General features: G+C 41.9%; 44 protein-coding genes and 1 tRNA gene (1 of these 45 running past the window's edge). 21 read left to right on the top strand and 24 right to left on the bottom strand.

The window, feature by feature from the left end; translation table 11 throughout:
* The 6 genes from ABKW31_RS05420 to rimK form a co-directional block, all read right to left on the bottom strand.
* Window positions 1–1902 carry the 5' portion of an ATP-binding protein gene (locus ABKW31_RS05420; RefSeq protein ID WP_348615253.1) on the bottom strand. The gene continues 90 nt to the left of window position 1, outside the view, so the window shows 1902 of its 1992 coding nt (coding positions 1–1902); the start codon lies at window positions 1900–1902; the stop codon falls past the left edge of the window.
* A 157-nt stretch (window positions 1903–2059) separates the two neighbouring features.
* The gene (greA, locus tag ABKW31_RS05415) at window positions 2060–2536 is read right to left on the bottom strand and encodes a transcription elongation factor GreA (protein ID WP_348615252.1); all 477 of its coding nucleotides are present in this window, start codon (window positions 2534–2536) and stop codon (window positions 2060–2062) included.
* Window positions 2537–2647: 111 nt separating this feature from the next.
* Entirely contained in the window at window positions 2648–5866 is a 3219-nt protein-coding gene (gene carB / locus ABKW31_RS05410) for a carbamoyl-phosphate synthase large subunit (RefSeq protein WP_348615250.1), read from the bottom strand.
* 62 nt (window positions 5867–5928) lie between these two features.
* Window positions 5929–7074 (bottom strand): glutamine-hydrolyzing carbamoyl-phosphate synthase small subunit, encoded by a 1146-nt coding sequence (carA, locus tag ABKW31_RS05405; protein WP_348615249.1) that lies wholly within the window; start codon window positions 7072–7074, stop codon window positions 5929–5931.
* A gap of 352 nt (window positions 7075–7426) precedes the next feature.
* Window positions 7427–8236, bottom strand: a complete 810-nt coding sequence (dapB, locus tag ABKW31_RS05400) for a 4-hydroxy-tetrahydrodipicolinate reductase (RefSeq protein WP_348615248.1) — start codon at window positions 8234–8236, stop codon at window positions 7427–7429.
* A gap of 278 nt (window positions 8237–8514) precedes the next feature.
* The gene (gene rimK / locus ABKW31_RS05395) at window positions 8515–9420 is read right to left on the bottom strand and encodes a 30S ribosomal protein S6--L-glutamate ligase (protein WP_348615247.1); all 906 of its coding nucleotides are present in this window, start codon (window positions 9418–9420) and stop codon (window positions 8515–8517) included.
* Window positions 9421–9766: 346 nt separating this feature from the next.
* Between rimK and ABKW31_RS05390 the strand changes: the two genes are divergently transcribed.
* From ABKW31_RS05390 to ABKW31_RS05370, 5 genes are all read left to right on the top strand, one after another.
* On the top strand, window positions 9767–10321 hold the full coding sequence (locus ABKW31_RS05390) for a PH domain-containing protein (protein WP_348615246.1): 555 nt from the start codon (window positions 9767–9769) through the stop codon (window positions 10319–10321).
* Entirely contained in the window at window positions 10314–11885 is a 1572-nt protein-coding gene (locus tag ABKW31_RS05385) for a PH domain-containing protein (RefSeq protein ID WP_348615245.1), read from the top strand. The genes ABKW31_RS05390 and ABKW31_RS05385 overlap by 8 nt, the downstream gene beginning before the upstream one ends.
* A 100-nt stretch (window positions 11886–11985) precedes the next feature.
* Window positions 11986–13677 (top strand): alkaline phosphatase D family protein, encoded by a 1692-nt coding sequence (locus ABKW31_RS05380; protein WP_348615244.1) that lies wholly within the window; start codon window positions 11986–11988, stop codon window positions 13675–13677.
* 79 nt (window positions 13678–13756) lie between these two features.
* Window positions 13757–14401 (top strand): thiopurine S-methyltransferase, encoded by a 645-nt coding sequence (tmpT, locus tag ABKW31_RS05375; RefSeq protein ID WP_348615243.1) that lies wholly within the window; start codon window positions 13757–13759, stop codon window positions 14399–14401.
* An 82-nt stretch (window positions 14402–14483) separates the two neighbouring features.
* Complete coding sequence (locus ABKW31_RS05370; RefSeq protein ID WP_348615242.1) at window positions 14484–14834, top strand: PDZ domain-containing protein; 351 nt, start codon at window positions 14484–14486, stop codon at window positions 14832–14834.
* Between the two features lie 80 nt (window positions 14835–14914).
* Here the strand turns inward: ABKW31_RS05370 and ABKW31_RS05365 are convergent, their stop codons facing one another.
* Complete coding sequence (locus tag ABKW31_RS05365; protein ID WP_348615241.1) at window positions 14915–17236, bottom strand: TonB-dependent receptor; 2322 nt, start codon at window positions 17234–17236, stop codon at window positions 14915–14917.
* Window positions 17237–17513: 277 nt separating this feature from the next.
* Window positions 17514–18173 (bottom strand): cytochrome b/b6 domain-containing protein, encoded by a 660-nt coding sequence (locus ABKW31_RS05360; protein WP_348615240.1) that lies wholly within the window; start codon window positions 18171–18173, stop codon window positions 17514–17516.
* Window positions 18174–18467: 294 nt separating this feature from the next.
* Here ABKW31_RS05360 and ABKW31_RS05355 point away from each other — a divergent pair, with 294 nt between their 5' ends.
* From ABKW31_RS05355 to ABKW31_RS05345, 3 genes are all read left to right on the top strand, one after another.
* Window positions 18468–18953, top strand: coding sequence for a cytochrome c (locus ABKW31_RS05355; protein WP_348615239.1), 486 nt, complete (start codon window positions 18468–18470; stop codon window positions 18951–18953).
* Window positions 18954–19120: 167 nt separating this feature from the next.
* A complete protein-coding gene (locus ABKW31_RS05350) occupies window positions 19121–20035 on the top strand; it encodes a hypothetical protein (protein WP_348615238.1) in 915 nt (304 codons plus the stop codon).
* Window positions 20036–20392: 357 nt separating this feature from the next.
* Entirely contained in the window at window positions 20393–20719 is a 327-nt protein-coding gene (locus ABKW31_RS05345; RefSeq protein ID WP_348615237.1) for a hypothetical protein, read from the top strand.
* Window positions 20720–20815: 96 nt separating this feature from the next.
* Here ABKW31_RS05345 and ABKW31_RS05340 read toward each other — a convergent pair whose 3' ends face one another.
* From ABKW31_RS05340 to grpE, 6 genes are all read right to left on the bottom strand, one after another.
* Window positions 20816–21106, bottom strand: coding sequence for a putative quinol monooxygenase (locus ABKW31_RS05340; protein WP_348615236.1), 291 nt, complete (start codon window positions 21104–21106; stop codon window positions 20816–20818).
* Window positions 21107–21350: 244 nt separating this feature from the next.
* Window positions 21351–21734: a VOC family protein gene (locus ABKW31_RS05335; protein WP_348615235.1), complete on the bottom strand. Its 384-nt coding sequence runs from the start codon at window positions 21732–21734 to the stop codon at window positions 21351–21353.
* A 105-nt stretch (window positions 21735–21839) separates the two neighbouring features.
* Window positions 21840–22271: a DUF2059 domain-containing protein gene (locus ABKW31_RS05330; protein WP_348615234.1), complete on the bottom strand. Its 432-nt coding sequence runs from the start codon at window positions 22269–22271 to the stop codon at window positions 21840–21842.
* Between the two features lie 108 nt (window positions 22272–22379).
* Window positions 22380–23519, bottom strand: coding sequence for a molecular chaperone DnaJ (gene dnaJ / locus ABKW31_RS05325; RefSeq protein WP_348615233.1), 1140 nt, complete (start codon window positions 23517–23519; stop codon window positions 22380–22382).
* A gap of 158 nt (window positions 23520–23677) precedes the next feature.
* The gene (dnaK, locus tag ABKW31_RS05320) at window positions 23678–25597 is read right to left on the bottom strand and encodes a molecular chaperone DnaK (protein WP_348615232.1); all 1920 of its coding nucleotides are present in this window, start codon (window positions 25595–25597) and stop codon (window positions 23678–23680) included.
* A 110-nt stretch (window positions 25598–25707) separates the two neighbouring features.
* Complete coding sequence (gene grpE, locus ABKW31_RS05315) at window positions 25708–26322, bottom strand: nucleotide exchange factor GrpE (RefSeq protein WP_348615231.1); 615 nt, start codon at window positions 26320–26322, stop codon at window positions 25708–25710.
* Between the two features lie 198 nt (window positions 26323–26520).
* Between grpE and ABKW31_RS05310 the strand changes: the two genes are divergently transcribed.
* Entirely contained in the window at window positions 26521–29919 is a 3399-nt protein-coding gene (locus ABKW31_RS05310; protein ID WP_348615230.1) for a PAS-domain containing protein, read from the top strand.
* Window positions 29920–29974: 55 nt separating this feature from the next.
* Here ABKW31_RS05310 and ABKW31_RS05305 read toward each other — a convergent pair whose 3' ends face one another.
* Entirely contained in the window at window positions 29975–30457 is a 483-nt protein-coding gene (locus tag ABKW31_RS05305; RefSeq protein WP_348615229.1) for a DUF6491 family protein, read from the bottom strand.
* Between the two features lie 215 nt (window positions 30458–30672).
* Between ABKW31_RS05305 and rlmF the strand changes: the two genes are divergently transcribed.
* Both rlmF and ABKW31_RS05295 read left to right on the top strand, forming a co-directional pair.
* Window positions 30673–31575 carry a 23S rRNA (adenine(1618)-N(6))-methyltransferase RlmF gene (gene rlmF, locus ABKW31_RS05300; RefSeq protein ID WP_348615228.1) on the top strand — a complete coding sequence of 301 codons (903 nt, stop codon included), beginning with the start codon at window positions 30673–30675 and terminating at the stop codon, window positions 31573–31575.
* 20 nt (window positions 31576–31595) lie between these two features.
* Window positions 31596–31799 carry a YwbE family protein gene (locus ABKW31_RS05295; RefSeq protein ID WP_348615227.1) on the top strand — a complete coding sequence of 68 codons (204 nt, stop codon included), beginning with the start codon at window positions 31596–31598 and terminating at the stop codon, window positions 31797–31799.
* A gap of 51 nt (window positions 31800–31850) precedes the next feature.
* Here the strand turns inward: ABKW31_RS05295 and ABKW31_RS05290 are convergent, their stop codons facing one another.
* A complete protein-coding gene (locus ABKW31_RS05290) occupies window positions 31851–32492 on the bottom strand; it encodes a response regulator transcription factor (RefSeq protein WP_348615226.1) in 642 nt (213 codons plus the stop codon).
* Window positions 32493–32687: 195 nt separating this feature from the next.
* Window positions 32688–35000 (bottom strand): TonB-dependent receptor, encoded by a 2313-nt coding sequence (locus ABKW31_RS05285; protein ID WP_348615225.1) that lies wholly within the window; start codon window positions 34998–35000, stop codon window positions 32688–32690.
* Window positions 35001–35188: 188 nt separating this feature from the next.
* On the opposite strand from ABKW31_RS05285, the gene ABKW31_RS05280 reads away from it, so the two are divergent.
* From ABKW31_RS05280 to ABKW31_RS05245, 8 genes are all read left to right on the top strand, one after another.
* Window positions 35189–36484, top strand: a complete 1296-nt coding sequence (locus ABKW31_RS05280; protein WP_348615224.1) for an SLC13 family permease — start codon at window positions 35189–35191, stop codon at window positions 36482–36484.
* A gap of 23 nt (window positions 36485–36507) precedes the next feature.
* A complete protein-coding gene (locus ABKW31_RS05275) occupies window positions 36508–37686 on the top strand; it encodes a homoserine O-acetyltransferase (RefSeq protein WP_348615223.1) in 1179 nt (392 codons plus the stop codon).
* A 9-nt stretch (window positions 37687–37695) separates the two neighbouring features.
* Window positions 37696–38691: a PHB depolymerase family esterase gene (locus tag ABKW31_RS05270; RefSeq protein WP_348615222.1), complete on the top strand. Its 996-nt coding sequence runs from the start codon at window positions 37696–37698 to the stop codon at window positions 38689–38691.
* Between the two features lie 9 nt (window positions 38692–38700).
* On the top strand, window positions 38701–39468 hold the full coding sequence (locus ABKW31_RS05265; protein WP_348615221.1) for a 3-hydroxybutyrate dehydrogenase: 768 nt from the start codon (window positions 38701–38703) through the stop codon (window positions 39466–39468).
* A gap of 188 nt (window positions 39469–39656) precedes the next feature.
* Window positions 39657–39923: a hypothetical protein gene (locus ABKW31_RS05260; RefSeq protein WP_348615220.1), complete on the top strand. Its 267-nt coding sequence runs from the start codon at window positions 39657–39659 to the stop codon at window positions 39921–39923.
* Window positions 39924–40304: 381 nt separating this feature from the next.
* Window positions 40305–42179 carry a sodium:proton antiporter gene (locus ABKW31_RS05255; RefSeq protein ID WP_348615219.1) on the top strand — a complete coding sequence of 625 codons (1875 nt, stop codon included), beginning with the start codon at window positions 40305–40307 and terminating at the stop codon, window positions 42177–42179.
* Window positions 42180–42291: 112 nt separating this feature from the next.
* Window positions 42292–43326: a DUF1028 domain-containing protein gene (locus tag ABKW31_RS05250; RefSeq protein WP_348615218.1), complete on the top strand. Its 1035-nt coding sequence runs from the start codon at window positions 42292–42294 to the stop codon at window positions 43324–43326.
* Between the two features lie 208 nt (window positions 43327–43534).
* Window positions 43535–43960, top strand: coding sequence for a hypothetical protein (locus ABKW31_RS05245; protein ID WP_348615217.1), 426 nt, complete (start codon window positions 43535–43537; stop codon window positions 43958–43960).
* Here the strand turns inward: ABKW31_RS05245 and ABKW31_RS05240 are convergent.
* The 3 genes from ABKW31_RS05240 to topA all read right to left on the bottom strand — a co-directional run bounded on the left by ABKW31_RS05240 (window position 43950) and on the right by topA (window position 49621).
* Window positions 43950–46106: an exonuclease domain-containing protein gene (locus ABKW31_RS05240; RefSeq protein ID WP_348615216.1), complete on the bottom strand. Its 2157-nt coding sequence runs from the start codon at window positions 46104–46106 to the stop codon at window positions 43950–43952. The two genes, ABKW31_RS05245 and ABKW31_RS05240, sit on opposite strands and share 11 nt — an antisense overlap.
* A 240-nt stretch (window positions 46107–46346) precedes the next feature.
* Window positions 46347–46901: a DUF2058 domain-containing protein gene (locus ABKW31_RS05235; RefSeq protein WP_348615215.1), complete on the bottom strand. Its 555-nt coding sequence runs from the start codon at window positions 46899–46901 to the stop codon at window positions 46347–46349.
* 80 nt (window positions 46902–46981) lie between these two features.
* On the bottom strand, window positions 46982–49621 hold the full coding sequence (topA, locus tag ABKW31_RS05230) for a type I DNA topoisomerase (protein ID WP_348615214.1): 2640 nt from the start codon (window positions 49619–49621) through the stop codon (window positions 46982–46984).
* Window positions 49622–49954: 333 nt separating this feature from the next.
* Between topA and astB the strand changes: the two genes are divergently transcribed.
* Window positions 49955–51295, top strand: a complete 1341-nt coding sequence (gene astB / locus ABKW31_RS05225; protein WP_348615213.1) for an N-succinylarginine dihydrolase — start codon at window positions 49955–49957, stop codon at window positions 51293–51295.
* A 308-nt stretch (window positions 51296–51603) separates the two neighbouring features.
* Here astB and ABKW31_RS05220 read toward each other — a convergent pair whose 3' ends face one another.
* Entirely contained in the window at window positions 51604–53802 is a 2199-nt protein-coding gene (locus ABKW31_RS05220; RefSeq protein ID WP_348615212.1) for an Ig-like domain-containing protein, read from the bottom strand.
* A 145-nt stretch (window positions 53803–53947) separates the two neighbouring features.
* Here ABKW31_RS05220 and ABKW31_RS05215 point away from each other — a divergent pair, with 145 nt between their 5' ends.
* A complete protein-coding gene (locus ABKW31_RS05215) occupies window positions 53948–55285 on the top strand; it encodes a dicarboxylate/amino acid:cation symporter (RefSeq protein ID WP_348615211.1) in 1338 nt (445 codons plus the stop codon).
* Window positions 55286–55344: 59 nt separating this feature from the next.
* On the opposite strand, the gene lolE is transcribed toward ABKW31_RS05215, so the two are convergent.
* The 3 genes from lolE to ABKW31_RS05200 form a co-directional block, all read right to left on the bottom strand.
* On the bottom strand, window positions 55345–56580 hold the full coding sequence (lolE, locus tag ABKW31_RS05210) for a lipoprotein-releasing ABC transporter permease subunit LolE (protein WP_348615210.1): 1236 nt from the start codon (window positions 56578–56580) through the stop codon (window positions 55345–55347).
* A complete protein-coding gene (gene lolD, locus ABKW31_RS05205; protein WP_348615209.1) occupies window positions 56580–57275 on the bottom strand; it encodes a lipoprotein-releasing ABC transporter ATP-binding protein LolD in 696 nt (231 codons plus the stop codon). The genes lolE and lolD overlap by 1 nt, the downstream gene beginning before the upstream one ends.
* Before the next feature lie 209 nt (window positions 57276–57484).
* Window positions 57485–57561, bottom strand: a tRNA-Asp gene (locus ABKW31_RS05200).
* Window positions 57562–57671: the final 110 nt, after the last annotated feature.

Raw genomic sequence — 57671 nt, 5'->3', positions numbered from 1 at the left:
ACGGTGCTCTTCATTGACCATATTAGTAAAGCCAGTCACCATAATAATCGGCACATCCTGATCAATTTGCTTAAGTTTTTCGACCACTAGCGGTCCATTCATTTCAGGCATTGCATAATCCGTAATGATCAAATTGATGCTGTTATGATGGGTATTAAAATAGTCTATTGCCTGTTTAGCGCTGTGAAAGGCAAAAACGCGATAACCTAAGGTTTCTAACAAACTCACACCTAACTCACAAAGCGACTGTTCATCATCGATAAATAATATGGTACTCGTTCCCGAGTTTAAAATTAGCTCAGCTTTGATTTCACTTTTCTTAGACCGACCTAACACAACGGGGAAGTAAACCCGAAATTCGGTGCCCTTACCTAGCTGACTGTCTACCTCAATGTATCCATTATGTTGTTTTATTACGCTGGCTACAATTGATAGACCCAAGCCTGAACCGCGTTCCTCACCTTGCAGTTTGGTGGTAAAAAAGGGTTCGAATATTCTTTCCTTAATTTTGCCATCAAAGCCTTTACCACTGTCTATAACTGATAAACATACATAATGGCGGGGCTCAGCATCATGCTCGTTATTCAGGCGTTTAAGTGTGGAAGAGAGTGTGATGTTAAGTTCACCTCCGTTAGGCATTGCTTGAATCGCGTTGGTGCAAAGGTTTAATACTACTTGATAAATCTGCGAGGGATCCGCTGCGATTGTAGGCAGTGGTAGGCTAATGTGGTGTTTAATTCTAACCTCTTTGTTCGCTGACACAGCTAACAGGGTAACCACTTCCTCAACTAATTTATCGAGCTTCACCACCTCAAGATTGTCAATCGACTTACGGCTCATGATCAGTATTTTTTCAACTAGATCTTTTGCTCGTTTAGCCGACTCTTCGATTAGGTTCACATATTTGATCTGTTTTTCATTACCAGCTAAAAAGAGTTTGATGAGTTGGGAATATCCTAACATCGGTGTCAATAGGTTATTGAAATCGTGAGCGATACCACCCGCCAGAGTCCCCAGTGCTTGCATTTTCTGTTGCTGAAGCACCGTTTCTTCCATACGTTTGCGCTCAGTGATGTCGATGTGTGAGCCAAGCATTCGAATAGGTTTACCGCTCTCGTTTCTTAGACTTGAGACGTGAGACAATATCCACCTGTAGGAGCCGTCTTTATGCAGCATTCTAAACTCAATTTCGTGCGAGTCTGTATGCCCTTCTAGCGTTCTATTTATTTTTTTTAGTGAGCTCTCCATATCATCAGGATGAACTCTACTGCGCCATTCATTATAGTCATTTAGGATTTCACTATCCTCGTACCCCAATTGTCTTTTCCACTCAGGTGAATAAAAAACGATATTGCTGGTCAAGTCCCAATCCCACAAGCCAATATTACCCGCTGAAATAGCCTCTTTTAGCTTGAGTAAGGTATCTTGTAATACGTGTTGTGTCTTTTTAATAGCGGTTATATCGAGACCGGTACTAATGAAATAATCGCCACAAGGTATGCTTGTCATTTGTAAATATTGTTGGGTGCTTTCGAAATAAGTCTCCCACTCATAGTTGCTTTGCTCTAAAAATATTTTCTCTACTATGGGTAAAAATGTTTCAGTTGCATTGCTTTCAAATATCTCATCCGTTGTTAGGCCAATAATATCGTCTAACTTCTTATTCCACGTATTTAAGGCCAGTTTATTTGCATCAAGTAAACGCCATGTTTTTATGTTGCCATGTTCATCATAAACAAGCTGCCATACATGGACTTCATGGTTCATGTTGGCGAATAATTGATGATAGTGTTCGTTGCGCTTGTTTAGTTTGTTGGCCTCTGCAAGAGCTTGTTCCAGTTCCTCAATTCTTGTTACTTGTTGTGTACTCGATAGCAAAATACTGGGCGACTGCTTGATCATGGTGGGAGCCGATTACATTCATTATAGAGAGCTGAGTATTACACAAGAATTGTTGCACGTATATTAGGGACAACTTTGCTGTAAGCATATTGCAGACATTAAAAAAGAGGCCTAAGCCTCTTTTAAATCAATGTGATTGGTAGTCTAGGGATAAGACTTAAACATATTCCACTGCTGAAATTTCAAATTCAATGGCGCCTTTTGGCGTTTGAATATTGACCACATCATCTATTGATTTACCTATTAAACCACGTGCAATGGGGGAGCCGTATGATATTAAATTATTCTTTATATCGGCTTCATCTTCGCCAACTATTTTGTAAGTAATCTCTTCTTCAGTATCCAGATTTAAGATGGTCACCGTTGCCCCAAAAATCACTTTACCGTTATTGGTCATCTTGGTGACATCTATAATTTGAATATTAGACAGCTTGCCTTCGATGTCTTGAATACGCCCTTCGCAAAAACTTTGTTGCTCGCGTGCCGCATGGTATTCAGCATTCTCTTTTAAGTCACCGTGCTCACGGGCTTCAGCAATTGACTTAATAATTTGTGGTCTTTTAACCGACTTTAAATTTTGCAGCTCTTCACGCAGTAATGCTGCGCCTTTGGCTGTCATTGGGTATTGATTCATAGTTCAACAACTCACTTTGTTGGGAATATACTGCACGCTAATTAGCAATCAAACATAGGTGCAAAATTAAAAATTTCAAGCAAGGGCAGCAAAATTGCTGCCGCTATACTATTAAATAATGCGTTTGTGCAGGTCTTGCACTGAAGTAACACGGGCGCGATCTTCTGCTTTATTGGCATTCACTGTAGCAAATGCCGCATTCATCGTGGTTGTGTATGGTACTTTATTGAGTAAGGCTTCTCGACGAATATAAACCGAATCGTCAATGGCTTGACGCCCTTCTGTCGTATTGATGATATAACAATATTCACGATTTTTAATCGCATCAACAATATTAGGACGGCCTTCACTGAGTTTATTGACCACACTACAGGTTACCCCAGCTCGGTTTAATACCGTAGCGGTGCCGCTTGTTGCCTCTAAGGTAAACCCTTTGGCCAACATCTTTTGCCCCAGTTCAATGACGCGATTTTTGTCATTCAAACGCACTGACAATAAGGCTTTGCCACCCACAGGAATGGGTTGACTTGCCCCTAAGTTAGCTTTGGCATAGGCTTCAACAAAGGTATCACCCACGCCCATTACTTCACCCGTTGAACGCATTTCTGGCCCAAGTAGTGGATCGACACCTTGAAACTTAGCAAAGGGTAATACCACTTCTTTGACTGAGTAAAAAGGTGGGATAATTTCTTTGGTGATGCCTTGTGATGCAAGAGATTGCCCGACCATACAACGGGCACCAATTTTAGCAATCGCCATGCCAGTGGCTTTAGAGACAAACGGCACAGTGCGCGCAGCGCGCGGATTAACCTCAATCAAATACACTTTGCCATCTTTAACAGCAAATTGAGTATTCATTAAACCCACTACACCTAATTCAAGGGCCATGGCTTTAACTTGCTCACGCATCACGTCCTGAATTGCCGGACTCAGTGAATAAGGCGGTAGTGAACACGCAGAGTCGCCTGAGTGCACACCGGCTTGTTCAATATGTTCCATAATGCCGCCAATCACTACCTCTTTACCGTCACAGATAGCATCTACGTCAACTTCAATCGCATCATCCAAGAAACGATCAAGCAAGACGGGCGAATCATTCGACACTTTCACCGCATGTTTTAAATAACGCGTTAAATCTTTAATGTCATACACGATTTCCATGGCACGGCCACCCAATACATAAGAGGGGCGCACCACCAGCGGAAAACCAATTTTTTCAGCAGCAACCAGAGCTTGCTCTAAATTACTTACTGTTGCATTGGCCGGTTGTTTTAGATTAAGTTTATTGACCATTTTTTGGAAACGTTCACGGTTTTCAGCTTTATCGATCGCATCAGGTGAAGTACCAATTATCGGTACGCCTGCAGCTTCTAAGGCACGGGCAAGCTTAAGTGGCGTTTGTCCACCGTACTGCACGATCACCCCTACTGGCTTTTCGATACGGACAATTTCAAGGACGTCCTCTAAGGTCACTGACTCAAAATATAATCTGTCTGAGGTGTCATAATCAGTAGAAACTGTTTCAGGGTTACAGTTAACCATAATGGTTTCGTAACCGTCTTCACGCAGCGCAAGGGCAGCGTGTACACAACAATAATCAAATTCGATACCTTGGCCGATTCGGTTTGGACCGCCGCCCAGTACCATAATTTTTTTATTGTCGGTCGGATTTGATTCACACTCTTCATCATAAGTGGAATACATATAAGCGGTGTTACTGGCAAATTCAGCCGCACAAGTATCAACCCGTTTATACACCGGGTGGATATCGAAATTACGGCGAGCTTCGCGCACATCCGCTTCATCCACGCCGGTTAAATCTGCAATACGCGCATCGGCAAAACCTTTGCGTTTTAAAATTTTCATCAAGTCTTGATCAATGGCAGACAAACCTAATTCAGCCACCTGCTGTTCAAGGATCATCAACTCTTCAATTTGCACTAAATACCAACGGTCAATATTGGTTAAAGTGAAAATTTCATCCACTGACATGCCCATGCGTATGGCATCAGCGATATACCAAATACGCTCAGCGCCAGGTTCGCGTAATTCACGCACGATAATGGCTTTGGCATCGGGATCTTTAATGTCAATGATAGAATCTAAACCATTCACACCCACTTCTAGACCGCGCAACGCTTTTTGTAAAGACTCTTGTTGGTTACGACCAATGGCCATCACCTCACCCACTGATTTCATTTGCGTGGTTAAACGATCGTTTGCACCGGCAAATTTTTCAAAGTTAAAACGTGGGATTTTAGTCACAACGTAGTCAATAGCCGGCTCAAAAGATGCGGGGGTTAAGCCGCCAGTGATATCGTTAGCCAACTCATCTAAGGTGTATCCAATAGCCAATTTGGCCGCAACTCTAGCAATGGGGAAACCCGTTGCTTTCGAGGCAAGCGCAGATGAGCGAGATACACGTGGGTTCATTTCGATAACCACTAAACGACCGGTAAGAGGATCTACGCCAAATTGTACGTTTGAACCACCGGTTTCAACACCGATTTCACGCAATACTGCGATGGCGGCATTACGCATCACTTGGAACTCTTTATCGGTGAGTGTTTGCGCAGGCGCTACCGTGATTGAGTCACCTGTATGCACACCCATGGGGTCGATATTTTCAATGGTACACACGATAATGCAGTTGTCTGCTTTATCTCGTACCACTTCCATTTCATATTCTTTCCAACCAATTAATGACTCATCAATTAACAATTCGTTAGTCGGCGACAAATCTAGACCGCGACGACAAATTTCTTCAAATTCATCACGGTTATAGGCAATACCACCGCCTGAACCACCCATGGTGAATGACGGACGTATAATGCACGGAAAACCAATGCGGGTACTGACATCAAAAGCTTGTTCCATGCTGTGAGCAATTTCTGCCACTGGGCATGCCAAACCAATAGACTTCATGGCTTTGTCAAAACGTTCACGATCTTCTGCTTTATCAATCGCGTCTGCCGTAGCACCAATCATCTCGACCCCAAATTCAGCTAATACACCATGTTTATTGAGGTCAAGCGCACAATTAAGCGCAGTTTGTCCACCCATAGTCGGTAGTATCGCGTCGGGACGTTCTTTTTCGATGATTTTTCGCACAACTTCCCAATGGATAGGCTCAATGTAGGTAGCATCGGCCATTTCAGGATCAGTCATAATGGTGGCTGGATTTGAGTTAACCAATATGACGCGGATCCCTTCTTCTCTGAGGGCTTTACAAGCTTGCGCGCCAGAGTAGTCAAACTCACAGGCCTGACCTATCACAATCGGCCCAGCGCCTAAAATTAAGATACTTTTTATGTCGGTACGTTTTGGCATGGTGCTCTTCTTTTTTAATCTCGTCTCAATATTCGGGTAGCTGCAGATAGGAGTTCGCTAACTTAGCGAACCGCCTGCATCAATTCGATAAAATGGTCAAACAATGGCGCTGCATCATGAGGACCCGGACTGGCTTCAGGATGGCCTTGAAAACTAAACGCAGGCTTATCAGTTAAATGAATGCCTTGTAAAGACTTATCAAATAACGATATATGAGTCACTTCAATATTGGCTGGCAAACTCGTTTCATCCACAGCAAAACCGTGGTTTTGTGCCGTAATCATGACGCGATTAGCTTTTAAATCTTTAACTGGATGATTGGCACCGTGGTGACCAAACTTCATTTTTAACGTCTTTGCGCCGCTGGCTAGTGCTAGCAACTGATGGCCTAAACAAATACCAAAAATAGGAATATTAGTCTCTAACAAGGTTTTGATGGCTTTGATAGCATAATCGCAAGGTTCTGGATCGCCTGGGCCATTCGACAAAAATACACCGTCGGGCTCAAGGGCTAATACATCTTGAGCGCTGGTTTTAGCCGGAACAACCGTTAAACGACAACCTCTGTCAACTAACATACGTAATATATTATGCTTAACACCGTAGTCGTAAGCGACCACATGATAAGGTTGTACAGTGGGTGCTGGTTTATAACCTATTTCAATATCCCAACTGGCACTATTCCAGTTATACGCTTTTTCACAGCTTACTTCTTTCGCTAAGTCCATGCCTTTTAAACCAGCAAAACCTTTAGCTAAGGCCAATGCGTGAACTTCATCTAAATCGACTTCATCTAATGCACTCGTGGCAATAATACAACCATTTTGCGCACCTTTATCGCGCAGAATACGCGTTAAACGTCGTGTATCGATATCAGCGATACCGAGAATATTGTTGGCTGCAAGATAGTCAGAAAGACTTTGTTGACTGCGGTAATTACTGACCAGCAAAGGTAAATCTCGGATCACAAGGCCTTTGGCCCAAATCTTGGTGGATTCTTGGTCTTCTTCATTAATACCGGTATTACCGATATGGGGGTAAGTCAGTGTAACGATTTGTTCGGCGTACGAAGGATCAGTTAAAATCTCCTGATATCCTGTCATGGAAGTGTTAAAAACCACTTCCCCTACTGACACACCAGACGCTCCAATCGCAGTACCTTTAAACACAGACCCGTCTGCTAGTACTAAAAGGGCGGAAATAGCCAAGTCAACCTCCTGGTTACTAATTAATAAAAAGTAAGGTTATATAAGCATTAACTTAAAGTTAATGCTCCGGCACTTGGTTTTTACAGTTACCAAGCCCAATACAAAAAACCTTATAAACCAATGATTTACAAAGAATTTAACTTAATTTGCAAGATATAACTGATCGAAATTAACATAACTTTCGTAATTTTTGGCAAATTCGCAGCACTATACACGAATCGCCTTTTAGGGTCTACGAGCAATTCGTTAAAATGCAGAAATAAGCCCTTAAACTTAAATTCTCTGCTTAAGGCTTAAAATTCTAAGTTATACCCAAAAATCGATACTTAAAATTATCAATGAATCTTGGTATTTAGTTCGAGTTAAAGCCTAATACATCGGCCATACTATACAAGCCTGCAGGTTGCTGAACTAACCAATTAGCCGCTTTTACTGCACCTTTGGCAAAAGTTAGCCTACTGGAGGCCTTGTGAGTGATTTCTAAACGTTCACCTATATCAGCAAATAATACAGTGTGATCGCCAATAACGTCACCGGCACGCACGGTAGCAAAACCTATGGTTTGTTGGTCACGCTCACCGGTATCACCTTCTCTGCCATACACTGCACATTGACTTAAATCTCGACCTAATTCATCAGCAATGACTTCACCAATGGCCATAGCCGTGCCAGATGGGGCGTCTTTTTTAAAGCGGTGATGGGTTTCAATAATCTCTATATCAGCGCTTTGCCCCATGACACTGGCAGTTTGCCTGACTAAATTCAGCAATAAATTAACCCCAACACTGTAATTAGCAGCAAAAACAATAGGAATGTATTGAGCTGCATCGACTAAGGCACATTTTTGCTCAGCGTTTAGACCTGTGGTACCAATAACAATGGGTAACTTATGGTTAATGCAAAACGCTAAGTGCTCATTTAAAGCGGCTGGCAAAGTAAAGTCGATCACGATATCGATGTCGTTAATTCGACTACTCAAATTAGACTCTAATAAAACGCCTATTTTACCAATACCAACGAGCTCGCCCACATCCGACCCGACTAGAGACGATGTAGCGCGAACAGCAGCGGCACTTAAGCTTGAATTGGCGTCTTGACTAATTGCATCAACTAATACACGGCCCATACGACCGTTTGCTCCGAAAATGGCGATGTTGCTCATGGTATATTTCTTTTTAACTATAAGGCAGGCGAATTCTGTTCAGATTGTGCCTCAAATTAAGCCCGCTTGCAGCTTAGTATTGAGAATAAATTGATCTAAAAAATACATTAAAAAATAATGCGACTGGTCTGCTATTTAACCTTAGCTCAAGTTGAGGTTTTTTATTGTGGTCGGTATTGGTCGATTATTGCATGACTACTGGGAAAGCTTGTCCTTAGTTAAATCAACTAAGGACAAGCGAACAGAGCTTTCCGTGCTGAAGGTAAATGGTTCGAAAATTAACCTTTTCCTTGAGTTTTATTTTTATTGCGTTGGGCATTTTTTTCAATAAATTCAATAACCATTGCTGAGACATCTTTACCCGTTGCCGCTTCGATTCCTTCTAAGCCTGGCGATGAGTTGACTTCCATCACCACCGGTCCACGACTTGAGCGCAGCAAATCCACACCACACACATTCAAGCCCATGATGTTGGCAGCCGCTACTGCGGTAGCGCGCTCTTTGGGAGTTAACTTAATGAGCACAGCGCTGCCGCCACGATGCAAGTTAGAGCGGAACTCACCTTCTGCGCCCTGTCTTTTCATTGCTGCTACAACCCGATCACCTACCACAAAACAACGGATATCTGCCCCACCCGCTTCTTTAATAAATTCTTGCACCAAGATATTAGCATTCAAGCCCATAAAGGCTTCAATCACGGCCTCAGCGGTTTTTTCTGTTTCTGCCAGTACCACCCCAATACCTTGGGTACCCTCCAACAATTTAATGACTACCGGTGCACCACCGACATTTTTAATTAAATCTGGCACATTGTCTGGATGATGAGCAAAGCCGGTACGAGGCAAACCAATGCCTTTGCGCGATAACAATTGCATTGAACGAAGTTTGTCACGGGAGCGACTTATCGCTACTGACTCATTAACACAAAAACTACCGGTCATCTCAAATTGACGCACCACCGCGGTACCGTAAAAAGAAATAGACGCGCCAATCCGTGGAATAATTGCATCATAACTCGGCAGTTCTTCACCTTTAAAACGCACCACTGGACGGCTGCTGGTGATATCCATGTAACAATGCAGCGTATCAATAATATCAACTTCATGGCCGCGGGCTTCTGCGGCCTCTTTTAGTCGGCGAGTCGAATACAGTTTTTTATTACGTGACAAAATACCTATTTTCATAAATTTTCCTTTTATTAAAAACGAGTGAGGCCCTACATATCCAAATGACATGTCAGTAGTTTCATCGTTTAAAGAGCACCAGATTGGCGATTCACTCACTTCGCAGTCGCAGACATAATACCCAATAAAGCAACGAATTTAAGCAAACAGTGGTGAACTCTGGCGCTTTAGTTATACCACAATTTATGCTTTAAATTTAAGACTGGTTATTTTTTTGCAAAATATCAGCACACAGTAATGAGTAATTCTGCTATCAATTAAGTTAAATTTGTTGAATTTACTTAGGACTAAAAGATAAGTTTCCACTATATTGGGCCATCAAAACGACAAGGTGCTTATTGCAGTCATGATGCTAGACTCAGAATTTGAAAACAACAATATTGACCAGCTAAACAAGGTTAATCTACCGCACTTAGAGACATTAAACTTATTACCCTTAGCAGCACAATATGCCCCGCTCAACCTATTGATAAATTTAGTAATAAGTTTATTCATTGTGATTATTGGTGGCGTGTTATACACGCAACCATGGATAAATTTACCACCTGCTATGCTGCAGTTTATCCCTTATGCAATGATATTCGTGGCTGTTATCAGCATAATACTTATCCCACTAAACTATATCGGCGATAAACATAAACTTTACGCCCTACGTGAATTAGATCTGCATTTTAGCTCAGGGCTAATCTTTAAAAAATTGGTTAGCCAACCTATATCCCGAATTCAACATGTTGAATTAAAGCGCGGTCCGCTGGAACGTTATAAAAACCTAGCAACCTTACAAGTTTTTAGTGCGGGGGGGGCGCAACATACCTTTGAAATTCCGGGCTTGGACTTGGACACGGCACAGCAAATTCACCAGTTTGTTTTGCAACATAAAGACTTAGCTCAGCATGGATAATGCGAAACACGAGCATGCCAGCCAATTGAAAATAGATGCTCCTTGGCAACGACTCTCACCAATAGCAATTCTTTATTTCGCCATGCAAATCATGCGCAATGCTTTGGGTAATATTGTCTATTTAATTCCGATCATTGCTTACAGCTATTCTAGTATGCGAGAACATCCCTTGATTTGGTTACCCGCTATAGCGGTCTTGTTTCTGTTTTTGCTACTGGGTGCTTTTTGGAGTTTTCAGGTCTATCGTTTTCGATTATCGAACAAAGTGGTTGAAATTCGTTCAGGCATATTCAGTAAAAAGCACCTAAACCTGCCCTTTGAACGCATTCAAAATGTCAAAATTGAACAACCTATCTATTATCGTGCTACCGGCTTTGCATGCTTACAACTCGACACAGCCGGTTCGGTCAAACAAGAAGCTAAATTGGTTGCCCTGCCCGTGATACTCGCCGAGCAACTAAAACAACAAATACTCGACAATACTCCCGCGTTAAATGAGGCACAGCATGTAGATGCCGCAAATACTGACGCGGAAAAAATCAGGCCCAGTTCAGCAAACAACGAACACATCATCAATCAACGTAGTTTGGCTGACTTAATTTTGCATGGCATCACGAACAATAGAATATGGATCTTATTAGGTGGATTGGCCCCGTTTTACGATGATATCGCCGGCAAAATAAATCAAGGAATGATGACTTATGGCATCAATATTAAAGATATGTTTAGTCTAGAAACCCATTCTGTACTGCAAGTTGGATTTTATGCCTTATCGCTGACCTTAATCATCATGTTTGTCTTAATGCTGTTTTCTGTCACCGGTGCGATTGTCAGTTTTTATGGTTACACCCTAAGTAAAGTAGAAGGACGTTATATTCGGCGCAGCGGACTTTTTACCAAACATGAAGTCAGCATGCCCTTAAGCCGTTTACAATTAGTCATTCAAAAACAAGATTGGTTAGATGTGGTCCTGAAACGGGTTAACCTTAAGTTAGAACAAATGAATGCTCAGCTCAAACAGCTCGACTCCTCTGGCGCTAACAGTAAAATTATCGTGCCTTCCATCACCTTGCAACAAAGCCAAGCTTTGATAAATGATATGTACCCCAATAATCAACTTTTCAGTATTGCCTTTGCGCCCATCAGTGCTTTTTATTTACTGCGTTATATTGGCTATTTTCTAGCACCGCTGTTTTGTATCTTCGCCACTTTTACGATTATTCAGCACAACTGGACTGCTACAGCTCTGGGTTTTAGCGTGTTTTTACTGGCCAGTGCTTGTGTTTATTTACGGTGGCGACGCTGGGGTTATGCCTTTGATGACAACTTTATATATTTGCGCCGTGGTTTATTGGGGGTCGATTACTATTGTTTTCCTGCTTTTAAAGTGCAGCAATGCCAATTTACCCAAAGTGTCATGATGAAAAGACGCCAATTGGCCACCAACAAATATGTGCTTGCCTCAGGTTCAATTGCTTTGCCCATGTTGCCGGAATCAATAGCCTTTAACATGCTCGATAGCTGTTTATATCAAGTCGAATCAAGCCAACGTTCTTGGATGTGAAAAACCCAGGTCGCTTGACATTAGGTTTAAGTCGGCTTTTTTTAATTTTGTAACATTATTGCATTAAGCTATGGTTTATAAATAATCAGGACCATGCATCATGAAACAATTATCTCGTCGCCAATTTCTTAAGTCGTCGGCTTTTACCGCTACAACTATCGCTATTTCAACCAGCCTCAGTGCTTGTATCAGCCGCGCTGATAGACAAAACCTCAGTATTGTGAATTTTAATTATGGCGTAGCCAGTGGCGACCCTAGCAGCAGTTCTGTCATCCTATGGACTCATGCTGAGCCACAAGACAAATCACAGTTAGTCAATATTCAATGGGAACTCGCTAGTGATAGCGCATTTACCCAAGTCGTGCGCAGCGGCCTAGTGAGTACCAAACAGAATCAGGACTTTACTGCCAAAGTAGATGTTCAAGAGTTGTCCCCAGCAACGCAGTATTACTATCGTTTTATCGGGGCACAAATGACCAGTCCAACAGGCATTACCCGCACTTTACCCCAAGGTAGTATTGAGCAAGTAAAACTCGTCGTGGTGTCGTGTTCAAATTATCCAGCAGGTTACTTTAATGCATACCAAGATGCCGCGCAGCTGAAAGATATTGATGCCGTAGTACATTTAGGCGATTACATATACGAATACCCTATGGGTGGTTATGCCACAGACAAAGCCAATGAGATTGGCCGTGCTTTAGCTGAAGATAACGCTACGGAACTCTTGAACTTAGAAGATTATCGCAAACGTTATGCGCTATATCGCAGCGACAAAGGTCTGCAAGCCTTGCACGCTGCGGCCCCATTTATTGTGGTGTGGGACGACCATGAAGTATGTAATGATACATATAAAAATGGCGCAGAAAATCATAATGCAGGCGAAGGTGACTTTTTTATACGACGTGCTGCCGCTATTCAGGCCTATTATGAATGGCTACCGATTCGCCCGCCTTACGGTGAACAAAAGCCTGAGATATATCGCAGTTTTGAATTTGGCAGCTTACTCAGCTTGTACATGTTAGATACACGACTCATTGGCCGTGACAAGCAATTAAGTTACCAAGACTATCGCGATACGAAAACACAACAACTTGATGTTAAAAGCTTTATTAATGACCTCAATAACCCTAAGCGCACATTGATGGGTAAAACCCAGTTTTCTTGGCTGGAAACAGCCGTCAGTCAGTCGACAAGTCAGTGGCAAATGCTGGGTCAACAAGTATTAATGGCAAAGATGTTAATACCCTCAGAAGTATTTGCTGGGGGTGAGCTTGCACAAACGGCGCAACGTATAGCGGCTTTAAAAACGTTAAAAGACCAACTTGATGCAGGCGGCAATCTGAGTAAAGCGGAGCGTACTCGCTTAGCATCAGTCATGCCCTATAACTTAGACGCATGGGACGGTTATCCAGCCGAACGTGAAGCGGTGTATGCGCTTTTTAAAACTCTTAACAAACCCTTAGTCGTGTTGGCCGGCGATACTCATAATGCTTGGTACAGTAAGCTCAAAGATAAAGACGGATATCCAATAGGCGTGGAGTTTGCCACACCAGGTATTACTTCTCCTGGCATGGAAACTTACCTCAAATTAGACGACAACTCTGCACCTAAAGTCGCTAGTGATCTCACAGCACTTATTGACGAATTAGAATATTGTAATTTACATCAGCGGGGATATTTGGTGGTCACGGTTACGCCACAAAACATGCTTGCTGAGTGGCGTTTTATAGATAATATTTTATCTGAAGATTACCGCATTATTGATAGCTATCAGCTTAACAAGCCAGCCTAAGTTCCCGCGAGTTCAACTTGACTTTACTAACAATTAGATTCAAGTTGAGCCTCTTTGGTAAAATAATAGACTTTAAAAAATGCAAGCAGATTTTTGGCATGAACGCTGGGCAAAAGGGGAAACAGCCTTTCACGAAAAAGACATTAACCCACTATTGAACACCCATTTTAGTCAGTTAAACCTGGTATCTGGACAAAGGGTATTTGTGCCTTTATGCGGTAAAACTCACGATATTTCTTGGTTACTCCAGCAAGGCTATTCAGTCGTCGCTGCAGAATTAAGTGAAGTGGCGATAAAAGAATTATTTAGCCAATTAGGGTTTGAGCCCCAAATAAGCAACTTCGCTACAGGGCTGAGATATCAGGGCCCTAACTTGGATATATTTGTTGGTGACATCTTTACGTTAAACTCACAGCATCTTGGTCATATTGCTGCGGTTTACGACAGAGCAGCTTTAGTGGCTTTACCTGAGCCCATGCGTAAGCAATACACCCAGCACATCAGAACCATTACCCAACATGCGCCGCAATTGCTGATTTGTTTTAACTATGAGCAAGCCAAAATGGACGGTCCGCCTTTTTCAGTCACGGAAGATGAAGTGAAACAGCATTACGCTCAGCATTATCGTATTAACCGCTTATATAGCGAATCTTTAGTCGGTGGCTTAAAAGGAAAAGTTGCGGCACTGCAACAGGTTTGGCTACTACAAAATAAAGTTAGTTAAGGTTTAATTGAACTCGTCACCGTTTCGCGGTCTGATAACGACTGCTCTTTAATTAAATCCGTCACCATAAAAAGGAATTTACATGCATTACACTTACAGAACTCTTGTTGCCCTACTATGTTTATCTAGCTCTACCGGCGTTAACGCTGGGGAAAAAGGCAGTATTGGTTTTTCAGCAGAAGTGTCTGTTTCGGGCTTTTTTAGTCCCGAATTAACTGAAGTAAAAGTAAAAGAAGTTTTTGCCGGTTCGCCTGCTGAGTTGGCTGGCTTAGAGATCGGGGAAAAAATTCTTGCTATTGATGGCTGTGAGATACCGGGCTGCCCTGCCAGTAAAGCTAAAAAATTGATGGCCAGAAATGTTGGCGATACCTTGCCCCTATTAGTGGAAAAATTAGATGGTTCCAAACACGAGCTTATGATTGAAGTAAATTAACAACGATATGGATTTTACTAAAGGTAACTAACGCAAAATAAAGCCGTTGAGCCTAGGGCTAACGGCTTTATTATTTTACATTACTGACCGAAATTAAGCATAAATTCAATACCGTAAAAACGCGGAGCCCCAGCTACAAAGGTAGGATTACCAAAAGCACCACCGGTATTGCCTGCATCAACTAAGTACTCTTTATCAAACAAATTATTGGCAAACAAATTAACTGACCAATTCGCTGTAGAGCTTTCAACTCCGACTCGCAAACTGCTTAGATTGACTGCACCCTGACTGATATTATCCTGGTTGGCTGCTTCAAAAAACACATCGGAACGGAAGCTATACACTGCTGAACTGGTGAAGCTAAGTTCGTCGTTTATAGCTTGAATATAAGAGCCTCCAATACTGAAGGTTTTTTCAGGCTGAAGGCGAAAGCGATTACCCGCTAAATTACCATTGGTAGCGTTATCATCAATAGCAGCATCAATATATGCAAAATTAGTAAATAACTCGAAACCGTCTCCTACCAGTGCTCGAATATCAGTTTCAAAACCAGCATTAGTTGCCGAACCAGCATCCGCTTGATAGGCAATACCATCATCACCAATAAGCGATACTTGAAAGTGGGTGTAGTCTTGATAAAAAACTGAGGCAGAATAATCGACTTTACGACTCCATGCTTGACCTTTGATACCGGTTTCATAGTTCCAGACGATCTCAGCAGGTACGTCTGTTACGTTACTGCCGGTTACATCTAATACGTTTGAACGCCGTCCTTTTGACACTGTGGCGTACATATTTAAATCAGGGTTAATACGATACAAAGCATTAAAGCGCGGTAACCAACCATCATAACTTTCACTGGCAGTAAATTTTTCGCCATTAGTATTGGCGCCAAAAAATGTGCCGCCAGTTAACACCGAATTGGGAATGACCGACATATAACTGCTTTGTTTATCTTCTTTGACATAACGTAAACCTGCCGTCAGTTCTAAGGCCTTACTCACATTATAAGTCATGTCGACAAAAGCTGAATAACTCTGATTATCACCATAGTTAGTAAATTCAGAAGAATAGGGGATCTCAGTTAAGGGGCCGCCGGGTAATGCAGCCGTAAGCGCTGGTGTTAAGACATTGACTGTGCCATCTGAATTAATACAAGGTTGACCAAAAACTGCAAGGGCGCCAACACAGTTCAGAAAAATAGATTCCTCAGTGCTAAAAGGTACACGCTGTGAACCGTTCTCAGTAAAGTAGTTAATACCAGCGATAGTGATTAATTTTTCGCTGCTTGCCAATAATCTTAACTCCTGACTAGATTGACTGCCCTTTGCATCTTCGGCAAATTCTAAAAACCAGGCTTGAGTACCATCAGCATCAAAAACTTCTAAAGAGTCAAAGCTACGATGAGCGGTAATAGAGGTTAGGGTCAGATTGTCAGAAATATCCCAGTTTACCGTTAGATTAATATCATCAACTTTACGGTCAACACCAAGTTTTTTGGCACCTAACACCTCTGTTGAATAAGGGCTACCCGACATTTCAACATAGCTATAAGGGCTGGTATCACCGCCAGTTGGTGCATAATTGCCATTTTTGAATGAGGTGCCAGAGTCATCATTTTTTTCGTGGGTGTAGACGAGATCAGCACTTACTTGTGCGTTAGGCGTGTAGCGTAAAGAGGCCCGTAAGGCTTTGCGATCAATCGCATGCATATCGTCTTGTTTAGTGCCGCTGGGGGTTTGTGAGTTTTCGTCACCGGCGATATTTTTAATAAAACCATCACGTTTACGTAAACTAAGCGCCACACGCCCTTGTAACTGTTCATTACCCCCGGTTACAAAGCCATTAATTGATTTTGCACCATAGTTGCCAACTGATGTATTAATTTTAGCGGAAAACTCCTGCTCTGGTTTTTTAGTAATGACGCTCAGTGCCCCAACCGAAGCGGCCGTACCAAATAAGGTTGCTTGCGGCCCCTTAACCACTTCTACTCGCTCAATATCAAATAGTTCAAAGTAGGAACCGCGCGATCGTGATATGTCTGCACCATTGTAGTAGATAGATACCCGTGGCGACGATTGAGACGAACCACTGTCAGAGGTAATACCTCGAATAACAAAGCCCGGATTATTGGGACTTTGCTCCTGTATGACTAAACCCGGTGTAATGTCTGATAAATTATCAAGGTCGTTAACACCTAAGCGTTCTAAAAAATCCCCACTGTAAGCACTAATCGTCACTGGCACGTCTTGAATAGCTTGCACCCGTTTTTGCGTTGTAACGGTAATTTTTTCTATTTCACCCTTATCAGGTTCTTGGGCGGCGACATTAGCGGCAAGTAAAGAAGAAATAATGAGAGTGAGAGGTCGCGATGTAAAACGTGATAACTGAGGTAATGACATAATGCTGATATTTCCAAATAAGGGGAAGACGATATAAAGCCTCGAACTTAGCCTAGTTATGCGAAATATCTATGAAAGAAAAGTGACAAGTTTGTGACTACACCTGCTAAACAACTGTTTATTTACACATTTTTCACTCGACAAGTTGAGTAATTGATGAGGGGTAAGAAGGAAAACAATGGAACTAACAGCCATCCGCAGTAGCAAGTGATTGCTATTTATTGGTATTACAAGTAAGACGCAGCCAGCAATGCAATTACATTGTTGGCTCTAAACACTAACGCAGCATTAGCCAGAGCAGCACAGAAATTATGACCAGACCAATAATATAATGCTTCAAATGAGCAGGTTTAAACATCGCATTTTGAATATGCGTGGTTTTACCACTAAGCATGGGTAAGAGTAAATTTTGCTTTTTCCCCCAATAGTAATAGGCAATAGCGCATACATGCAGCACTAACCACCCCAGTAGAGTGTTAAACAAATATTCATGCCATGTCGCGCATAGGCGACCTGTTTCAAATGATACATAGTGATTTAACGGGCCAGCCTCCCAACCATCAACATCAATGGCAAACAATCCTGTCAGCACTTGGCCTACTAGTAAAGCTAAAACCAGTAAGATGCTGTACGCACCTAAAGGGTTGTGTCCAAGCTTTGTCTGCACAGGCTGATTTTGTCGCTCTTTGGCATAGCGCCATGTACTAATAGGGCTTTCAACGAAGTAGCTGAATTTGGCGGTATTACTGCCCTTAAAGCCCCAATAAATACGAAAAACCAATAGGCACACCATGGCGTAACCAGCATATCGATGAAAGTCCATTTCATCATTTTCTGCAGTTAACCATAGCAAGCCAAACAATAAGACCCATGCCCAATGAATGATGCGAACGGGCCAATCCCATACCTTTGTGTGAATTAATTGTGTTTTTTTCATTATCGAGACACTTTTAAAATAAGAAAATTTCAGACCTTAGCTTGGCACCTATATTAACTCAGTTAAGCCCAACGCCCAGTATTCCATAAGCGACTATCCCAAAAAATCTGGGATTGACACAAATAACAGCTTTATCATCGCTCAACCTTTGATCTTAAATAGTAAATTCGCTTAGAATTGAACTGGGGCAAAGTGGGTTGATGTTTTGAATCAAGTCTTCACCTTAGCTTGGACTTGAGATTGGGTGCACCTAGCACTTGTTATATTATTAATAAAATGACTATGAGAAAAACCATGAAATTAAAACACAGCAAACCTACTTTTCTGCATGCACTGTTAATCAGTGGTCTATTTGCATTACCTTTATATATAGGCGCGAATGCAAATGCCTCGGACGCTACCTCAATCGTTGAATCTCGCCAGCAAAAACTTAAAGAATTAGGTAAGGCGATGAAAACCATTAATCAACAATTAAAATCAGACAGCCCAGAATTGAGTCTTATTCAACAACAAGCAAGGCTTTTGTCCAAACATGCCGCAGAATTACCTCAGTGGTTTCCACTTGGAACAGGCCAAGATGCTGGCTTAGATACCGATGCATTAAACACTATATGGTCGCAACCTAATGACTTTACCGCTCGTGCAAAGGATTTTCAACTAGCCAGTCTTGCCCTCTCACAGAAAGCCGACAAAGCTGAACTTGCAACACTGATGAAAAATTTAAAAGAGGTCAAAGACAGTTGTTCAGGCTGCCATAAGACTTTCCGTGCAGATGATTAAATACCACTAGGTCGAAGGGCTAAAAGCTTGGCGCCCGGCATTCGACGCCCGACACCCGACACTACCCAAAGCTTAATCTTTACTTGAGCGCAGAAATAGAAGCGAATGGGTGGTGGTTAACAAATGATATCAGGTCAGCAAGACACAACTCGATGGTATGTTACCTAATGAAACGCCTAATTTTTAGCTTCACTTTACTGTTGTTATGCATGCCGTCTAGTCAAGCGAGCGACTTTAATACCAAAGTAAGTAGTGCTTTGCGCATTGATGATCGTTCTTCACGAGATGCGAGATTTCAGTACAAACTCAGTGTTACACCGTCTTTTCAAGTTAATCAAAACTGGAGTCTTCACGGCTATGCGATAACCGGGGATGACTTTTCTTCGAGTCACAACACCATTAATGCTAGTACTAGCGACACTTTTTATCTGCGCCGCTTATTTGTCCGATATGAAAGTGAGAACACTAAGACCGAAGTGGGGGTGATCCCCACATATAAAGGACGAGTATCTTCAACAGGCTTATCAAAAGAAGGTTGGATTCAAGGGATCAGACACGTCGTTGCAAGCCAATCAGGGAAATTTGAATGGGTAGTAGGAGAACTATCCGATACACGTTCGTCGCAGGCATTAGGTTTTGCTGAGCAACTCAATTTTATCGAAGTTGAATTTTCGAGTTCAGTGAGCAATGATTTCGCTTATGAGCTTGGCTTTGAGCGGATCTTAAACGCTAATTATGCGCGGGGTGAAATGCGCTTTAGCAGCCAAACGGATGTCAGCTATGGGCTAGAGATCATTGGTAATATTGCCGAACAAGAATTCAAATATGTTGCTAGCCTCACATCTGAGTTCAAATTAATGTCCTTGCCCGCTGAATTATTTATTTATTATAGCTTTGTAGATGATAATTTTGGTCAAAGGGCCGAATTAACCGAAGACTTTTTATCCACTGGCCATGGGTTTTCAGCCGAACTTGAATCGTCGATTGAGTCTATTAAGCAACTAAATTGGTTTAGTAAAATCGAACTTTACGAGGGCAACTCTCGTATTCAGCTGGGATTAAAATACAGTCTCTCGCTTTAAAGAGCTGGTTTTGCAATGCATTACTCAATTGAGCCTCTAAGAATTTCATGCTAAAACCACCAAAAAATGTAACTTTTTTGTATTCGCCTATTTAAATAAGCCAAACTGTAATTAAATTACATACCCTTTAAGAACATAAAATCTAAAAAGCAAACAAAACGAATATAACGCCAAAAATAATTAACTTATATTTCAACAACTTAAAATATGTTAATTAATTAACAAAGAGTTTTTACATAAACTCAAATAAAGCGAAACAAAGAAAATACAACATTTTTCTGTAATTTAATTACCATTAGTATCGAGATTTGAAGAACATCTCTCTTTCACAAACTAATTATTAATGGAGTATTGAATATGAAAAAGTTATTTGTTTCTATCGTAGTATCTGCAGCATGCTTGTCTTTCAATGCTATGGCTGGACTTGAAAGTGCTAAGAACGTTAAATTTGTTGGTGACACCGAGTTTGCTAGCTTCTGTAAAGCCGCAGTAAATAATGATGTAGGTTTGTTTAAGCGCTCTATTGAACGTCAAGTAGGGGTTATCGCAAGCTCTAAACAACGCGTTCTTGACCTAGTATTAGACGCCAATAACGTGAGCTGTGCAGGTAAAGGCTTAACTGAGTTTTCTGAAACTCGCCAAGCTACTGATGTAGTTAACTTTATCCAAACTAAACAGCAATAATCAGAATTCTTTACGCAAGCTAAACCGAATTTGGTTTGGCTTGCTTTCTGGTTTTTATTGCGTTCGCTTCATAACCTTAGCTTTACCACAGCTTGATTAAAGACCCTTACCGCCAATTGGGCATGTTTCAAAACGCTCACCAAAACCAGTAATCAAGGGGCGTCCTAATTTAATTGCAGCCTGCACAGAAGGTAGGTTAATAGACGCTTTATGATGGGTTTCATCTGTCCAAACTTCACTCACCCACAGGGCATTTTCTTCTGTTTTGTCTTCAGCGATGATATAGCTGATGCAACCTGGCATATCCGCAATACCGTTCAATAATATAGTAGCCAGTTCACTGCGCTTTCCCTCAACACACAGTATTTGTCCAATTAATCCGTACATGGGATTTTCTCCTTGTTGTTTGGCAAAAGTTAGCCTTGGACTCAAACCTAGTAAGCCTAGCCAGATGATAAATTGTCGACGAGTTATCAAAGCCGAGGTAAATTCCTAGTTAAGTATTAACATTATTGGCATATTGACTCAAATTGACTTCTAAATATCCATCAGCATCTCGTCTATTCAAATTCGGATAATTAATCACAAACGATAGTTTGTCACCCTATTTTTTTATTGGCTAGTGATAGCGTTACGCTTGATACAATTCCAGTGGCAAGCCATCAGGATCACTAAAAAATGTAAAGGCTTTACCGGTATACTCGTCAATTCTGATAGCTTCAACTGCAATCCCCTGCTCTTCTAGAGTTTGTTTCACTTGAGCTACCGACTCAACCACAAAAGCCAAATGGCGCAGGCCTCTCGCTTCAGGATGACTTGGTCGTGACGGAGGGGCAGGAAAAGAAAATAATTCAATTTGACCACCATCTGGTAAGGCTAAATCGAGTTTGTACGATTGTCTCTCCACCCGATAATTTTCAGCAATGATGGTCAAGCCTAATATCTCAGTATAAAAACTCTTGGAGCGATGATAGTCTGAACAGATGATCGCGGCATGATGGATACGCTTTAGCATTTGCTTTGTCCTTTATATAAAAATCGTATAAACCAAATAACGCACCACAGACAAGATAATTAACCTAAGTATGTGAGTATATAGCTCAGAGGCATTACGGTGATGCTAATTGGCGGCTTTGGCATCAAACTTCTTTTTAGCACGCATAAATACTTGTTGTCCCCATTGTTGGCCAATTATCATCGACTCTTGCATGATGGCAGGTTGTGCCGAAATTAACTTTTTACCTGCAGGAGTAGAGTAAAAGCTTAGAATCGCTTGAATATCTTCTTCACTTAGTTGCTTTTGGTACACCGGCACAATGGCAGCCATAAGTTCCTTGGCATCCATTTCTTGTTTAAAGGTATCCCAAAATGCAGCAGGCGCATCGGGTATCATTTTCTGCATGGCTGGCAGCATTTGATTCATCATTTGAGTACCGAGATCGCCCGCGCCGGTTAATTGCATTAACTTATTAACACTTTCCTTTGATGCCTGTTCAGCAACACTGCTAAAAGCGATACACAAGCCGAGTAAAACACCACATAACTTTTTCATATTCATTCTCAATTTAAATAAAGTAGTATGGTTTCATAAATTACTATTTTTTCATACCCATAAAAAAACCGCTCAAATGAGCGGTTTTGGGGACAAATACAGCTTAGTTTAATTGGTTAAATCGTCAAAAAACTTTTTAACACCATCAAAGAATCCGCTTTCTTTAGGTCGATTCTTAGCCACATCTTTGCCTTTGCCCATCGAATCTTCTAGTTCTTCTAGCAATTCTTTTTGACGAGCACTTAAGTTAACCGGCGTTTCGATAACAACTTTACAAATCAGGTCACCAACATTACCACTGCGGACTGATTTAACACCTTTATCCCGTAAACGGAACATTTTGCCGGTTTGTGTTTCAGCTGTTACTTTTAATTTTACCTTACCTTCTAGGGTTGGAACTTCAATTTCCCCACCTAAAGCTGCACGGGTAAAACTTAAAGGCACTTCACAGTATAAATTGTTGCCTTCACGGGTAAATATTTTGTGCTCTTTAACATGCACTTGAACATAGAGATCGCCAGCTGGCGCTCCCATTTCTCCAGCTTCACCTTCACCTGTAAGGCGAATGCGGTCACCCGTATCAACACCGGCAGGTACTTTAACCGAAAGCGTCTTGGTTTTTTCAATACGCCCATGACCACGGCAAGAGCCACAAGGGTCTTTAATAATTTTGCCTTTACCCGAACAGGTTGGACACGTTTGCTGCACGGCAAAAAAGCCCTGACGCATTTGCACTTGACCTTGACCATGACAGGTAGAACAGGTAACCGGACTAGAGCCCTTCTTCGCGCCTGAACCGTCGCAAGTATCACACTCGACTAAGGTTGGAACTCGAATTTCAACACTTTTGCCACGTACCGCTTCTTCCAGAGAAAGCTCAAGGTTGTAACGTAGGTCTGAGCCTTGACGAGCGCGAGACTGTCTGCCGCCGCGACCACCGCCACCAAAAATATCGCCAAACACATCACCGAAGATATCACCGAAATCAGCACCCTGCTGGCCTCGACCACCGCCACGGTTAGGATCAACACCTGCATGACCATATTGGTCATATGCCGCGCGTTTTTGCGAATCGGTTAAGATTTCATGGGCTTCTTGAATTTCTTTAAATTTCTCTTCCATGGCTTTATCACCCTGATTACGATCGGGGTGATACTTCATCGCAAGGCGTTTATAGGCCTTTTTTATATCGCGCTCGGCGGCACCTTTCTCGACGCCCAACACTTCATAATAATCTCGCTTCGACATATCGCTTGTGTATCCTGATAAGTTTGTTCTTACTGTTTTTAACAGTTATTTTAAGATTTTCTAAAACAAACAAGGCGCAAGTCGGTTTATCCGCTGCGCCAAGTTTGTATCAATGGGGCCACAGTTAACTCTGTCCCCATTGATGCTTTCAATAAGATTTACTTCTTATCGTCTTTTACTTCTTCAAACTCAGCGTCAACAACATCGTCATCTTGCTTCGCTTCAGCACCAGCATCTTTAGGTTCTGCACCCTGAGAAGCAGCTTTAGCTTGAGCAACTTCCATCAACTTCGCAGACGCTTGGATTAACTCTTGCGTTTTAGCTTCAATTTCCGCTTTGTCGTCGCCTTTGATGGCTTTTTCAAGCGCGGTAATAGCCGTTTCGATTTCAGCTTTATCTTCGTCGCTTAAGGCGTCGCCAGCTTCTTCAACTTGCTTACGTGTACCGTGCACCATGCCATCGGCTTGGTTACGAGCTTGAACTAATTCTTCAAACTTAGCATCTGCGTCTTTGTTCGCTTCTGCATCTTGTACCATTTTTTCAATTTCATCTTCACTTAAACCAGAAGATGCTTTGATAGTGATTTTTTGCTCTTTATTGGTATCTTTGTCTTTAGCAGACACATGCAAAATACCGTCAGCATCGATGTCAAAAGTTACTTCGATTTGCGGTGCACCGCGCTGAGCTGGGCGTATACCCTCTAGATTAAACTGACCTAAAGACTTATTGCCCGCGGCTTGCTTACGCTCGCCTTGTAATACGTGAACCGTTACCGCAGCTTGATTATCTTCAGCCGTTGAGAAGGTTTGAGACTTTTTGGTTGGTACAGTGGTATTTTTCTCGATAAGCGCTGTCATAACACCGCCCATTGTTTCAATACCTAAAGACAGAGGCGTTACGTCTAGTAACAATACATCTTTAACATCACCAGATAATACCCCACCTTGAATCGCTGCACCTACGGCAACTGCTTCATCAGGGTTTACATCTTTACGTGGCTCTTTACCAAAAAATTCAGTCACATACTTTTGTACTAATGGCATACGTGTTTGACCACCAACCAAGATGATATCGTTGATATCATTAACGGTTAGGTCAGCATCGGCTAGTGCTTGCTTAAGCGGCTCTAACGTCGCTTGAACCATTTTTTCAACCAATGACTCTAATTTAGCACGGGTTAGTTTAATGGCTAAATGCTTAGGACCAGATGCATCCGCAGTCACGTAGGGTAAGTTAACTTCGGTTTGTTGCGCTGAAGATAATTCAATCTTCGCTTTCTCACCGGCTTCTTTCAGACGTTGCATTGCCAATGGATCTTTACGTAAGTCGATGCCACTGTCTTTCTTGAATTCAGCAACCAAGTAATTAATAACTTGGTTATCAAAATCTTCACCACCTAAGTGAGTGTCACCATTGGTCGCTAATACTTCAAAAGTATGTTCGCCATCAGCTTCGTCGATTTCAATGATTGAAATGTCGAATGTACCGCCACCTAAGTCATATACTGCAACAACGCTATCGCCTTTTTTCTTGTCCATACCGTAGGCAAGAGCAGCAGCAGTAGGCTCGTTGATAATACGTTTAACATCTAGACCGGCAATTCGACCGGCATCTTTAGTTGCTTGGCGTTGTGAATCATTGAAGTAAGCAGGTACGGTGATAACCGCTGCGGTGACTTCTTCGCCTAAGTAGTCTTCGGCGGTTTTTTTCATTTTTTTCAATACTTCAGCAGAAATTTGCGGTGGCGCCATTTTCTCGCCTTTCGCTTCTACCCATGCATCGCCATTATCAGCCTTAACAATGTTGTAAGGCATAATATCGATGTCACGTTGCACTTCTTTGTCTTCAAAACGACGACCAATCAAACGCTTGATAGCAAACAAGGTGTTTTTAGGATTGGTTACAGCTTGGCGTTTAGCAGGTGAACCCACTAATATTTCGCCGTCTTGTGTATAAGCGATGATTGAGGGAGTTGTACGATCGCCCTCTGCGTTTTCAATGACTTTGGCTTTGCCGCCGTCTAATATAGCAATACAAGAGTTAGTTGTTCCTAAATCTATGCCAATGATTCTACCCATTAGTTAATCTCCAAATATAGTTCTAAAAGCCTGTACACTTTGTGGGGTTATTATTTCTATTTTCAATATCTGTTAATAAAAATCTTATCTTTTTAGTGCACTTTTTTTGTTTAAGCTTGGACGTCAACACCACTTTCTGGTGCGCGTGTGACCATGACCATTGCAGGACGTAATAGGCGTCCGTTAATTTCATAACCTTTTTGCATCACTGCCATTACCGTATTAGGTGGTAATTCAGCATTTTCTTGCATACCCATAGCTTGATGTTGTTCTGGATTAAAAGGTTGCCCTTGCGGATCAATCACTTTCAAACCAAATTTTTCTATGGTGTTGACAAAAGACTTGAGGGTTAACTCAACACCTTCAACCACACCTTTTATTGCTTCATTAGTAGGATCGGCAACTTGTAAAGCCCGTTCCAAATTATCTGCTACAGGCAATAACTCACCGGCAAAACGCTCGAGAGCGAATTTACGTGCCTTGTCAATTTCACCTTCAGCACGTTTACGTACATTTTCTGCATCTGCAATTGCACGCATTACAGAATCTTTTTGTTCAGCAAATTTTGCTTCAGAAGCTTGTAACGCAGCTTCAAGTTCAGCAATACGCTGTTCTTCTGGACTCTGAAGTTCACCTTCAACGCCTTCCGGTATATTGGATGTTGCGTCTACTTGTTCAGCTGCTTGAGCCAATTCTTGTTCTTGTTCAGGTGTGGGTTTCGACATGCGTGACTCCGTTTTCTTTTTCTCTAGTGCAATATGGATTGCAGCTATTAATGGGGCTTGTTTTAGCGGCTTCAAGAGTAAAAACACGCAGATTTTAATATTTTATGCAGAAATTTACGTTTAGGCTTTAAAAACAGCGCTTTGCTGTAAGTTAGTGAACAGGTAAAGTACGACTTAACAGATTATTTTGGTTTACCTATGCTGAGTGTTTGGACAGTTTCCATTGCCGTTTTCTGCTATTTGCTATTATTGTTTGCACTGGCCTTTTGGGCCGACAAACGAAAACGAGCACAACAGCAACATCCTTATATCTACAGTTTAGCCTTAGGCGTGCACTGTACTTCATGGGCGTTTTTTGGCACCACTACCCAAGCGGCACAATATGGCTGGGCTTTTGTTCCCACTTATCTAGGTATAATTGCAGTTTTTTTATTCGCTCACCCCGTCCTTAGACGCATCGCCCTGTTATGTCATCAGCATCAAGTCAGTTCACTTGCTGACTTTATTAGCTTACGTTACGACAAATCACATTTGTTAGCCGCCTTAGTCACCATATTGTGTTTTATGGGGGTTATTCCCTATATCGCCTTGCAACTTGATGCTGTTACTCAAGGGATCAGTATTGTGGCGGGTTTAGATGCAGGTTGGTCAGCCAACATCGGGGCTTATGTGGCGGCACTGATGGCCTTGTTTGCGATATTATTTGGCACACGTTCTCTCAATTTAACCGAGAAACATCCCGGCTTAATGTTAACTATTGCCTTTGAATCGGTGGTGAAATTAGTTGCGCTCTTGCTGGTTGGTTTATATGTTTGCTACGGACTTTTTGATGGTGTGCTAGATTTATTAGGTCAAGCCCAAGCACATCCGCGCAGTCTACAAATTGTTGAGGCAGATTCGGCTTATTGGGTATTTGCCAGCCATGTATTATTGGGTATTTGCTCAATGTTTTGTTTGCCAAGGCAGTTCCACATCAATTTTGTTGAAAATAATGGCAGCGAAGAGTTACGCACGGCCCGTTGGTTGTTTCCTCTTTATCTAATTGCTATGTCACTTTTTGTTTTACCTATTGCCATTGCCGGTCACATTATCTTCAGCGGTGATCCGAGTGATATTAATTATATGAGCAGCGATACCTACGCCTTGGCGTTGCCTGTTGCCAGTGGCAACGCGAGCATTAGTTTAATTGCGTTTATTGGCGGACTCTCAGCCGCCACCAGTATGGTAATAGTTGCGACACTGGCCATGGGTATTATGATTTCGAATAATCTAGCCACCCCCCTATGGCTCAAAATTCAGCTGAAAACATTAATGCAACATAACCTCACGCCTAATGCGATTATGTTGATCAGACGTTTAACGGTTGTCGTGGTAATGGGCGTGGCCTTTGTCTACCATCAAGATATCAGCCAAGCTTCACCACTCGTTAATAGTGGCATCATTGCTATCGCCTTATTATCGCAAACAATGCCGATTATAATCGGAGGTTTGTATTGGAAAAAACGTAATAAAGTGGCAGCGCAAATCGCATTAATCGTCGGGGCGGCCTGCTGGTGTTATTGGTTATTATGGCCAAGCATTAAGGCCAGCTATTACTTTGACCAAGCCCCTAGTGATTTGCAACTGGCGCAAGGGTTTGCCTTAAGTTTATTGGTCAACCTTTCCTGTTTTGTATTAGTTTCATGGCTTTGGCCAAGTCAACGCAATAGCCTGCTTGATGCACAAGCACCTTTATTTACCGCTTTAAACAAGGCTACCAAGATAGCTAATTTATTAGCGATTACTGAAAAAGTGCTAGGTAAAGAGCGCCATTTGTCCTTATTAAAACAATTGCCACCCAATCAGCATGCCAACTATGCCAGCCCTAAATTACTCGACAGTATCGAAAGTGAATTAGCCGGACAAATAGGTAACGTCAGCGCTCGAATATTACTGTCAGCCATCGCTGAAAAAAAGGATGTGGCCTTGGCAGAACTGGTTGAATTGGTTGAAGAGGCCAATCAAACCTTTCATTTTAATCATGAAGTATTGCAGTCATCAGTAGAAAATATTCAACAAGGAATAAGTGTACTCGACAGTAATTTAACCTTATTGGCCTGGAATCAGCGCTATATTGAGCTATTTGCTTATCCGAATGGTTTTATCAAAGTTGGAATATCCATCCGGGAACTGTTGCTATTTAATGCTAAACGGGGTCTGTTTGGCGATAGTGGTGATATCGAACAAGAAATCGAAAAACGTATTGAATATATGCGCTCTGGCAGCCGTTACAAATTTGTCCGTGAGCAGGAAAATGGACAAGTGATTGAAGTTAACGGTAGCCCCTTACCCGGCGGCGGATTTGTTACGACCTACAGCGACATTACCGATTACATTAACATCCAACAACAACTGCAACAGGCCAAAGAACAGTTAGAATATCGAGTTGAACAACGCACTCAAGAACTACAAAGTGCCAATTTAGCCTTAGATGCTGCGCGCAAAGAAGCAGAACAAGCTAATGAAAGTAAAACAAAATTTTTAGCCGCTGCAGGCCATGACTTAATGCAACCTTTTAACGCCGCCAGCTTATTTGCCGCTTTACTAAAAGAAAAAGCACCTAATCAAGAGCTCGCCGATATGAGTCAAAGTTTAATTCAATCCCTCAGTAGTGCGGAAGAATTGCTTACCGCTTTACTCGACATGACTAAACTCGATTCTGGCGCACTCAAAGTAAACCAACAGGCTTTTTTCATCGATGATCTGCTGCGCCCCTTGGTTAATGAGTTTTCCCTATTGGCTCGGCAAAAGGGTTTAAGTTTGCATTACCTTCCGTGTTCGCTGGGTGTGGTGTCAGACAAAAAATTATTGCGCCGAGTCATACAAAACTTAGTGTCAAATGCTATCCGATACACCCAACAAGGCCGCATTTTAGTGGCGGTAAAACGTCATGGTTTTGAGTGTAAAATTCGCGTTATCGACACAGGTAGTGGCATCGCCTCAGAGCAACACCATGAAATTTTTAAGGAATTCAAACAACTTGATGGGCAACATAATTCACAAGGTTTAGGACTCGGTTTAACCATCGTTGAACGCATCAGTGGTTTATTAGAACACAAAGTTAATGTGCACTCTGTGGTTGATAAAGGTAGTTGTTTTGAAGTTTGCGTGCCGCTCAGTATAGAGGCTCCTATTTTGGTCAAACCAAGCCGCGAAAGCGTCATCGACAATTCACTATTGTTAAAACACAAAACGGTTTTAGTTATCGAAAATGAAGATCGTACCTTAGACGCCATCAATCAGTTACTCAGTAATTGGGGCGCGACAGTATTCGCCAGTAAAGATGTGAAACAAGCCATTAACGTATGTAAAAACGCTCCCGATTTAATGTTTTTAGATTATCATCTCGATGATGGATTGACTGGCGTTCAAGCCGCCCAACAATTACGTGAACATTGGCAAGATAGCACTCCAAACTTTGTCATACCCGGCATACTAAGCAGCGCTGATCGCAGTGAGCAGACTCGTAAGGAAGCTATTGATATGGCATTGCATTATCTGCCAAAGCCAATAAAAACCGCAGCCTTGAAGCGCCTGATAAAACAACTAAAAATATAATTAATAAATCCGTGGCAAATCAAAATTTGCCCAATATTTTTTGCCGCTAACTTGCTTAAGGGTTTAAAAGGGCTTGGTCTTGTTCGGCTGCTTCTGTCTTTTCCGCTGGTTTATCTTCCGCTTTAGGATTAACTGCCGAGATAATGGCTTTGTTTTGCTCTTTGCTCATTGAATAAATGCGGCTGATATAACATTTGAAGACTTGATTTTGTGGGGTATAAACTGAATCGAAGCCCGTGCTTAAACTGCCAGACATGCGTGAATCAATAACTAAAGTTGGTGAAAAATCCAGATCTTGACAGCGGGAGGCTAACTTCACTAAATAAGGCCTAAATGGAGAGGTTCGTAAGATCAAATATTGATCACTTAATGGCGTCCAGCTGTCCAAATTAAAGGCAGTGATTGTGCTGCGTTGTTCTAATTTTTCATCTGTAATATAGGCTTCTATAATCGATGATTTTTCAGTTTCAGATAAGTTGCGAGAGGCGCAACTGGTCAAGGCTAAACAAAGCAATGACAACACAATTAGTTTTTTCATAACGCTTTCCAACATAAATAGAACTTGATGTCGTGTTTTGAACCCGCGCTAAAGCATTTGGTTCCCATCAGAGCGTAAATGTTTATTTAATTACCTGCTTGATAGCGCAATAACTTATAATGCTCCGGGCAAGTTGGTTGCCGCATAGCGATTAAGTATACGAAATGTTAGTACACGACCCTACCCTCATTTTTTAATTAGGTACCATTGATATAATGCATATACAAAATTTGCATAAAAACGGTTACGACTTCGCTCTTTTGAGCCAGACTTACCCCGCTGTAGCTAAATTTGTGATTCAAAAGCCAGACGGCGGTAGCACCATTGATTTTAGCCAGCCTTTAGCAGTTAAAACACTGAATGCGGCCCTACTGGCCCATTATTACAATATTAAAAACTGGGATATTCCTGCCGGTTATCTTTGCCCACCGGTACCGGGGCGGGCAGACTATATTCACCATATAGCTGATTTAATAAAGGTAAAACAAAGTGATACAGCCATTAGCGGATTGGACATTGGAGTAGGCGCTAATGCAATCTACCCTATTATTGGTAGCCAAATATATGGTTGGAAGTTTGTTGGCAGTGAAGTCGATCCTGTTTCAGCAAAATCAGCCGCTAATATTGCCAACAACAACCCTACTCTTAGTCCCTTTTTGAGTGTGCGCCGGCAATACCTTAGCCAAGATATATTTACAGGCATTATTGGTCCGCAAGATGCATTTACCTTTACCATGTGTAATCCACCTTTTCATGCCAGTGCTGCGGCAGCAAGCCAAGCCAGTCAGCGTAAAAATGTCAATCTAGCCAGAAATAAAAATAAACGCCAAAGTATGACTGACAAGGCTAAAACGAGTGACAAGTTCCAATCCAATTTTGCCGGACAACATAATGAATTATGGTGTATCGGAGGAGAACTCGCTTTTATTCAACAAATGATTATCGAAAGTAAAAGCTACGCTAAACAAGTACAATGGTTTACGAGCTTGGTATCAAAAAAGGAAAATCTGAAGCCTATCTATACACATTTGGCTTATGTTGAGGCCATTGAAATTAAAACTGTTAATATGACTCAAGGCAGCAAAACAAGTCGTTTTGTGGCATGGCGATTTTACTAAACTCCAAATTAGGAATACAAATGAGTGGAAATAACCGAGCAAACGTAAAAATCGGTGCAACAGTATCAGTGGTACTCAAAGAAGATCAACGAAGCGGACAACTGACCGAAGGTGTGGTAGCGCGTATTTTAACCAACTCGGCTAATCATCCACACGGAATTAAGGTGAGACTTGAAGATGGTCAAGTGGGTAGAGTCAAAAAAATTCACAATGACAGCAACTAAGGACTCATCATCTTTTTACAAAGATAGATATCTTAAGACAATTAACTTTATTTAGTCTGCCACTAACAGTTGCTTAAACATTACGCCCGCTTGAGTCCGATTATTAAATCCCAGTTTGTGCAATACCGCCGAAACATGTTGTTTGATAGTTGATTCACTGACATCTAACTCATAGGCAATTTGTTTGTTTAACAAACCGTCTGCCATCATTTGCAATACTTTAAACTGGTGAGGCGTCAGCTGGGTCAACTTATTAGCAAAGTCTTTGTCTGCAGGACTATCAAGCTGCTCAACTTGTTTAGCCATATCAGCAGGTACCCATAACTGCCCTTCTAATATTTCACGTACTGCGTCACCAATCACCGGTAAAGGGGTTGATTTAGGAATATACCCACTTGAACCAAAGTCGATGGCTTTGCGCATTAAGGCAGGATTTTCTTCGGCTGAGACGATAACGACTAAAATGTCAGGATATTTATTACGTAAGTTAGTCAAACCGGTTAAACCATCGTTACCGGGCATTTTTAAATCTAAAAATATCAGCTCTACATCTGGATTCGTTTCGAGCAGGCGCAAAGTGTCATCAAATGAAGATGATTCTAATATATTGTTACCCAGTATACCTACAATTGCTTGTTTAAGGGCCAGGCGAAATAAGGGGTGATCATCTGCAACAATGGCTTTGGTATTCATAGGAAGCTTGTCTCTTGGATATAAAGAAGATTCAACAAAATACTAGTAGTTGATTAACCACAAGCATACCTTGAGCAACACCACACAAGTCAAGTTTCTCTTTACATTTTCTACGTTAGTAACAAAAAAGCGACCTAAAAAATCAGGTCGCTTTACTTGGACACACACTAAAAAACACTTTACATAAACTCAGGCTTAAAAACGATAACCCACTGTTAGGCTCACAGTACGCGGATCGCCATAGTAGCCAATTAGAGTAGTATCGCCCCCTAAACCAGGCGCGTAACTACCATCGTCATTAACGCCGACAAAGTTATAGCCGCCGACTAGATATTCTTTATCGGTCAAGTTCTTACCGTGTAAGCTTGCATACCAATGACCATCTTCATGCTGCCAACTAACACTCATATTTAACATACCGTAACCGTCTTCTTGCAATAAATCGCTGTCCTCAAACAAACGATAATCATCACGGTAGTAATAATTGGCATTAACAATGAAATCACCTACACCACTTTCAATGACGTAATTTGCCGAGAAATTCATGGTGTATTTAGGCGTATTAGAAATACCTAATAAAGGTGGCACAGAGTTATTTTCTTCAATTTTTGAATCGAAAGTACCTAAGGCAACATCAAACGTCAGATTATCACTGGCCACATAAGTAATTTCAGCTTCTATCCCTTTGGCAGAAGACGCTGCTACGTTGGCTAAATACTGATTTAACACGGTCGCGTCGTCACTGGGTATAACACCAATGTATTGACGGTCTTTATGATCTAGTGAGAATAAAGTTAGATTAACCCGCAAGTTATCAGACCAGTCGCTTTTCATCCCTACTTCAATTGAATCAACAATTTCTGGATCGGCAGCCGGTTCATTTAAGGTTGCTCTTGGATTAAAAGTACCAGATTTAAAGCCCTGAGAATAACTAGCAAAGAACATTAGGTCAGAATTAGCTTGATACTCCAAACCAACACGCGGAGTAAAGCGTGACCAACTTTGAGATTTAGCTTTATCTAAGGTGCCGTCGTCATTTGAATCTTCGCCTAACACTTTAGGAACTAAGTTACCATCGGGTCGCGTATAACCGGGGATCCAGCCTGATTCCGGATAAACACTAGCGAACACTAAGCCATTATTAACATCGGCTTGTTTTTCTTCATTGGTATAACGGGCACCAACAGTTAAAGACAACTGCTCGGTCAAATCAAACGAACCTTGCACGTAAGCAGCGGTACTGTTGCTGTTATTACAACCTGACACTTCTCTAGTCAAGCCAGGTAAACCTAAGCTTCGCCCGAACACACCAAGTATGGCTTCAAATTGTCCGCATGACTCACCGTCATAGGCATAAATACCACTGACGATTGACATACCATCTGCACGATAATTTAATTGAATTTCGTGGGTGGTATTATTGTCATCATAGATCGCCGGTACATCAAAGATATCAAGAGGGGTATTGTCAAAATCGATATTAGTTGGTGAATAACTTTCACGCTTCGCGCCAATATACTTTAGGGCGAGATTATCATTAATATCCCAGTTAGCGGTCAAGCTAATGCCTTCTAGTTCAACTTTGTTTTCAGTCGGTAAACTGGTGTAAGAATCAAACACACTGGCTGGCACGGGTGCATTGGTCAAAATACTAGGGACTAAACGATAACCGCCTTTGGCATTGGAGTCGTCCGTTGTCTTATCCCATGCTAAGCGGAAAAACAAATCATCAGACGGGGTGAATTCTAAGGTTACGCGGGTAGCGCTTAAGTCTTTGTTATAGTTTTCTAAATCTTGGTTGGGTAAGGCAGACACTAAATATTCACCAAAACCATCACGACTCAAGTTTGCATAACCAAAACCAATATATAACTTGTCTTCCATTAATGGATATTGACCCGTTACTTTAAGGTCTTGCTGAGCATAACTACCTACAGTGCCTTTGACGTTAAGTTCAGCATCACCGCTCATAGGTTTGGTCACATATTTAATGGCGCCACCTATGGTATTTTTACCGTACAGTGTTCCTTGTGGACCACGCAGTACTTCAATGCGAGATACATCAAGTAAATCTAATACTGCGCCTTGAGGACGAGCAACATAAACGTCATCAATGTAAATACCAACGCCAGGCTCATATCCCCATAAAGGATCTTGTTGGCCTACACCACGAATAAATGCAGTAAGAGTAGAGTTGGTGCCTCGGCTGTTTTGCAACGTCGTGTTTGGCGAAAATTGTTGAATTTCGGTTAATACTGAAATGCCTTTCTCGTCTAACTCAAGGCCACCGATAGAGGTGACTGAAATCGGTACTTCTTGCAAACTTTCCACCGTTTTACGGGCGGTCACTTCGATACGTTCCAAGCCTTTTTTATCGGCTGCAGTCTCTTGTTCTTGAGCCATTACGGGTAAACCGGCCAATCCGGTTGCGACAGCTAAGGCACAGAGTGAACGTGGATATTTAATTAATGTGCGGGTAGAAAATGATGTTTTACTGGTGTTATTCATAACGAGTCCTGTTTACATGATTTTAATTATTTTTTTACGTTTTGCCTACGATCAACCGCACTTTAGATCAGTTCTTAACAAAGGTATCTAGTACCATAGTACTATGGGAAATTATCTGGTATCACCACACAATACGCTGGCTTTACCTTAGGTCTACGATCATTGACTTAACTTTAAAGGATAGCTGTATGCTCAGTTTACTCGGTTTATTAGGCGGATTAGCCCTGCTAATTGTGTTAACAATTCGCGGTACCAATTTGTTTATTGCCGCCCCTCTTTGTGCGTTATTAGTGGCGCTGACAAATGCAATGCCTGTTTTTATCGGTGATGGCAATTTTGTCACTTTATATATGCAAGGTTTTGCAGGTTTTATTGCCTCGTGGTTTTTTATGTTTTTACTGGGCGCACTGTTTGGTAAATTTATGCAAGATTGTGGGGCAGCCGACGCAGTCGCTCATTGGATTGTAGGTAAACTAGGTAGAAAAAATGCTGTGATCGCGGTCATTATCGCCTGTGCTATCTTAACTTATGGCGGCGTTAGCTTATTTGTGGTGGCGTTTTCGGTTTATCCCATGGCTGTCAGTTTATTTAAAGATGCTAATTTACCCCGACGCTTTATTCCCGCTGTGTTGGCCTTTGGTTCCGTTACCTTTACCATGACTTCAGCAGGTTCGCCGGAAATTCAAAATTGGATCCCAATTAAATTTTTAGGCACCTCGCCTTTTGCGGCTTGGGAAGTAAGTTTAGTGGTCGCCATATTTATGGCAACCTTCGGCTATTGGTGGTGCAAACGCATGATCGATAACGCAGTTGCCAATGGAGAACATTTCGAGCATAAGGATCACGATCCAGAAATTATCGAACGTAAACTACCCCATCCTATCACTGGGATTATTCCCTTACTTGTGGTGTTAGTACTATCGTTTTTATTACATGATAGCCTACAACAATTAGCCTTAATTATTGCTTTAGGAGGCGGTGTATTAACCCTAGTAACGATTAATTACCGCTATTTTCTGAATATTCAAGACGCCATCAATCTAGGCACAACCGGTGCCTTAATAGCCATTGGTAATACTGCTGCCGTGGTGGGTTTCGGTAGTATTGCTAAATCAACTGATGCGTTTCAAAACGCAGTTGAATTAATGACACAAATCCCAGGTTCTCCGTTAATCGGGGCGGCTATTGCCATCAGTGTTATCGCAGGTATGACAGGTTCCGCGTCGGGCGGTCAAGCTATAGTATTGCCACTGATTGCGCCACATTACTTGGATCAAGGGGTTGACCCCGAAGAGTTGCATCGTATTGCTGCTATTTCTTCTGGTGCATTAGACTCATTACCACATAATGGCTATGTTGTGACGACAATTAGAGCGATTTGTCATGAAACTCATCAGCGTGCCTATTGGGCTGTTGGCGCTTTAACGGTGGTCGTTCCTCTACTTGGTCTTAGTCTGGCCGTTGCCTTGTTTTCATGGTTTTAATGATAAAGAGAAGCGAATAAAAAATGATATATAAATTTATTATAGGCTGTTGTTTGCTCTTTAGTTTGAGTGCACAAAGTGAATTATTGGTGGACAAACAGCGCTTTGAAATTGACGAATTTACTACTTTTGGTGGCAAAACCATTAAGCAGCTTGCGGTGGGATTCGAAAGTTACGGAGAGCTGAACAGCAAAAAAGATAATGTTATTTTGATAACCCATTATTTTTCAGCCAATTCTCATGCGGCAGGAAAATATTCTAAAGACGATGCCCAAGCAGGTTATTGGGACGCGATTATTGGACCCGGCAAAGCAATTGATACTAATGAATATTTTGTCATCAGTGTCGACACCTTAGTCAACTTAAACGCCAATGATCCTCACACCATTACAACGGGTCCAGCATCTATCGACCCAGATACAGGCAAACCCTACGGGCTTACCTTTCCCGTCGTGACGATCCGCGATTTTGTTAACGTGCAAAAAGCCTTGCTTGAATCTCTTGGCATTAGCCAATTGCATGCCGTGGTTGGGGCATCAATGGGCTCAATGCAAGCTATAGATTGGGCGGCCGCTTATCCAGAGTGGGTACCTCGTATGATTTCAATTGTGGGTAGTGGTGAAACCGACGATTGGGGCAGCAGTATGTTAGAACAATGGTCCATTCCAATCCGCCTCGACCCCAATTGGCAGCAAGGCAACTATTATGATTCTGAAGCTCCGACTGAAGGACTCACCAGTGCTTTAATGTTTATTACTCAAGCGGCTCTGACTCCCGAATTTTTTAATCAAGTAGCGCAAACAAACGACATTGAACGCCAAAAATCCCAAGCGTTAATCTTGCAAGATATTAATCAATCACCTGCCATTGTCACTTGGTTGCACGAACGAGCAAAACAACGCGCGGCCTTAATGGATGCCAACCACTTATTATATTTAGTCAGAGCCAATCAACTTTTTGTTGCTGGTCATCAAGGTGAGCTCGCCCTAGGATTAAAAAACTTAAAAGCCAAGACCCTATTTTTACCCTCGGATAATGACCTCTTGTTAATGCCTTATTTGGCCAAACGGGCTCATCAAATCCTAATAGAACAAGGTAAACACAGTGAGCTTATCGAGTTAGAAGGCAACTTAGGTCATTTAAATGGCGTATCGCTTATTAGCCAGCAAGGTCAAAAAATTAAACAATTTTTACAGCAATAGGTAATTGATATGAAAAACAAACTGTTATTTTTGGTCTTAAGTATCAGTGCTAGCGGTGTATTTGCCTCACCACAACCGCTTCAACTTGATCTAGAGCATATTAGTGTTTCAGGGCTTTCGAGTGGTGGTTATATGGCCAATCAATTTCACATCGCTCACTCAGATTGGGTTAATAAAATAGGTATTATCGCTGGCGGCCCTTATTTCTGCGCGCAAGGCAGCATTAAGACTGCCCTTGAGCACTGTGTTAATAAGATGGTTAATCCCATCGAACTCGATAGCTTAAATAAGCAAGCGACAAACTATGCCTCTGAAAAAAAGATCGCCCCTTTAAGTGAACTAAAAAATAGCAAGGTATGGCTCTTTCATGGACAACAAGATAACAAAGTAATGCCCGCAGTAAGCCAAGCGCTTTATCAGCAATATGTTGAATGGGTTGGCAAAGACCACGTGGCTTATGTCAGCGATATTGCGGCGTCACATTTGTTCCCCACCCTAGATTATGGCGGAGATTGCCAAGAGTCCGTATCTCCCTATATAGGCAACTGCCAATATGATGCGGCAGGTGCCATGTTAGGTTTTCTATTTAATGAACTGGCACCGCGAGTTTCGCAACCTCAAGGCAAAGTCATTGAGTTGGATCAGCAGAAACTTGGTGGTCAAACCGCTGACACCCTAGCAGACAAAGGTTACGCCTATATTCCGCAAACTTGTGCCTCAGGTGCAACGTGTTCACTGCATATTAGTTTTCATGGCTGTAACCAAAATGCACAAAGTATCCAGCAGCAATATGTCGAACACTCGGGACTCAATAATTGGGCAGACAGTAATCACATGGTGGTGCTCTATCCACAAACTAAAAACTCCACCTTTTTGCCTCTTAATCCACAAGGATGCTGGGATTGGTGGGGTTATGCTGATGAAAACTATGCCACACAAGACGGCAAACAAATTCAAGCAGTAAGACAACTGGCGAATGCCTTACAACATTATTCATTTCAATAGGAAGGCACAATGCAGTCAAAAAACATTCTCATTACCGGAGGAGCCAGTGGTATTGGCTTTGGTATTGCTAAACAACTAGCTTCTGCTGGTCATCAAATTATCATTGCTGATTTACAATTAGGTGCTGCTCAAGCTGCCGCCCAAACCCTAAATGAGTTAGGCTTTAAAGCATCAGCGATTGAAGTAGATGTTAGTCAAGCAGCGCAAATAGCCTCCTTACCTGTCCAGCTTCTACCACTAAAAATAGATGTCCTAATCAACAATGCCGGTATTCAGCATGTCGCTCGTTTAGAAGACTTCCCGGCCGACAAATGGCAGCAATTGATCAACATTATGTTGGTAGGACCCGCCTTATTAACTCAGGCATTTTTACCCTCAATGCGCGCACAAAACTATGGCCGTATTATCAATATAGGTTCAGTTCACTCGCTGGTTGCCTCCCCTTTTAAGTCAGCCTACGTGGCCGCTAAGCATGGTTTATTGGGCTTTGCAAAAACCGTCGCACTTGAAACCGGAGACTGCAATATCACCATCAATACCATATGCCCCGCTTATGTGCGTACTCCTTTGGTAGATAAACAAATCGCAGCACAAGCAATTGAACATGGCATAAGTGAAACTGAAGTAGTCAACAAGATCATGTTAGAGCCCATGCCCAAGAAAGCTTTTATTGAAATGGATGAGCTAGGTGCAACTGCTGCGTTCCTGATAGCCGATACGGCTCGTAATATTACCGCTCAAACCATGGTGCTTGACGGTGGTTGGACTGCTAGATAATAGTTATTTTTGGGATAAACCGGCGGTGTATTTAACCAATATGTGGTTAGATCCACCGATTATTTTATTGATGAAGATGAGATGAAATCTTAACTCATTGAATATAAACAAAAATAAACATTGGTCTAATATCTGCTTAATATCCTATAGATATGTTATTCACTACACCTAAAATTAAGGAGAAAGTTATGGATGAAGGTATGATTTTTGTCATGATTATTTTGTTTGCGTTTGTATTACCCATCGTCATTTATGGAACATGGACCTCACACAAAAAAGATATGGCAAAGTTAAACGCCAGTTTGAACGACTCAGAAAAAAATAACCTTAAGAATGAATTAGCGGCAATGAAGTCGCGACTAGAAGTATTAGAAGCCATCGTGACAGACAAAAAATATCAATTGTCTGAAGAAATTTCGAGTTTACACAAAGCACAAAGGTCGTCAATTAATTAAGATAAATTGGTAATATCGAATTATCAGTAATACACAGTCGCATGAAAACAAGCTGGCTATTTGTCAGCTAGCATTGACCGACAACCTTGTCTGCTCGGTCATTTATGCGATTTTTTAGTTTGATCAAACGTTGAAAAATACCCCCACTAACTATTCTCTTTTGAAAACGTCGACAATCGCCTGCATCGATGCCCTTCAAAGGCAGCGGAGTAAAGACTTTACTTCTACTATTATGAATAGTCACACCTATATTCCTTACGACAAACTAAACATGGCGAAAAGTTCATATTTTTTGGGTTTATTACCTTTTAAATATTGATCTAGGTAATACCCTTGTGGTCTGATCAGCCCCCTCTGAAGTATTTTAAATAAGGCGGCGTTTTGAACGACCCTATTATCCCCTTGGTTGCTGTTGGTTTAATATCTATCGCTTGCCAGTTTTTTGCTTATAAAATTAAACTCCCAGCAATTCTGCCCTTGTTAGTAGTAGGCATAATTGTTGGACCTGTCACCGGAATGCTAAATGCAGACGATTTATTTGGTGATTTACTTTTCCCTATCGTATCTTTATCTGTGGCGATTATCTTATTTGAAGGGGCATTAACCCTTAAATTTGAAGATTTAAGTGGTCATGGCTCCATGGTGCGAAATCTATGTACCGTTGGGGTATTAATCACATGGGGGATTGTGGCGCCAGTAGCTCATTATGCCTTGGGCATGTCGTGGGAACTGGCCTTTCTGTTTGGTGCTATTGTAACCGTTACCGGGCCCACTGTTATCATACCGATGTTACGTACCGTCAGACCTAGCAGTAAATTGTCTAATATTCTGCGCTGGGAAGGTATTGTCATCGATCCTATCGGTGCCTTGTTAGCGGTTCTAGTCTTTGAATACTTAGTCGCTACGCAAAATGCACTCAGCCATACCCTTTATGCCTTCGGTGCAACTTTGTTGGTTGGATTTGGCATTGGAGCCTCTGTAGGCTATTTGCTCGGACAAATGTTACGGAATAATTGGGTGCCACATTATCTGGTTAATACTGCTGTATTAACCTTGATGTTGGGCGCGTTTGCTGGTTCTAATCTGCTTGCTCATGAGTCAGGTCTGTTAACGGTTACCGTTATGGGTATGTTTCTAGCTAATATGCGTAATGTAGACGTTGATGATATTCTTGAGTTTAAAGAAACCCTCAGTGTTTTGTTGATTTCTGGCCTATTTATTTTATTGGCCTCGCGCATCAGTCTCGACTCCCTCATTCATGTTGGTTGGGGCTCTATCTTAGTCTTGATTGCTATAATGTTTGTTGCTCGTCCTGTGTCAGTGTTTATCTCATCTTTAGGTACAGGGCTTAATTGGCGCGAAATTGCCTTACTCAGCTGGATTGCACCACGCGGTATTGTTGCCGCTGCTGTATCAGCCTTATTCGCTTTAAAACTTGAAGCCTTAGACTATCAACAAGTCGACTTATTAGTACCTATGGTCTTTTTGGTTATTATCGCCACAGTTGTTATTCAAAGTTTAAGTTCAGTGAAAGTGGCAGAGTATTTGAAAATTCGTTCAGCTGCACCTAATGGCTTTTTAATTTTTGGTGCCGGACAATTTAATCGGATGTTCGCCAAAGAGTTACGCTCCTATGACGTACCCGTACTGCTGGCAGATACCAACTGGGACGCCCTGCGTTTAGCTAGAATGGATAATATAAGTACATATTTTGGCAATCCGATGTCAGATCATGCTTCACGCAAACTCGATTTAACCGCCTATCGTAAAGTGTTGATTATGTCTCCCTATAAACAACTGAACCCAATGTTAACCTATCATTTTGAATATGAATTAGGTAAAGGCACCGTATTGGGTTTGAGTAATAATGAGCAACAACAAAGACCGAGTCATCAGGTTTCAGGCTCATATACTAAAAATTTAGGTTTGTTTGCCGACGGTATTACTTACGGTAAATTAGCGAGCTGGGTGACCAAAGGTGCCAAAATAAAAACGACCCGTCTGAGCGAAGAGTTTAACTATGAAGCTTATCAACTTGAATATGCTGACAGAGCATTAAAATTGGCCGCCATCGACACTCAGGGTCAAGTGACGCTATTTACCACCAATAATAACATCAAACCCAAGTCTGACTGGCGCATAGTGAGTTTAATTACTGGCGATAAGAAGGTTGAACCCGTGTTTATTCCAGTAGAAACCAACAAAGACGAGATAGCCTCGACGCTGACAAGTGAGGCAAAACCAGCCGCCATCTAGCTTACTTAAAATCGCTTTTAGCAACATTGTTTATACTGACTTTTTTAAACATATTTCTAAAACAAAACTTTTACCGTTTTATGCTAAAAGAAAAACAATGAGGTACATTATAATGAAACACAGTCTTCCTTGGACAATTTGCCTAGTGTTAACGAGCCTTTTAGGCAGTGGTGTTACCGTTGCCAACGATGATAGCCATGATAGCCATGATAAGTATCAACGGCCTAATTTACCCTTAAGGCCAGCTCACACTTACTCCATTGTTGCTCGCGACGCTGCGACTGGTCAATTGGGGGCTGCAGTGCAATCACATTGGTTTTCCGTCGGAGCGGATGTTATCTGGGCCCAGCCTGGCGTTGGTGCCGTGGCAACACAAAGCTTTATTGAAGTGAGTTATGGTCCACTGGGTCTGGCCATGATGGAGCAAGGCAATAGTGCGGAACAAACACTGCAGGCATTATTGGCCAAAGATGAGCATCAAAATGTTCGTCAAATAGGCATGATTGACGCCAATGGTAATAATGCCGTACATACTGGGGCGCTGGCAATTAATGCTCATTGCGACATTGTTGGTGAAGACTTTACAGTACAAGCGAACTTGATGGAAAAAGCCTCTGTCTGTCAAGCCATGGCAAGTGCTTTTCTTAGCAGTAAAGAGGATTTAGCCGGGCGTATGATGGCTGCTTTACAAGCGGCACAAGCAGAAGGCGGTGATATTCGTGGTAAACAATCTGCTGCAATGTTAGTCGTTGAAGGTGATAAAGGCACGCCGGTATGGAAAGGTCGCGTGGTCGACTTGCGGGTTGAAGACAATGTTGAACCCATTAGTGAACTTAGTCGCTTATTACATGTTGCTCGCACTTACCGCAAGATGACAGAGGGTGATGACTTGATGACAATAGGCAAAATTGATGAAGCACTAGCAGCTTATTCTGCAGCAGAAGCGATGATGCCAGATAACCATGAAGCCATCTTTTGGCACGCTGCGACATTAGCTGCGGTGGACCGCGTTGATGAAAGCCTACCGCTGTTTAAAAAAGCATTTGCCCTACATCCGCTTTGGAGAGATCTTGTACCTCGTCTACCCGCATCTAACTTATTACCCGATGATGCAGCGTTAATTAGTAAGATACTAGCGGTTAAATAAACCACATAGCCACAACGATATTTTGTTTCATACAACTACAATTGTATGCTTATAGATGCTTTTTGGTGTGGCGATTTTTGCCACGCCTAGTTTCGACAAAGGCAACATTAACTGTATCCAGCTGCAAAAACAAAACATCACTTGCTCAGTGTTGTAGCATGGGTAAACTGAGCTCCTCAGTATGTAAATTGAAATATTGACCTAATTTATGAGTACTAGTCTGAATTACAAAGATAAATACGGTAGTTATCAACTTAGTATCGAACACGGAATTATCTGCGCCATCATAGAAGGTGCTGTGGGTGAGAGCTTTTCACGTCGCTATAATCAAGATTTTTGTGCACTCATTGCTCAATTAGACCAAGAGAAATGGGGTCATTATGCCGATTTTACCTTGTGTGAAGCGATGACTGAAGAAGCACAACACAAATCAATCGAATTACATAATTACGCAATACTGAAAGGCTGTGTGGCCTCCGCCTATCAGATAAGTTCAGCCTTATTGACCAGTCAGGTGAATAGTGTACGCCAAGCAAGTCATCTACCCTTGCCCATCAATCAACGCATTTTTGCCACGAAGTCGGAATGCATGACGTTTATCAACAACGAATTAGCCGATAAAACTAATTCCTAAGCTCCTCACCGACCTGTTGTTTGCAGTTATTGACCATAATTAATAACTGGGCGGCCGCTTTAGCATCACATAATGCTCGGTGATGGCTCGTTAATTCGATATCAAACTCACGACAAAGTTTACCTAAGGAATAGGACGTCAAACCAGGGAAGTATTTTCGCGTCTCTCTGACGGTACACAATTTTGGCATACTAAAAGGCCTACCGAGTCGTTCATACTCTAATTTAAAAAAACCATAATCAAAGTTAACATTGTGCGCGACAAAAACACTGCCCTGCATAAAAGCCTCAAGTCGATCAACAACTTCACAAAAAAGCGGCGCATCACTTACCATCTCATTACTAATACCGGTTAACTGAGTAATAAATTTTGGTATATGGCGTTGCGGATTAATTAAACTTGACCAAGTATCAACCACCCGACCATTGACCACTTTAACTGCGCCAATTTCGGTAATACGATGGCCTGCCGTTTTCCCTCCAGTTGTTTCAACATCAATCACAACATAAGCTTGCTCAGGATTAATCGCCCAGCTTACGCGGCATATTCCCACATCAAAACCAGCATTTTGCAGCGCCTCCATAGTCACTAATTGATTTGGGCGAATCACATCACCTTGAGCTTTAACTTCTTCAAAACGCAATTTGCCATCTTCAATAATCATTAAATCAGGATAACCATCACGTAAGTCATGATAGTTTTTTGTCATGGCGCGCAAATGCCTTATAACGGCTTGTGGAGGGGCAGACATGAGAAATTGTTTCAAAATTAATAATAGTTTGCTGTGCCAACGAAACATGCCATTCGGTTGACCGTAATATCTTGCGGCTACTTTTGCTAAATAACTGATTGCTTTGTCTGGCTCGTTGAGCAGAGCTAATTTAGTTTCAAGGAGCGGTCCTAATGTGGCATATACCCGATTTTCACGCACTGAGGCAGGCCGACGATCAAATTCACAGGCAATCGCTTGTTCATCTTTATGAAATAATTCCGGCCAGAAAAATAGTGCAAATAGAGCATTAAATAAACGATTTTCTGTGCGTATTGCAATTATTTGTCGCTGTTGGTAGTGGGCTTTTACGCCTTTTTCAGGACTGTCGCGGAATATTTCATCAAGCCAAATTTGCTGAGTAGATTGGCGCAATATTTGGGTTAATTTACTCAATTTAGCTTGCTGAAATTTACGTTGGTAAAAGTCTTCTGCAAAAGCACACAAACTAGCGTCTTTACTGTGCAATAAAATCACTTCAAGTTCTGCTTTAACCTCTTCTTTTGCGCCAGTTTTATACTTTTCTCGCAGGTACTTTTGTTGGGCCTTAGCCAATTGTGAATAGCTAAGACAAGTCAGTCCTAGTTGTACATTAGACTTAATTAATTGTTTACCTAATTCATAATAATACTCATTGGCATAGCGATTTGCTGTCTCGCCCTGCGGCGCTAGATACTCTGCTTGGGCCCATTCAATCAGTTGCATTGAATTAGTAACTTGGTGTTTTATGACTTGCAATTTTTGCGCATAATTATATGCCTCTTGCGCTTGGCAAGCGTGACTAAATCTCGCCACTAAAACATCACTGCTATTTCGAGTTTTCAATACACCTAAGTCGCGCATGGAGAATTTATCCAAGCCGCTATTGAGCTCGCCAAAATATAAAAAAAGTAAATACTGCCAAATTTCAACAAAACCCTTAACGATATAAGGCTTAGCTGCAGCGCTTGATACAAGGGTATTTGCCAACGGATGTTCACTTGCCGTTAACAGCAACTGAGTTTTGGAACTTGAGGCAGAATACTCAGCGTTTAACTGATGTTTTAGTAAATCAATTAATTGTATTTTACTTAGGCTGGGCAACCAGATTAAATAATCTGCTGTTTGCAAAGGTCGCAGTAATTGCACCTTGAGCAGGGTATCAATCTGTTGTTGTACATTAAGTATTTCTGTATAGCTTAATTTATTACGATCAAGCACCGTGCCTTTACGATTAATCACCCTCACCAACATACACAAAGTATCGTGCTCTAGGGCGTCTACTTGCTGAATAAATGCAAGTTGTTCAGTGGTTAATAAGCCTAAACAATATTGCTTTAAATAAGCCATAAACTCTTGAAAGTGACTTAAATAATATTTACTGGGTAATTCTCGCAACGCTAAAATCTCGTTAGTGATGGGCTATTTATGATTCATGGTTAGAATAGGAATTGAAAATAACTCACGCTTATCTATACAGTAGTTTATACAGTATAAATAAGACTAAGATCAACAGAAAAAATGGCGTTGAATACGCAGAAGATTGAAACTTGAAATTAAAAAAACCGATACTTTAATTGTATATACCGGCTTAATACTGCAGCTTAGGCTTTTTATTAGTTAGGGCAAACAAGCTAATTACCAACTAATATCATCAGGAATTTGGTAATCCGCATACCAATCATCTGCTTCACTGCTAATTTTGTCTTCAGCGCTGATGTTGTCAACCCGATATACCACAACATGTGCATCACGCTCAGTAATTTTATCGGCCACCGGCATTGGCACTAACTCGTAACCTTGCTCGTATTTAACAATGGCAAGTTTACCTTGTGAAATAGATTTTTGCGTATCAATACTGACATACATGCGCTTAATCAAGGTACCATCGGTAAAATTACACACCACATCTCCTTTACCTCGGGGCTGCTTGTTAACGCTAATCAACTGTTTGATCTGCGCAACAACAGCTTTCTTTTCAGCTTCTCGTTTGGTCTGTTGATTCAACTCACGATCTTTGGCTTTTTTCGCCTCAATAGCGAGCGCTGCTGCAGCCTTTGCCTCGTCAGTTTCAATCACATTGTGTCTTTGCTGAGCCTTAGCTTGTTGATGTTTTTGCAGTTTAACTTGTTTGACCTTCTTTTTGTCGGTCAAGCCCGCTTTGAGTAACTGCTCTTGCAGTGATAATGCCATGTTACTTACCCATTTTATAAATAAAAAAGCTCGATAGCAGTGCTATCGAGCAGGTTTAAGTCCGATTGCTCAGGACGCTGTTATGTTGTTTTTTTACGTTTGTCTTCTGCTTTCCACTTTTTGCCGTCATACCAAGAAGACCAACCTGTGGCCTTGCCTTCGGCATTTTCTGACATCACATATTGCTGCTTAGTTTTGCGGCTATAACGCACTAAAGTCGCATTACCATCAGGGTCTTTAGCGGGTGCATCTGCTAGGTAATAAAACTTCTCCGACAACCTATCCCTAAACTTGGCCAACTCCTTGACCAAGGGGGCCCGCGTTTCTCGTGATTTAGGGAAATTGTGTGCCGCCAAAAAGATCCCAGCAGCCCCATCTCTCAATACAAAGTGCGCATCAGACTTTTCACAGGTTAACTCGGGAAGATCAACTGGATCCTCCTTGGGAGGCGCGGCTTCACCGCTTCTTAGTAACTTGCGAGTATTTTTACATTCTTCATTAGTACAACCAAAATATTTACCAAAACGGCCGTTTTTCAACTCCATATTGGCACCACATTTGTCGCACTCTAATAAAGGCCCTTCGTAACCTTTTATCTTAAAGGTACCTTCCTCAACAAAAACACCTTCGCAAGTAGGAGTATTACCACACACATGCAGCTTGCGGCCCTCATCAACCAAGTAACTATCCATAGCGGTACCACAAATACCACAACGACGTTTAGCTCTGAGTAATTCAGTTTCTAACTCTTCTTCGTCATCGACTTTAACAACGTCGTCGCCAGATACCAAATTCATGGTACCCGTACATTTTTCCTTGGGTGGCAAGTTATAACCAGAACACCCTAAAAACACACCGGTACTGGCGGTACGAACATTCATTGGTCGACTACATATTTTACACTCAATCACCGTTGGTACAGCTTGATTAAGCCGCATCCCGCCCTCTTCAACCGGTTTTTCAGCTTGATGTAGCTTCTGCTCAAAGTCAGTGTAAAAATCGTCTAAAACGCCTTTCCAAGGCGCCTTTCCTGTTGCTATATCGTCAAGCTGTTGTTCCATTTTGGCGGTAAAATCATATGAAATTAAATCGTCAAAGTTCTCCATCAAACGATCGTTAACAATCTCGCCCATTTTTTCAGCATAGAATCGTTTGGTATCTTGGCGCACATAACCACGGTCTTGAATAGTAGAAATAATACTGGCGTAAGTGGAAGGTCGACCAATACCCCGTTTTTCTAATTCTTTAACCAAAGAGGCTTCGTTAAATCTTGCAATTGGCTTGGTGAAATGTTGCTTGGGATTTAAGGCCTTAAGCTTTAGTAATTCGCCTTCTTTTACATCCGGCAACAACAAATCTTCTTCACCCTTTTTGCGAACTTGGTTTTGCACACGAGTCCAACCGTCAAATTTTAAAACTCGACCTTTAGCCGTTAACTCATAATCATTAGCAGCCACTCGTATGGTACTCGCGTCATATTGTGCAGCGACCATCTGACAGGCAACAAACTGTTTCCAAATCAACTCATAAAGACGCTGAGCATCTCGCTCCATAGTCGTCAGTGACTCGGATTTCACATTAACACTAGAAGGTCGTATGGCCTCGTGCGCTTCCTGCGCACCTTCTTTACTGCCATAACTTAAAGCTTTATTTGGTAAATATTTATCACCAAAATTATCGTTGATATAGTTACGACAATTCTCGACCGCTTCACCGCTTAAATTGGTTGAATCGGTACGCATATAAGTAATGTGACCGGCCTCATAAAGGCGCTGCGCCATCATCATGGTCTTTTTAACACCAAAACCTAAACGCGTACTTGCAGCCTGCTGTAACGTAGAGGTAATAAACGGTGCTGAAGGACGACTTTGCGTGGGTTTTGACTCGCGACTGACCACGGTGTAGTCGGCATCTAGCAGATCATTTTGGGCTTTTTCAGCTTGCACCTTGTTTAAAGGTTTAAAATTCTCTTTTTGGTATTTAACCACTTGCATACGCAGTTCGGTGGACTTTGCTGTGAGTAGATCAGCATGCAAATCCCAGAATTCTTCCGGAACAAATGCTTTAATTTCACGTTCACGCTCAACCACTAAGCGCACAGCGACCGATTGTACGCGGCCGGCAGACAAACCACGCGCGACTTTTTTCCACAGTAAGGGCGAGACCATAAAGCCCACAACCCGGTCTAAAAAGCGCCGTGCTTGTTGAGCGTTGACTCGCTCTATATTTAATTTACCTGGGTGTGAAAACGCCTCTTGAATGGCATTTTTAGTGATCTCATTGAACACCACTCGCTGAAAATCCTTAGTTGGATCATTAATGATTTCTTGCAAATGCCAAGCAATGGCTTCCCCTTCCCTATCCAAATCCGTTGCGAGATAGATAGTATCCGCATTTTTAGCTAATTTTTTTAAGTCATTAACGACTTTTTCTTTGCCACTGAGCACTTCGTAGTGAGCATGCCAGTTATCCTTTGGATCCACCCCCATTCTGTCAACAAGCTTCTGATATTCGTAATGTCTTAAATATTCTTCACGCTTTTTTTCAGACAAGTTTTTTAGTGCACTTGCTGGTTTTTTAGGCGCTACTTTACCCAAAGCCTTGGTTGGGAGGTCTCGAACGTGGCCGACACTGGATGTCACAATAAAATTATTGCCGAGATATTTATTAATTGTTTTTGCCTTTGCCGGAGACTCGACAATGACTAGAGACTTTGCCATATATTGGTATTAACCTTTTGATTTTTTTAGGTTTTTATTCACTAAACAGCTCAAATGATGAGTTTATTAGTGGAAAATGCTTTTTAACATATATCTACAAAGTGAATAGAAAACAAGTTCTTCTTCATAGTTATCTGATTTTCTTTTTTTACACTGACTAATGCAGCGAAAATTTGCAAGCACAAAGTTGGCAGTTCACTTAAAAGCAGTATAATACCAAGCCATTCGCGCCTATCTTACGTTTTTAATCCTGTTTCGTAGGCCACTTTAAGTAAAAAGATCTCGATAAAAACAGACCTTGATGGTCAGCATGCAAAAATAACAGAGGTAAAAATGAAACAGTTTGAAGTGAATTTTGATGGCTTAGTTGGACCAACTCATAACTATGCAGGTTTATCATATGGCAATGTGGCTTCTTTAAATAATGCCAGTGCATCAAGCAGCCCTAAACAGGCCGCTAAGCAGGGTTTAAAAAAAATGAAGGCACTGGCAGACCTTGGTATGGTTCAGGGTGTCCTAGCGCCACAAGAGCGTCCTGATGTCTATGCACTGCGTCGTTTAGGTTTCACAGGCACTGACGCTCAAGTTCTTAGCCAAGCTGCTAAACAAGCACCGGCTATTTTTCAAGCTTGCTGTTCTGCTTCAAGTATGTGGACAGCCAACGCAGCCACCGTTTCTCCCAGTGCTGATACTCATGATGGTAAAGTGCATTTCACACCAGCCAATTTAACCAATAAGTTTCATCGCTCACTAGAGCCGCAAGTAACTGGCAATATACTAAAAGCTATTTTTACTGATCCAAAGCATTTTTCTCATCATCAACATCTACCCGATAACGAACATTTTGGGGATGAGGGCGCGGCTAATCACACTCGATTATGTTCAGCTTATGATGAGACTGGCGTAGAAATTTTTGTTTATGGTCGCCACGCCTTTGACAGCAGTAAACCAGCACCCAAAAAATATCCAGCTAGACAGACATTTGAAGCGAGTCAGGCCGTGGTTAGACTACATGGTTTGAGTGATGACAAGGTCGTTTATGTACTGCAAAATCCAGACGTTATCGATCAAGGTGTCTTTCACAACGATGTTATTTCGGTGGGTAATCAAAACGTACTGTTCTACCACGAACTTGCCTTCCATAAAACACAATCAGCGTTAGACGAAATCAAACGTAAGTTCGGTGACAAAGAATTACACTTTATTCGGGTTGATAGCCAAGATGTGAGTCTGCAAGATGCGATTAAGAGTTATTTGTTTAATACCCAAATTATTACCTTGCCAAACGGCTCTATGGCCATTATTGCACCATCTGAATGTGAGGAAAATCCAGCTGTCGCGGCCTACCTTGAAAAACTGGTCAGCTTAAATACCCCCATTCAAGAAGTGAAGTTTTTTGATGTCAAACAAAGCATGCGCAATGGTGGTGGCCCTGCGTGTTTGCGTTTACGGGTTGCCATGACCGAACAAGAACGCGCGGCTGTGAATCAAAGCACATTAATGAATGATGCGCTGTTTGAGCGTCTGAACAATTGGGTGGATACCCACTATCGTGATGAGTTATTAATTGATGACTTACGCGATCCTCAACTTCTGATTGAGTCAAGAACGGCATTGGATGAGTTAACTCAGCTATTGAAGTTAGGTACTGTGTATCCGTTTCAAATGATTTAGTTGACGTTTGATAATTCAATCGAAGGACTAGACTTTAATTCAGAACTTTTTTGGCCAGAGGACCTACAGGGTTTCGCACTTTGCGCCCTTGGAGTCCCTGTGCTGTGCAATTGTCGTGCTGCGCAAAGCTTGCATGACATTTGACTCATTAATTGCCACTAGTCCTAAGCTGAATGAAGATAAATACAATATTAGACGATTCAGCGTATTTTTGAGAGTAGGAGCGGCTTTAGCCGCGAATAAATATTCAGACGCATAACGATAGACAGAAGTAAAAAAAAAGCCCAGTTTTAACTGGGCTTTTGTCATTATTCTTTATCGTTACAACTCGGGCCAGTGCCATAAGGACTAGAAGGTGGTGGTGAACCTTCTTGTTTTAAGTCTTCGGTCAAAACCGGTAACGAAAATATCTGACTTTCCTCTGACTCACTTCCTGCTGACTGCGCCTTAGCAGAGATATCCACAGCGGCCCAAGCACCAAATTGTTTTGCATATGACACATTAATCAATGCTTGCCCGTTTACATCTGTTGTACCTGATGATGGAATGGATACTACATTACCGGGGGTCAATAGCCCATCGCCGTTAAAATCCTCCCCAGCATCGAGTATGCCATTACCATTGATATCTTCATTAGGGCAAGTCGCCGTTATCTCTTGTAGCCAAATCGTATTTATAGTGTCCCAGATCCAATATCCTTTAAAAAATACGCCACCGTCAGTGAATTTTACTGGTGGTGCAGAAAATGTCATTAGAGCATTGGCGACTGGATTTGAATCAGGATCAGTTACAAAGACTGAAAATTCTTTAGAATACGAAGACTGCTGAGGCGCTTCCATCAAACGACCTGTGCCAATTGATATATCAAACGCCCTATCACCTACTGTTAGCAAGGTAAAACTACTAATAGACGGAGTATCATCAACGGTAGCATGTACTTTAACCGCCTCGTAGCTACTTACTGCATTGGAGGTGTATACCGTTGAGGCAATGCCACTTCTGTCAGTTGTCGCTTGATTGGGTGAGATTGTCCCGCCGCTAACATCATCTACTAGAAAATTAACCTTTTTACCTTTAACTAAATTACCATTGATGTCGCGTACAACCGCGGTAATAGTAGCAGTTTGACCACTTGGACCTATAGAGTCTGGCGTCCCATCGACAATAATACTATTTGCTTGAGTGGCGATAAACTCGACCTGAGTACGCGCACTGACTTGGTTATTATCAGCATCCAATCCTGTGGCTGATAATGAAGCAAAACCGGCATTATCTGATTGCAAAGTAAAACTGACTTGCCCACTAGTATTGGTTGTTGCGGAGTTGGCAGTGAACTGACCTCGAGATGAAGTAATTGATACTTGCCCATTCGCATAGGGTACACCGTCTTTAAGCCAGGTAAGCGTCAATAAAGTGGCATCATTAAGGGCAACTTCAGCAGCAGGTGTAGTAGAAAACGAAAAGTCATCTTCTTGCACTACAATTGAAAAATCACTTTGCACATTAAGGGCTGCAGCACTTATAACGTCAGTACCAGCGCTGCTAGCAGTATAATTAATGGTTACTTGGCCAGAAGCAGACGTCAGTGGCGTTGTATTACTTAAGACACCGTTTAGCGCCGTTAAAACAACATTTTGATTTGGAATACCATTGCCGTCAGAGTCCACTAAATTAATTGTTAATGGAACTTCGCTACCAACAATAGCAGAGGATGAACCGTTGATATTAATTTGCGTACCAACCACCTCAATGTCTAATGTTTCTGTAGGCAAATTAGCCGTTTTAGCCGTTACCGTTACGGTGCGATTTTCTTTATTATTTTGGGTTGATAGTGTTGCACGAGCAAGACCATCTGCGCCGGTTATGCCTTGTAGCAAAGCTAAAGACGCGCCTTGATTTGCAGAAAAAGTGACTTCAACCCCTTCCATCAGCACGTTATCGATATTTTTAACCAAGGCAATAAGCTCAACAACATCCGAGCCACTTGAGGCTAACTGAATCGAACTCGCATACAAATCAAGTGAAGCAGGTTGTTCATTTTGCTGGGTGATCCCAGTTGAATTAAAAGTTATAGACGCCGTTTCTCCTGTGCTCAAAGTAGCAACCACAGTGCCTGCGCCAGAATCATTGGCCACTGTCAAACCTATAGTGGCAATGCCCGATGTCCCAGTCGTAGCGGTACCCGCATCATTAGAAAAATCAGCTAAACCAGTCGGTGCAAAGGTAAATGTGACTAAGGTGTCACCTACTATATTACTATCACTATTGGTGACAGTTGCAGACACGGTTAAAGGATTATCACTCGCCAGTTGATTTGATTGCGCACCACTGGCATCAGTAAGGGCCAAAGAAATACTCAGTTCAGTATTTGTAGTCGTGCCGCCCCCCGTGGTTGTGCCCCCACCAGTGGTTGTTTCTCGCTCAATTCCTCCGCCAGAACCTCCACCACAAGCAACTAAGCTCATCAACAAGAGAGCTGTTATTAGAGTTTTTACACGTAACATCATATAAAGTCCTTTCACACATTTTAGTTAAAGTGACACCACTGCTCACTTTTCTGGTTCAGCTTATTCAACAAACTTGCTAGTCTATAGCTAACGGTCTGTTTAAATCGTAATAAATACTAATACTAATAATAAAATCAGGAATGCTATGACTAAAGCCACCCCAACTCCCCATCATAAGTTAGGTCTTACCGCTCGCATCTTTATCGGCATGCTGGCAGGAATCGCCATAGGCGGTATATTAAAACTCTTAAGTGATGATAGCGGAGATTTCTCGTTTAGTGTATTCGACACTGATATTTCTACGTATACCTTTTTAGTAGAGGGTATATTTACCGTCATCGGCACCTTATTTATTAACGCTCTGAAGATGTTGGTGGTCCCACTGGTATTTATATCTTTGGTTTGTGGTACAGCCAGTTTAAGTGACCCAAGTAAACTAGGGCGTTTAGGTGGAAAGGCGGTAGGTTTGTATATTACGACTACAGCCGTAGCCATTACCTTAGCCATTGTATTTGCCATTATCGTCCAACCCGGTGTGGGTTTAAATTTGGCGACTGACGCTAGCTATGCACCCAGTGAATCGCCCTCTTTGGCACAAGTCATTATCGATATGATGCCTTCCAATCCTATCCAGGCTATGGCCCAGGGCAATATGTTACAAATTATTGTATTTGCAGCTTTTTTTGGTGTTGCTTTAGCGATGATAAAAGGCGCCAGCGGAGAGCGTTTACGAACTTTTTTTGATGATTTAAATGAAGTAATCATGCGGGTTGTTACCATTGTCATGAACCTTGCGCCCTACGGTGTATTTGCATTGATGGCAAAACTGGCGGCCACCACTGACTTAAAAACCTTCCAAGGTCTAACCGTTTACTTTTTCTTGGTATTGTTCGTCTTATTTGTCCATGCACTGGTGACATATCCTATTGTACTCAAGTTATTCAGTGGTCTTAATCCCCTAACTTTACTCAGAAAAATGCGCGAGCCAGCAATGTTCGCCTTTAGTACAGCAAGTAGCAGCGCGACCTTGCCAGTAACCATTGAAACAGCCAATAAGAAACTAGGGGTAAAAACCTCTGTGGCGTCGTTTACCCTCTCCTTGGGCTCGACTATAAACATGGACGGCACTGCGATTATGCAGGGTGTTGCCACCGTTTTTATAGCTCAAGTGTATAATGTTGACCTAAGTGTTTCGGATTATTTAATGGTGATCCTGACCGCGACACTGGCTTCAATAGGTACAGCGGGTGTGCCGGGGGTGGGTTTGTTAATGTTGGCGATGGTGCTGCAGCAAGTCAATTTGCCCGTAGAAGGAATTGCCTTAATTATTGGCGTCGACCGTTTATTAGATATGACCAGAACGGCGGTTAATGTTACCGGCGATTGTGTGGTCTCATGTATCGTAGCAAAAAGCGAAAAAGAACTAGATGTATCGGTTTACAATGACCCTAAGGCCGGACTTAAATACGAAGAAATAAACTAGTCAGCGCTAAGTTAAACAAAAAAGAGCGCTTTAATGCGCTCTTTTTTTATCCTAGAAATTTAGTGCCCTAACACCTCTGCCGGATTAATTTTTGCTGCTTTTAGTGCAGGATATAAGGTAGCTAACAAACTCAGTAACAGGGCGATGATGGCTGTCATCACTACTTCATTCCAATGCAACTCTGATGGTAAAAAATCAATAAAATACACATCACCTGATAAAAACTGCACATTAAAAAGCGTTTCCACAAAATGAGCTACCTGAGCCAAGTTACTCGCCATTAATACACCTAGTACTACGCCCCAAAGTGTTCCTATTGCGCCGTTTAATAAACCTTGCAGCATAAAGGTTTGAATAATGAGTGAATCTTTCGCTCCCATACTTTTCAACATAGCTATTTCACTTTGTTTTTCATTAACCGCCATGACTAGAGTAGAAACAATATTAAAACACGCTACCGCAATAACCAAAATCAGAGCAACATAAACTACACTGCGCACTAATTGGATATCCTGGTATAGATTACCCTCAGTTCTTGTCCAGTCAGACATATAAACTTCTGGCGCCATGGCGAAGCCTAATTCAGGAACGATAATAGGCGCGGCAAAAGGGTCGTTAAACCGCAAACGCAGGCCTTGTGCGCCATTTTTCACACCTAGGGTTTCTGCTGCCAAAGACATATGCATTAAACCAAGATGATTACTTAACTCACCCGCTAAATTGAGACTTCCAACGACGTCTAGCCACAAGGACTTGGGCGCACGTAAACTGAGATCATTAGTAATTTGTGGCAACAATAACTGCACTTTATCGCCAATTTTAAGCTCGAGATGTTGCATGATCCCCTGCCCCAGCAAAACGGCATTTTCATTACGTAAAAATGTTTGCCATTGTGCATCGGTAACTTGAGTTACTTTTTGGTTTTGCTCAGCAAAATCTGGACTTAAGGCTGACATTTCGACTGCTTTGAGTTCATTGCCTTTTTGCAACATGCCAGTGGCTTTTACAAACGGCTCAATAAAGCTGATACGATTATCGTCAGACAGTTTACGAATCTCCTCTTGCCAATCAGCTAAGCCATTAACATCTACCGCTGTGTATTCACCATGGGGAATTATGGCCAGTAAACGGTCCTGCAATTCTCGCTCAAAACCATTCATAACTGACAGCAATAAGATCAACACAAAACAGCCCAAACCAATGCCAACGGTAGATGAGGCTGAAATAAATGAAATGAAGCCGTTTTGTCTTTTATTACTTCTGAATCGCCACGCTAAACTAAACACTAAGGGCATTAGGCAGTTTCCGTGCTAGCAGAATCTTGCAACTCACCATCGATTAAACTGAGTGAGCGGTCTAATTTACTGGCTAACTCAATATCATGGGTAACCACTACAAAACTGGTTTGAAATTGTGTTTGCAGTTCACGGAGTAACTGATAAATGCCTTCACCGGTTTTATGATCTAAATTACCGGTAGGTTCGTCAGCTAATACTAGACTGGGTTTATTTACGAGAGCACGAGCAATAGCAACCCGTTGTCTTTCTCCACCAGAGAGTTCTGCAGGTTTGTGAGTAGCGCGATGTTGCAAGCCTACCCTAGTTAAAATTGCCATGGCTTCTTGCTCAGCAAATTTAACGGATTTTTTAGCAATAAGCAGAGGCATTGCGACATTTTCTAAAGCGCTAAATTCAGGTAAGAGATGATGAAATTGATAGACAAATCCTAAAGATTCATTTCTAAATTGCGCTTGTTGATTAGCTGAAAACTTAAAGATGTCTTGTTGTTCAAACCAAACATGGCCGCTTGAGGGCTTATCTAGTGCACCTAATAAATGCAGCAAGGTACTTTTACCTGAGCCTGAACTGCCAACAACGGCCACCTGCTCACCTTTAGCAATGCTAAAGCTGACATTTTTTAGCACCTGAACCTGATTGACACCCTCATTAAATATTTTATTTAAATTTGTGCATTTGAGTAATTCACTCATAGAAATGACGATATCCCATACCAATTAATTTTTCACTTGGCGCAACTATGCGCACAGCAGCGATTATATTCTGTGCCTATCATAGCAATTTATGGGGCGCTAAAAATACAAAGTATTAGGAACAAAGTTAATAATTTAACAAAGATAAGATGAAAAGGAGAATTTTAAAAAGATAACTGTGGGGAACTGTTTGAATGTCGACTATTTATTGGCGGAGTGGACGGGACTTGAACCCGCGACCCCCGGCGTGACAGGCCGGTATTCTAACCAACTGAACTACCACTCCAGCGTAATCAAAACAAATCTAACAATATTAAAGTTGGCGGAGTGGACGGGACTTGAACCCGCGACCCCCGGCGTGACAGGCCGGTATTCTAACCAACTGAACTACCACTC

It is taken from the genome of Paraglaciecola sp. 25GB23A, from assembly GCF_040012495.1.
Classification (GTDB): domain Bacteria; phylum Pseudomonadota; class Gammaproteobacteria; order Enterobacterales; family Alteromonadaceae; genus Paraglaciecola.
The sequence above is the reverse complement of the archived record's forward strand: the minus strand, read 5'-3'. Positions and strand labels throughout refer to the sequence as shown.

What these genes read in the sequence shown, in the direction of transcription:
- greA (WP_348615252.1), bottom strand. Translation starts at nt 2,536, where the DNA reads ATGAATCAATACCCAATGACAGCCAAAGGCGCAGCATTACTGCGTGAA.
- carB (WP_348615250.1), bottom strand. Translation starts at nt 5,866, where the DNA reads ATGCCAAAACGTACCGACATAAAAAGTATCTTAATTTTAGGCGCTGGG.
- dapB (WP_348615248.1), bottom strand. Translation starts at nt 8,236, where the DNA reads ATGAGCAACATCGCCATTTTCGGAGCAAACGGTCGTATGGGCCGTGTA.
- rimK (WP_348615247.1), bottom strand. Translation starts at nt 9,420, where the DNA reads ATGAAAATAGGTATTTTGTCACGTAATAAAAAACTGTATTCGACTCGC.
- ABKW31_RS05390 (WP_348615246.1), top strand. Translation starts at nt 9,767, where the DNA reads ATGATGCTAGACTCAGAATTTGAAAACAACAATATTGACCAGCTAAAC.
- ABKW31_RS05385 (WP_348615245.1), top strand. Translation starts at nt 10,314, where the DNA reads ATGGATAATGCGAAACACGAGCATGCCAGCCAATTGAAAATAGATGCT.
- ABKW31_RS05380 (WP_348615244.1), top strand. Translation starts at nt 11,986, where the DNA reads ATGAAACAATTATCTCGTCGCCAATTTCTTAAGTCGTCGGCTTTTACC.
- tmpT (WP_348615243.1), top strand. Translation starts at nt 13,757, where the DNA reads ATGCAAGCAGATTTTTGGCATGAACGCTGGGCAAAAGGGGAAACAGCC.
- ABKW31_RS05370 (WP_348615242.1), top strand. Translation starts at nt 14,484, where the DNA reads ATGCATTACACTTACAGAACTCTTGTTGCCCTACTATGTTTATCTAGC.
- ABKW31_RS05365 (WP_348615241.1), bottom strand. Translation starts at nt 17,236, where the DNA reads ATGTCATTACCTCAGTTATCACGTTTTACATCGCGACCTCTCACTCTC.
- ABKW31_RS05360 (WP_348615240.1), bottom strand. Translation starts at nt 18,173, where the DNA reads ATGAAAAAAACACAATTAATTCACACAAAGGTATGGGATTGGCCCGTT.
- ABKW31_RS05355 (WP_348615239.1), top strand. Translation starts at nt 18,468, where the DNA reads ATGAAATTAAAACACAGCAAACCTACTTTTCTGCATGCACTGTTAATC.
- ABKW31_RS05350 (WP_348615238.1), top strand. Translation starts at nt 19,121, where the DNA reads ATGAAACGCCTAATTTTTAGCTTCACTTTACTGTTGTTATGCATGCCG.
- ABKW31_RS05345 (WP_348615237.1), top strand. Translation starts at nt 20,393, where the DNA reads ATGAAAAAGTTATTTGTTTCTATCGTAGTATCTGCAGCATGCTTGTCT.
- ABKW31_RS05340 (WP_348615236.1), bottom strand. Translation starts at nt 21,106, where the DNA reads ATGTACGGATTAATTGGACAAATACTGTGTGTTGAGGGAAAGCGCAGT.
- ABKW31_RS05335 (WP_348615235.1), bottom strand. Translation starts at nt 21,734, where the DNA reads ATGCTAAAGCGTATCCATCATGCCGCGATCATCTGTTCAGACTATCAT.
- ABKW31_RS05330 (WP_348615234.1), bottom strand. Translation starts at nt 22,271, where the DNA reads ATGAAAAAGTTATGTGGTGTTTTACTCGGCTTGTGTATCGCTTTTAGC.
- dnaJ (WP_348615233.1), bottom strand. Translation starts at nt 23,519, where the DNA reads ATGTCGAAGCGAGATTATTATGAAGTGTTGGGCGTCGAGAAAGGTGCC.
- dnaK (WP_348615232.1), bottom strand. Translation starts at nt 25,597, where the DNA reads ATGGGTAGAATCATTGGCATAGATTTAGGAACAACTAACTCTTGTATT.
- grpE (WP_348615231.1), bottom strand. Translation starts at nt 26,322, where the DNA reads ATGTCGAAACCCACACCTGAACAAGAACAAGAATTGGCTCAAGCAGCT.
- ABKW31_RS05310 (WP_348615230.1), top strand. Translation starts at nt 26,521, where the DNA reads ATGCTGAGTGTTTGGACAGTTTCCATTGCCGTTTTCTGCTATTTGCTA.
- ABKW31_RS05305 (WP_348615229.1), bottom strand. Translation starts at nt 30,457, where the DNA reads ATGAAAAAACTAATTGTGTTGTCATTGCTTTGTTTAGCCTTGACCAGT.
- rlmF (WP_348615228.1), top strand. Translation starts at nt 30,673, where the DNA reads ATGCATATACAAAATTTGCATAAAAACGGTTACGACTTCGCTCTTTTG.
- ABKW31_RS05295 (WP_348615227.1), top strand. Translation starts at nt 31,596, where the DNA reads ATGAGTGGAAATAACCGAGCAAACGTAAAAATCGGTGCAACAGTATCA.
- ABKW31_RS05290 (WP_348615226.1), bottom strand. Translation starts at nt 32,492, where the DNA reads ATGAATACCAAAGCCATTGTTGCAGATGATCACCCCTTATTTCGCCTG.
- ABKW31_RS05285 (WP_348615225.1), bottom strand. Translation starts at nt 35,000, where the DNA reads ATGAATAACACCAGTAAAACATCATTTTCTACCCGCACATTAATTAAA.
- ABKW31_RS05280 (WP_348615224.1), top strand. Translation starts at nt 35,189, where the DNA reads ATGCTCAGTTTACTCGGTTTATTAGGCGGATTAGCCCTGCTAATTGTG.
- ABKW31_RS05275 (WP_348615223.1), top strand. Translation starts at nt 36,508, where the DNA reads ATGATATATAAATTTATTATAGGCTGTTGTTTGCTCTTTAGTTTGAGT.
- ABKW31_RS05270 (WP_348615222.1), top strand. Translation starts at nt 37,696, where the DNA reads ATGAAAAACAAACTGTTATTTTTGGTCTTAAGTATCAGTGCTAGCGGT.
- ABKW31_RS05265 (WP_348615221.1), top strand. Translation starts at nt 38,701, where the DNA reads ATGCAGTCAAAAAACATTCTCATTACCGGAGGAGCCAGTGGTATTGGC.
- ABKW31_RS05260 (WP_348615220.1), top strand. Translation starts at nt 39,657, where the DNA reads ATGGATGAAGGTATGATTTTTGTCATGATTATTTTGTTTGCGTTTGTA.
- ABKW31_RS05250 (WP_348615218.1), top strand. Translation starts at nt 42,292, where the DNA reads ATGAAACACAGTCTTCCTTGGACAATTTGCCTAGTGTTAACGAGCCTT.
- ABKW31_RS05245 (WP_348615217.1), top strand. Translation starts at nt 43,535, where the DNA reads ATGAGTACTAGTCTGAATTACAAAGATAAATACGGTAGTTATCAACTT.
- ABKW31_RS05235 (WP_348615215.1), bottom strand. Translation starts at nt 46,901, where the DNA reads ATGGCATTATCACTGCAAGAGCAGTTACTCAAAGCGGGCTTGACCGAC.
- topA (WP_348615214.1), bottom strand. Translation starts at nt 49,621, where the DNA reads ATGGCAAAGTCTCTAGTCATTGTCGAGTCTCCGGCAAAGGCAAAAACA.
- astB (WP_348615213.1), top strand. Translation starts at nt 49,955, where the DNA reads ATGAAACAGTTTGAAGTGAATTTTGATGGCTTAGTTGGACCAACTCAT.
- ABKW31_RS05220 (WP_348615212.1), bottom strand. Translation starts at nt 53,802, where the DNA reads ATGATGTTACGTGTAAAAACTCTAATAACAGCTCTCTTGTTGATGAGC.
- ABKW31_RS05215 (WP_348615211.1), top strand. Translation starts at nt 53,948, where the DNA reads ATGACTAAAGCCACCCCAACTCCCCATCATAAGTTAGGTCTTACCGCT.
- lolE (WP_348615210.1), bottom strand. Translation starts at nt 56,580, where the DNA reads ATGCCCTTAGTGTTTAGTTTAGCGTGGCGATTCAGAAGTAATAAAAGA.
- lolD (WP_348615209.1), bottom strand. Translation starts at nt 57,275, where the DNA reads ATGAGTGAATTACTCAAATGCACAAATTTAAATAAAATATTTAATGAG.